Source organism: Paraburkholderia strydomiana, from assembly GCF_031456815.1.
Taxonomy (GTDB): Bacteria; Pseudomonadota; Gammaproteobacteria; order Burkholderiales; family Burkholderiaceae; genus Paraburkholderia; species Paraburkholderia caledonica.
The window spans coordinates 1-57,671 of the sequence record NZ_JAVDVL010000019.1; the positions used below are offsets into that span (position 1 = coordinate 1).

Annotated in this window: 47 protein-coding genes and 1 tRNA gene; 22 read left to right on the forward strand and 26 right to left on the reverse strand. The window is 62.7% G+C overall.

Annotated elements, in window-relative coordinates:
• From J2W46_RS31415 to J2W46_RS31450, 8 genes are all read right to left on the reverse strand, one after another.
• A partial coding sequence (locus tag J2W46_RS31415; protein WP_310359354.1) for an amino acid adenylation domain-containing protein occupies window positions 1–4,101 on the reverse strand: 4,101 nt, incomplete at its 3' end.
• 91 nt (window positions 4,102–4,192) lie between these two features.
• Window positions 4,193–7,945, reverse strand: a complete 3,753-nt coding sequence (locus J2W46_RS31420) for a condensation domain-containing protein (RefSeq protein WP_310359356.1) — start codon at window positions 7,943–7,945, stop codon at window positions 4,193–4,195.
• 224 nt (window positions 7,946–8,169) lie between these two features.
• Window positions 8,170–8,988 (reverse strand): ATP-binding cassette domain-containing protein, encoded by an 819-nt coding sequence (locus J2W46_RS31425; RefSeq protein ID WP_131320821.1) that lies wholly within the window; start codon window positions 8,986–8,988, stop codon window positions 8,170–8,172.
• Between the two features lie 17 nt (window positions 8,989–9,005).
• Complete coding sequence (locus J2W46_RS31430) at window positions 9,006–10,652, reverse strand: cyclic peptide export ABC transporter (RefSeq protein WP_310359359.1); 1,647 nt, start codon at window positions 10,650–10,652, stop codon at window positions 9,006–9,008.
• 99 nt (window positions 10,653–10,751) lie between these two features.
• Window positions 10,752–11,654 (reverse strand): YqcI/YcgG family protein, encoded by a 903-nt coding sequence (locus tag J2W46_RS31435; RefSeq protein WP_310359362.1) that lies wholly within the window; start codon window positions 11,652–11,654, stop codon window positions 10,752–10,754.
• A gap of 215 nt (window positions 11,655–11,869) precedes the next feature.
• Window positions 11,870–13,306, reverse strand: coding sequence for a cupin domain-containing protein (locus tag J2W46_RS31440; RefSeq protein ID WP_310359365.1), 1,437 nt, complete (start codon window positions 13,304–13,306; stop codon window positions 11,870–11,872).
• A 100-nt stretch (window positions 13,307–13,406) separates the two neighbouring features.
• Window positions 13,407–14,240, reverse strand: coding sequence for a thioesterase II family protein (locus J2W46_RS31445; protein ID WP_310359370.1), 834 nt, complete (start codon window positions 14,238–14,240; stop codon window positions 13,407–13,409).
• An 18-nt stretch (window positions 14,241–14,258) separates the two neighbouring features.
• The gene (locus tag J2W46_RS31450) at window positions 14,259–14,492 is read right to left on the reverse strand and encodes an MbtH family protein (protein WP_310359373.1); all 234 of its coding nucleotides are present in this window, start codon (window positions 14,490–14,492) and stop codon (window positions 14,259–14,261) included.
• A gap of 299 nt (window positions 14,493–14,791) precedes the next feature.
• Between J2W46_RS31450 and J2W46_RS31455 the strand changes: the two genes are divergently transcribed.
• Together J2W46_RS31455 and J2W46_RS31460 are read left to right on the forward strand one after the other, a co-directional pair.
• The gene (locus tag J2W46_RS31455; protein WP_310359376.1) at window positions 14,792–15,415 is read left to right on the forward strand and encodes a nitroreductase family protein; all 624 of its coding nucleotides are present in this window, start codon (window positions 14,792–14,794) and stop codon (window positions 15,413–15,415) included.
• A 256-nt stretch (window positions 15,416–15,671) separates the two neighbouring features.
• Entirely contained in the window at window positions 15,672–16,187 is a 516-nt protein-coding gene (locus tag J2W46_RS31460) for a BLUF domain-containing protein (RefSeq protein WP_088175078.1), read from the forward strand.
• Between the two features lie 163 nt (window positions 16,188–16,350).
• Here J2W46_RS31460 and J2W46_RS31465 read toward each other — a convergent pair whose 3' ends face one another.
• The 4 genes from J2W46_RS31465 to J2W46_RS31480 all read right to left on the reverse strand — a co-directional run bounded on the left by J2W46_RS31465 (window position 16,351) and on the right by J2W46_RS31480 (window position 22,542).
• Window positions 16,351–18,003 carry a D-alanyl-D-alanine carboxypeptidase/D-alanyl-D-alanine-endopeptidase gene (locus J2W46_RS31465; RefSeq protein ID WP_310359377.1) on the reverse strand — a complete coding sequence of 551 codons (1,653 nt, stop codon included), beginning with the start codon at window positions 18,001–18,003 and terminating at the stop codon, window positions 16,351–16,353.
• Window positions 18,004–18,313: 310 nt separating this feature from the next.
• Window positions 18,314–19,789 (reverse strand): efflux transporter outer membrane subunit, encoded by a 1,476-nt coding sequence (locus tag J2W46_RS31470; protein WP_310359379.1) that lies wholly within the window; start codon window positions 19,787–19,789, stop codon window positions 18,314–18,316.
• A 16-nt stretch (window positions 19,790–19,805) separates the two neighbouring features.
• Window positions 19,806–21,422 carry an MDR family MFS transporter gene (locus J2W46_RS31475; RefSeq protein ID WP_310359380.1) on the reverse strand — a complete coding sequence of 539 codons (1,617 nt, stop codon included), beginning with the start codon at window positions 21,420–21,422 and terminating at the stop codon, window positions 19,806–19,808.
• On the reverse strand, window positions 21,400–22,542 hold the full coding sequence (locus J2W46_RS31480) for an HlyD family secretion protein (RefSeq protein ID WP_374726898.1): 1,143 nt from the start codon (window positions 22,540–22,542) through the stop codon (window positions 21,400–21,402). Before J2W46_RS31480 ends, J2W46_RS31475 begins: the two co-directional genes overlap by 23 nt.
• Window positions 22,543–22,637: 95 nt before the next feature.
• On the opposite strand from J2W46_RS31480, the gene J2W46_RS31485 reads away from it, so the two are divergent.
• A complete protein-coding gene (locus J2W46_RS31485; protein WP_310359382.1) occupies window positions 22,638–23,432 on the forward strand; it encodes a CerR family C-terminal domain-containing protein in 795 nt (264 codons plus the stop codon).
• 160 nt (window positions 23,433–23,592) lie between these two features.
• Here J2W46_RS31485 and argE read toward each other — a convergent pair whose 3' ends face one another.
• Genes argE through J2W46_RS31505 form a run of 4 tightly spaced genes read right to left on the reverse strand, consistent with a single transcriptional unit; the run spans window position 23,593 to window position 27,283 of the window.
• Window positions 23,593–24,756, reverse strand: coding sequence for an acetylornithine deacetylase (gene argE, locus J2W46_RS31490; protein ID WP_310359385.1), 1,164 nt, complete (start codon window positions 24,754–24,756; stop codon window positions 23,593–23,595).
• Window positions 24,749–25,426, reverse strand: coding sequence for a DUF1028 domain-containing protein (locus tag J2W46_RS31495; RefSeq protein ID WP_310070906.1), 678 nt, complete (start codon window positions 25,424–25,426; stop codon window positions 24,749–24,751). The genes argE and J2W46_RS31495 overlap by 8 nt, the downstream gene beginning before the upstream one ends.
• Window positions 25,427–25,436: 10 nt before the next feature.
• Window positions 25,437–25,874, reverse strand: a complete 438-nt coding sequence (locus J2W46_RS31500) for a RidA family protein (protein WP_006048278.1) — start codon at window positions 25,872–25,874, stop codon at window positions 25,437–25,439.
• A gap of 44 nt (window positions 25,875–25,918) precedes the next feature.
• A complete protein-coding gene (locus tag J2W46_RS31505) occupies window positions 25,919–27,283 on the reverse strand; it encodes a flavin-containing monooxygenase (protein WP_310359387.1) in 1,365 nt (454 codons plus the stop codon).
• Between the two features lie 209 nt (window positions 27,284–27,492).
• On the opposite strand from J2W46_RS31505, the gene J2W46_RS31510 reads away from it, so the two are divergent.
• From J2W46_RS31510 to J2W46_RS31535, 6 genes are all read left to right on the forward strand, one after another.
• The gene (locus J2W46_RS31510) at window positions 27,493–28,419 is read left to right on the forward strand and encodes a LysR family transcriptional regulator (RefSeq protein WP_027804942.1); all 927 of its coding nucleotides are present in this window, start codon (window positions 27,493–27,495) and stop codon (window positions 28,417–28,419) included.
• A gap of 182 nt (window positions 28,420–28,601) precedes the next feature.
• Window positions 28,602–29,765: an SRPBCC family protein gene (locus J2W46_RS31515; RefSeq protein WP_310359390.1), complete on the forward strand. Its 1,164-nt coding sequence runs from the start codon at window positions 28,602–28,604 to the stop codon at window positions 29,763–29,765.
• 32 nt (window positions 29,766–29,797) lie between these two features.
• The gene (locus J2W46_RS31520) at window positions 29,798–30,979 is read left to right on the forward strand and encodes an ABC transporter ATP-binding protein (protein WP_310359393.1); all 1,182 of its coding nucleotides are present in this window, start codon (window positions 29,798–29,800) and stop codon (window positions 30,977–30,979) included.
• A 1-nt stretch (window position 30,980) separates the two neighbouring features.
• Window positions 30,981–32,027: an ABC transporter substrate-binding protein gene (locus J2W46_RS31525; protein WP_020069960.1), complete on the forward strand. Its 1,047-nt coding sequence runs from the start codon at window positions 30,981–30,983 to the stop codon at window positions 32,025–32,027.
• 37 nt (window positions 32,028–32,064) lie between these two features.
• On the forward strand, window positions 32,065–33,318 hold the full coding sequence (locus tag J2W46_RS31530) for an ABC transporter permease (RefSeq protein WP_310359396.1): 1,254 nt from the start codon (window positions 32,065–32,067) through the stop codon (window positions 33,316–33,318).
• A 58-nt stretch (window positions 33,319–33,376) separates the two neighbouring features.
• A complete protein-coding gene (locus tag J2W46_RS31535) occupies window positions 33,377–34,204 on the forward strand; it encodes an ABC transporter permease (RefSeq protein ID WP_310359398.1) in 828 nt (275 codons plus the stop codon).
• A gap of 284 nt (window positions 34,205–34,488) precedes the next feature.
• Here the strand turns inward: J2W46_RS31535 and J2W46_RS31540 are convergent.
• The 4 genes from J2W46_RS31540 to acs all read right to left on the reverse strand — a co-directional run bounded on the left by J2W46_RS31540 (window position 34,489) and on the right by acs (window position 39,211).
• A tRNA-Ser gene (locus J2W46_RS31540) sits at window positions 34,489–34,579 on the reverse strand.
• Window positions 34,580–34,639: 60 nt separating this feature from the next.
• Window positions 34,640–36,658: a sodium:solute symporter family protein gene (locus J2W46_RS31545; RefSeq protein WP_020069963.1), complete on the reverse strand. Its 2,019-nt coding sequence runs from the start codon at window positions 36,656–36,658 to the stop codon at window positions 34,640–34,642.
• Window positions 36,655–37,089 carry a DUF4212 domain-containing protein gene (locus J2W46_RS31550; RefSeq protein WP_088175064.1) on the reverse strand — a complete coding sequence of 145 codons (435 nt, stop codon included), beginning with the start codon at window positions 37,087–37,089 and terminating at the stop codon, window positions 36,655–36,657. Before J2W46_RS31550 ends, J2W46_RS31545 begins: the two co-directional genes overlap by 4 nt.
• Window positions 37,090–37,228: 139 nt before the next feature.
• Window positions 37,229–39,211, reverse strand: a complete 1,983-nt coding sequence (gene acs, locus J2W46_RS31555) for an acetate--CoA ligase (protein ID WP_214880959.1) — start codon at window positions 39,209–39,211, stop codon at window positions 37,229–37,231.
• A gap of 430 nt (window positions 39,212–39,641) precedes the next feature.
• Between acs and J2W46_RS31560 the strand changes: the two genes are divergently transcribed.
• The 9 genes from J2W46_RS31560 to J2W46_RS31600 all read left to right on the forward strand — a co-directional run bounded on the left by J2W46_RS31560 (window position 39,642) and on the right by J2W46_RS31600 (window position 47,345).
• Complete coding sequence (locus tag J2W46_RS31560) at window positions 39,642–40,535, forward strand: DMT family transporter (RefSeq protein WP_088175063.1); 894 nt, start codon at window positions 39,642–39,644, stop codon at window positions 40,533–40,535.
• A gap of 274 nt (window positions 40,536–40,809) precedes the next feature.
• Window positions 40,810–41,376, forward strand: a complete 567-nt coding sequence (locus J2W46_RS31565) for a TIGR00645 family protein (RefSeq protein WP_020069967.1) — start codon at window positions 40,810–40,812, stop codon at window positions 41,374–41,376.
• A gap of 52 nt (window positions 41,377–41,428) precedes the next feature.
• Window positions 41,429–42,952, forward strand: coding sequence for a fumarate hydratase (locus tag J2W46_RS31570; protein WP_020069968.1), 1,524 nt, complete (start codon window positions 41,429–41,431; stop codon window positions 42,950–42,952).
• Between the two features lie 183 nt (window positions 42,953–43,135).
• The gene (gene bfr / locus J2W46_RS31575; protein WP_088175061.1) at window positions 43,136–43,615 is read left to right on the forward strand and encodes a bacterioferritin; all 480 of its coding nucleotides are present in this window, start codon (window positions 43,136–43,138) and stop codon (window positions 43,613–43,615) included.
• Window positions 43,616–43,773: 158 nt separating this feature from the next.
• Window positions 43,774–44,658: a glutamate racemase gene (gene murI / locus J2W46_RS31580; RefSeq protein WP_310359403.1), complete on the forward strand. Its 885-nt coding sequence runs from the start codon at window positions 43,774–43,776 to the stop codon at window positions 44,656–44,658.
• A gap of 218 nt (window positions 44,659–44,876) precedes the next feature.
• Window positions 44,877–45,113, forward strand: coding sequence for a (2Fe-2S)-binding protein (locus J2W46_RS31585; RefSeq protein WP_310359406.1), 237 nt, complete (start codon window positions 44,877–44,879; stop codon window positions 45,111–45,113).
• Between the two features lie 290 nt (window positions 45,114–45,403).
• The gene (locus tag J2W46_RS31590) at window positions 45,404–46,138 is read left to right on the forward strand and encodes an energy transducer TonB (protein ID WP_310359409.1); all 735 of its coding nucleotides are present in this window, start codon (window positions 45,404–45,406) and stop codon (window positions 46,136–46,138) included.
• A gap of 27 nt (window positions 46,139–46,165) precedes the next feature.
• Window positions 46,166–46,897 (forward strand): MotA/TolQ/ExbB proton channel family protein, encoded by a 732-nt coding sequence (locus J2W46_RS31595; protein WP_027779251.1) that lies wholly within the window; start codon window positions 46,166–46,168, stop codon window positions 46,895–46,897.
• A gap of 28 nt (window positions 46,898–46,925) precedes the next feature.
• Window positions 46,926–47,345 (forward strand): ExbD/TolR family protein, encoded by a 420-nt coding sequence (locus J2W46_RS31600; RefSeq protein WP_088175058.1) that lies wholly within the window; start codon window positions 46,926–46,928, stop codon window positions 47,343–47,345.
• Window positions 47,346–47,728: 383 nt separating this feature from the next.
• Here the strand turns inward: J2W46_RS31600 and J2W46_RS31605 are convergent, their stop codons facing one another.
• Window positions 47,729–48,724 carry a LysR family transcriptional regulator gene (locus tag J2W46_RS31605; RefSeq protein WP_310359412.1) on the reverse strand — a complete coding sequence of 332 codons (996 nt, stop codon included), beginning with the start codon at window positions 48,722–48,724 and terminating at the stop codon, window positions 47,729–47,731.
• 122 nt (window positions 48,725–48,846) lie between these two features.
• On the opposite strand from J2W46_RS31605, the gene J2W46_RS31610 reads away from it, so the two are divergent.
• The 4 genes from J2W46_RS31610 (at window position 48,847) to hemP (ending at window position 51,384) form a co-directional block, all read left to right on the forward strand.
• Window positions 48,847–49,725 (forward strand): pirin family protein, encoded by an 879-nt coding sequence (locus J2W46_RS31610; RefSeq protein WP_087752617.1) that lies wholly within the window; start codon window positions 48,847–48,849, stop codon window positions 49,723–49,725.
• Window positions 49,726–49,926: 201 nt separating this feature from the next.
• Window positions 49,927–50,325: an OsmC family protein gene (locus J2W46_RS31615; RefSeq protein ID WP_087752616.1), complete on the forward strand. Its 399-nt coding sequence runs from the start codon at window positions 49,927–49,929 to the stop codon at window positions 50,323–50,325.
• 85 nt (window positions 50,326–50,410) lie between these two features.
• Window positions 50,411–50,893 (forward strand): SRPBCC family protein, encoded by a 483-nt coding sequence (locus tag J2W46_RS31620; protein WP_020069979.1) that lies wholly within the window; start codon window positions 50,411–50,413, stop codon window positions 50,891–50,893.
• Between the two features lie 227 nt (window positions 50,894–51,120).
• Window positions 51,121–51,384, forward strand: a complete 264-nt coding sequence (gene hemP, locus J2W46_RS31625) for a hemin uptake protein HemP (RefSeq protein ID WP_020069980.1) — start codon at window positions 51,121–51,123, stop codon at window positions 51,382–51,384.
• 313 nt (window positions 51,385–51,697) lie between these two features.
• Here the strand turns inward: hemP and J2W46_RS31630 are convergent, their stop codons facing one another.
• The 5 genes from J2W46_RS31630 to uvrB form a co-directional block, all read right to left on the reverse strand.
• Window positions 51,698–53,104 (reverse strand): 4Fe-4S binding protein, encoded by a 1,407-nt coding sequence (locus J2W46_RS31630; protein ID WP_027804945.1) that lies wholly within the window; start codon window positions 53,102–53,104, stop codon window positions 51,698–51,700.
• Window positions 53,101–53,946 carry an FTR1 family iron permease gene (locus J2W46_RS31635; protein ID WP_087751670.1) on the reverse strand — a complete coding sequence of 282 codons (846 nt, stop codon included), beginning with the start codon at window positions 53,944–53,946 and terminating at the stop codon, window positions 53,101–53,103. Before J2W46_RS31635 ends, J2W46_RS31630 begins: the two co-directional genes overlap by 4 nt.
• A 79-nt stretch (window positions 53,947–54,025) precedes the next feature.
• Window positions 54,026–54,358, reverse strand: a complete 333-nt coding sequence (locus J2W46_RS31640) for a cupredoxin domain-containing protein (protein WP_020069983.1) — start codon at window positions 54,356–54,358, stop codon at window positions 54,026–54,028.
• Between the two features lie 118 nt (window positions 54,359–54,476).
• The gene (locus J2W46_RS31645) at window positions 54,477–55,025 is read right to left on the reverse strand and encodes an iron transporter (RefSeq protein WP_310359417.1); all 549 of its coding nucleotides are present in this window, start codon (window positions 55,023–55,025) and stop codon (window positions 54,477–54,479) included.
• A 347-nt stretch (window positions 55,026–55,372) separates the two neighbouring features.
• Window positions 55,373–57,466: an excinuclease ABC subunit UvrB gene (uvrB, locus tag J2W46_RS31650; RefSeq protein ID WP_310359419.1), complete on the reverse strand. Its 2,094-nt coding sequence runs from the start codon at window positions 57,464–57,466 to the stop codon at window positions 55,373–55,375.
• Between the last annotated feature and the right edge of the window lie 205 nt (window positions 57,467–57,671).

Sequence of the window (57,671 nt, forward strand, 5' to 3'; positions counted from 1 at the left end):
ATCGAACAGACGCGCGACGTTCTCATGCGTGACGCCAACGCCCTTCGGTACGCCCGTCGAGCCCGACGTATAGATCACGTAGGCCAGCTGTTGCGGATGCGGGTATGCACCGGCATCGTCCGTGGCATCGGCAGGCGCAGCATCGCGCAGCGCCGCCGCATCGACGGTGGACCGCGAGCCGAACAGCGACGCATGCTGCGCGAGACTCGACGCATCGGTCACGATCAGCCCAAGCTGGGAGTCGTCAAGGATATGCGCGAGGCGTCCGGCCGGGTACGACGGATCGAGCGGCACATACGCCGCGCCCGCGCGCAGCACGCCGAGCAGCGACGCAACCAGCGCAGCAGAGCGCTGCATTGCGACGCCCACGCGCGTTTCCGCCGTCGCGCCGAGACGCCGCAACTCGTGCGCGATCGCGCGCGACCAGGCATCGAGTTGCGCATACGTCACCTGCTCATCGCCATCGATTAGCGCGATCGCTTCGGGCCGCGCACGCGCCTGCGCGGCGATCCGCGCCGTCACCGGCTCGTAGGCGAACGTGGATGGCAGACGTGGCGGCTTTGCAAATGGCGCGTCGTCGGTTGGCAGATCGCGCAGCCGCACGTGCGGGTCGTCGCCTTCAACGAGCGTGTTCGCGAGGCAGTCCAGCATCCGCTCGAAATACTCCGCGATGCGGGCAACCCCATCCTCGGACACGCTCGCGGCATGCCTGTGCCACTCGAGTCTCAGCGCGTCGCCGCCGCCCACATGACGCGGCGCGACGACCAGCATCAGCGGAAAATGACTGCGGTTGTGTGCGTCGACAGCGCGTATGCGCGGCACATCGCCAAGCGCATCGAGCGCGTCGTCGAGCGGATAATTTTCGAAGACGATCAGGCTATCGAACAGCGCATCGACGTTCGAGTTCGCCCATTGCTGCAAGCTCGCGAGCGGCGTGTGCTCGACGTCGCGCAACTCCGCGTTTTGCCGCTGCAGCGCGGCGAGCCAGGAGCGCACCGTCGCGTCGGATTTCACATCGACCCACAACGGCAAGCTGTTGATGAACAGACCGACAATCGATTGCGCATTCGGCAGATCGACCGGGCGGCCAGACACCGTCATGCCGAACGTCACTTGCGTGCGCCCGGAGAAACGTGCGAGCGCGAGCGCCCACGCTGCCTGGACAAGCGTATTCAGCGTGACCTGTGCGCGCCGCGCAGCGCGCGTCAATCGCTCGTGAGACGGGCCGTCGAGCTCGCGGATCAGCGCTTGTGTGGCTACACCATCGGTGCCCTTTTCAGATGACGCACGCAAAGCACCGCCGAGCGCATCGGCTACGCGCGCCGGTTCATCGCGCGTCGCGAGCCGTGCGCGCCAGAACGGCGCTGTATCGGGTTGGCCGCGCAGCCAGCGGACGTAATCCGCGTACGGCGCCGCCGGCGACGTGTCGGGGACGCTGCCCGCGTCGAGCGCCGCATACGCGCGCGCGACTTCGCTGACGACCTGCGCGGTGCTCCAGCCATCGGTCAACGCGTGATGGTGAGTCCACAGCAGATCGTGCGCGCCGTCGGGGCGCTCGAAGACATCGACGCGCATCAGCGGCGCGACGTTCGGCTCGAAACCGCGCGTGGCAATCGCCTCGCGCGCGGCTTCGTATGCGGCGTCGTACTGTTCGTCCGTCGATGCCGCCGCAGTGAGCGCGGCCATCGGAACCGGCACAACTAGCGCATCACGTGGATGCAATTCGAACGGCATGCGCACGCGCCGCTCGACGATCTGCAACGGCTCGCCACCGGCCGGCCACACGAAGCGCGTGCGCAAAACCGGGTGACGGGCGATCACAGCGTCCCACGCCGCACGCATGGTGTCGATCTTCAAGCTGTCGATTGTGAGGCGCAATTGCGATACGTACATGCCTGGCTCGCCATCGAGCATGCCGTGAAATAGCAGACCCTGCTGCATCGGCGTGGCTGGATAGACTGCGTCGACGGCGTCGCGCGAAACACCGGCTTCGGCGAACCAGCGATCGTCGGCGGCGGGCTGCGTGGTGCGCGGCGGTGTCGCGGCGGCATGTGCCGTTGCGTGACTCGTGCTGTCGTCGGCGCGGGTCCACTCGCCTGTCTTGGTCTGTGTCGTCGTGCTTGCCTGCTCAGTCGAGCCTGCGCTTGTCCGCTGCTTCGCCCCGCCGCCTTTCTCTCCAGCGCTCCGATGGTCGGACGCCACCTTCATGGGGACGGCGACGCGCGCCGCCGCCTCGATCGTCGGGTGGTCGAACATCTGTTTCGGCGTGAGCTTGAGTCCCGCGCCGCGCGCCCTGGCAATGATCTGCAGGCTGAGAATCGAATCCCCGCCGATTTCGAAGTAGTTGTCCGTTACGCCAATGTCATCGCGCTTGAGCACCAGCTTCCAGATTCCGATCAGCGTGCGTTCCGCGTCGTTGCGCGGCTCGACACGCGCGGCGCCCGCCGTGTTTTCCTGCAGCGGCGCCGGCAACGCGGCACGGTCGATCTTGCCGTTCGGGGTCAGCGGCAACGCGGCCAGCACCTGAAGCGACGACGGCACCATGTAGTCCGGTAGTTCCGCGGCGAGACGGCTGCGGATCGCCTCGACGTCGAGCGATTCTGCGGCACTCAGGTACGCGACCAGGCGAGGCGCGGCGCCGTCGCTATCCGCGTAGGCGATCACCACTGCGTCGCGCACGCCATGCTCGTTGCGCAGGCGCGCGGCGACCTCTTCCGGCTCGACGCGAAAGCCGCGGATCTTCACCTGGTCGTCGAGGCGGCCGAGAAACGCGTATTCGCCGTCCGGCAGACGGCGGCTTCTATCGCCCGTCCGGTAGAGCCGCGCGCCGTTACCGTCGGGATCGGGCACGAAGCGCTCCGCCGTCAGCGAAGGTCTGTTCAGATAGCCCTGCGCCACGCTCGCGCCGCCGATGCACAGCTCACCAGCTGCACCTTTGGGCACCGCATTACCGTCGGCATCCACGATGCGAGCCTTCACGTGCGCGAGCGGCTTGCCGAGCGGAAGCGTCCCCGCGCGACTTTGCGCGCCCGCGCGCGTGAGTACGCCGACCGCGGTCTCGGTCGGCCCATAGTGGTTGATCAACTGGCATTCGGGCCGCAACGTCGCGATGCGCGCGGCCAGACGCGTCGGCGCCGGCTCGCCGCCCAGCACGAGACAGCGGCGCGGCAGCACCCATTCCGCCGATTGCGCTTGCAACAGCGCGTCGAGATGGCTCGGCACGATCTTGAGCAGGTCGACCGAATGCGTGTGCATGTAGGCGGCAAAGGCGTCCGGATCGGCGGCGACGTCGGCGTCGATCAGATGCAGAGTCCAGCCGTGCCACAGCGCGCCGAACAACGATGTGTGGCCAAGATCGGCGGCGGTGGTCGACAGATACGCGGCGCTTGCAATACCTTCGGGCAAGCGTTCGGAGACGCCCTGCAAATAGGCGGCAAGCGCCGCATGGCTGAGCACGACGCCCTTCGGCCGGCCGGTCGAGCCCGACGTGTAGATCACGTACGCGGGCCAGATGAGGACGCTGTCGTCGCTCGATGGACCAGACATCGCGTGGTGAAAGATTTCGCTGCTTGCGGCGTTAGTTGCGTCGAGCGCTTTGGCCGCAGCGTCGTCGGGGACGCGGAACGCTTGCGGGTCGAGTGTCGTCACGCCCTCGGGCAGCCAGCGCGGGCCGTCGGTTCTGATTGCGGCGTTGGTTGCATGAGCTGCATCAGCTGCGACACCCTCCACCACCGCATCCAACGCCCCACTTGTCAGCGCAGCGCCCGTCATCACCACGCGCGCGCCGCAGTCCCCGGCCTGCCAGCGCAGCCGCGCTTCCGGAAGCGCCGGGTCGAGCGGCACATAGCATGCGCGCACCCGCCACACCGCGAGAATCGCTGCAACGAACGCCGTGCAGCGCGGTAATGCGAGCACCACGCTATCGCCGGGCCGCACACCTTCGGCGACGAGCGCAGCGGCGAGCCTGCCGGACCATTGCCACAGATCACGCCAGACCAGCGGTCCCGTGCTGTCGACAAGCGCAACGGCATCCGGCCGTTCGATGGCAAACCGCGCGACGCGAGCGGGCAAAAAGTCGGTGTCGAAAGAGATAGCTTGCATGGTGTCCGTGGTGTGATCCAGGTGTCTTGCACCCGCGCCGGCAGGCGCGGGCTCGATGCGTCGATGCGATGTCAGGACGGCGGCCGCATACTCAAAGCGAGTACGCCCCAGCGACTGGCGCAATGCCGTCGACCACTTCATCGTCGTCGAGATTGAATTCGCCGATCGCGCGCTCCGGCGTGTCGGCGACCTGTTCGAGCAGACCGACGTAGTGCCGCGCAAACTGCGCGATAAAGGTGTCGTCATAAAGCTCGGCGGCGTACGCAAAAACGCAGCGCAGGCCGCGCACGCCCTCGCGAAACACGTCGAGCGCGATTTCGAACCGCGCGTCGCTCGCGTCGGCGTCGACCAGCGCGCAGCGCACGCCGCCAAGATCGAGCGCGCGTTCGAACTCGTCGTGCAACACGAACTTGATCTGCGCAAGCGGGCTGACGCCCACGCGCCGGCCGACCTGCAGCGCGGCCACGACGCGCTCGAAGGGCACGTCGGCGTTCGTCTGCGCGTCGATGCTGTCGTCGCGCACCTCACGCAGCAACGTCGCGAACGACTTCGCGCCTTTCACGGAAGCGCGCATCGCGAGCGTGTTGATGAAGAAGCCGATCAGCTCCTCCGTTTCGATCCGGTCGCGGCCGGCGACGGGCACCGCAATCGCCACGTCGTGCGCGCCGCTGTAGCGCGACAGCAGCGCGGCGAACGCAGCAAGCAGCACCATGAACAACGTGGCGTTGTGCTCGCGCGCGAGCACGTCCAAACGGCTCGCGAGCACGGCCGGTATATCGGCGCCGACACGCTCGGCACGAGGCTCATAGGGACGGCCGCGCTCATGCAAGGTCGGCAGATCGAGCAGCGCGTCGTAGCCCGCCAGACGGTTGCGCCAGTAATCGAGTTGCGCAGCGAGTTCCACGCCGCCGTCGCCGTCGTCGGAAAATCGCGCGCGTTGCCATGCGGCGTAATCCGCGTATTGGACCGCCGGCGCCGGCAAAGCCAACATGTCGCCGAGCCGCGCGGCGCGATACGCAGCCGCAAAATCGCGCAGCAGCACATTGATCGACCAGCCATCGCAGACGATGTGGTGCATCACGATATGCAGCACATACTCCTCAGGACCGCGGACAAACAGCGCCGCGCGAAAGAGCGGGCCGAGCGTCAGGTCGAAGGGCTCGCGAGCGCGTCGGCGCAACTGCGCGTGGAAGTCGCCGGTGGTGAGTTCCATTGCGTTCACGCATTCCCAGCGCCACGCATCGGTCGTGTCAGTCACGGGCCTGACCAGTTGACGCGCCACGCCGTCGACATCCGCAAAGCGCGTGCGCAGCATCTCGTGACGGCGTACCACAGCGTCGAGCGCGGTTCTGGCGGCATGCGCATCGAGCGGACCGGTCAGCGAAAGTGCAGCAGAAATGTTGTACGCGGGGCTGTCCGGATCGAGTTGCCACAGCATCCATAAACGCTCCTGCGGCAGAGATAGCGGCGCCTCGCCGCGCTCGCTTTCGGCGCGGCGCGCGAGCGGCGCAACCGGAGCGAGCGCATTCGACGGCGTTGCCCAGCGAGCATCGAGCGCCGCGGCAAGGTTCATGAGCGTCGGGTGGCTGAACAATAGACCGACTGGCACGTCGCGACCCAACCGTGCGCGCAGCCGCGACGCGACCTTTGCTGCCAGCAGCGAACGGCCGCCGAGCGCAAAAAAGTCATCCGATGCACACGGCGTCGGCACGTCGAGAACCTCGCTCCATACTTGTGCGATAGCGTGCGCGGTGGGTGTCAGCATGTCGCCGCAACCGGCCACCGGAATTGCATCCGTCGGTGCTGTGTCCGTTTCGATGCGTGGCGACTGGCCGGACCTGGCGTCGCGCACTGCGAACGGCACGAGCGCGCCGCTTTGCCACGCGGCAACACACGCGCTGCGCTGCAGTTTTCCGCTCGACGTCCGCGGCAAATCGCCCGGTTCCAGTAACAGAATCAACGCTGCTTCATGTTGGAACGCGTCGCCGAGCGCGGCCGCGATCGCGGCGAAGATGGTCTCGGGCGCCACCTGTCGCGCCCTGCCGCGCGGCACTTCGGCGGCGACGCCGATGGCCTCGGCGCCGTCGGCCGCTTCGACGGGGAACGCGGTGACGCGCCCGCGCCTCAGCCATTCGACGCGATCGGCCAGCACGGTTTCGAGATCCTGCGGATAGATGTTTTCGCCACGCAGCACGATCAGGTCCTTGCGGCGTCCGCAGAAGAAAAATTGGCCGCGCTCGACGAAGCCGAGGTCGCCGGTGCGTAGCCAACGTCCCGGAAAACCCGGTGCGTCGTCGAGGAACACCGCAGCGCTCGCTTCGGGATTGCGCCAGTAACCGCGAGTGATGCTCGGGCCGCTGCACCACACTTCGCCGACGTGCCGATCCGGCAAACGCGCGCAGGTATCCGGATCGACGATTGCGAGCGCATGGCCCGACGCGGTCACGCCGCAGCCGACCACGGCCTTGGTGTCGTCGTCGGCCGCGTTATCTTTTTCGTCATGCTTTTCGCTGTCGTTTCCGCGGCCGGCCGGCAACGCGACCGGCACGCGCCGAGCAAGCGCCGATGCAGAGAAGCGCGTCTCGGGTGCGCCCGAGCCGACCTCGGCGCCCGTGAAAAACAGCGTTGCCTCGGCGAGGCCGTAGCACGCATACATCGCCCGTGGATCGAGGCCGTGCGTGCTGAAACGCGCGGCGAAGCCGTCGAGGGTCGTCTGGCGAATAGGCTCCGAACCGCAGAACGCGACGCGCAGCGACGACAGGTCGAGCCCGGCGAGTTGTGCATCGCGCACGCGGTCGGTACACAGCCGATACGCGAAGTCCGGGCCGCCCGTCACCGTCGCGCGCTCACGTGCGATGCCCGCGAGCCAGCGCGCCGGGCGTTCCAGAAAATGCAACGGCGAAATCAGCGTGACCTGGAAGCCGCACAAGACCGGCATCAGCACGCTGCCGATCAAGCCCATGTCGTGATAGAGCGGCAGCCATGAGAACATCCGGTCGCCGGCACGGCAACCCATGCCTCGCGACATTGCGCTGACGTTCGCGCATATATTCGCATGACTAACGATCACCCCTTTCGGCGACGACGTAGAGCCGGACGTGTATTGCAAAAACGACACTGCATCGGGCGCCGCGCTGTCGATGCAAAAGCCGTTGCCGTTGCCACTGCCGAGAACGTCCGTATCGGCGGCGTCGGGCGACAACAATGTCGCGCCATGCAAAGAAAGCTCATCGCTGATGCTGGCAAACGACTCATGCGATGCCCGATCTAGCACCGCGATGTGCGCCACGCAATCGCCGGCGATGCGCCGCAGCCGCGCGAGGTGTGCGCTTTGCGGCGCATCGGGCGGATACGCGGGAACCGCGATCATCCCTGCGTACTGGCAGGCGAAGAACGACACGATGTAATCGAGCCCGCTTTGCAGCATCAGCAGCACGCGATCGTTCGGCGCGCCATGGCGGCGGAGCACGGCCGCGAGACGCCGCGCGCGCTCGTCGAGTGCCGCGTACGTGAGTTCGCGTGCGTCGGCGTCGCCGTCAGCGAGAAATCGCACCGCCAATTGATCGGGGCGCTGGCTGACGTGCAATTTCATCACCGAGACGAGGTCGTTTGCTGGCGCTTCGGCCCAGTTCGTGGTGTGGGGCGCTGTGTTGGCCGTTACAGTTTCGGCCATTGCGTTGGCCATTGCGCTCGTTGCGCTACCGGACGCGGAATCGGCAGCCGTAATCGCCGCAACGTCACCTGCGCCACGATCCGCCCTATCTTCCGCCGCGTTCTCCGCGGTGGCCGCACCCGCTGCATGCAGGTTCACGCCATCCTGGCGCGGCGTATTGATAACAGACATCCTCGCCTCCCGAGATTTACCGCGCGCCGCGCGGTCGTCTTCGCCGTGCACCGCATCAGCGCGGCGCACGCAGACCGTCGCCGACGCATGCTTGCGTCGACAACCTGAATTCGTCATTGCGGGGAAAGCAAGGCGTCTCTTGGGAGCGCCGTTATCTGCTGTCGGTCATGCAATGCCGGCAGCGATGCATCGTGACGATGCGAGAGCCGGCATGCGCATGCCGTTCAATACGCGAAGCTGATCGGCATGCCGCCGCGCGGATGCGCGACCGTGCCCATCGGCACGCCGTAGATCGCGCCGAGCATCTTTTCCTCGATCAGCTCTGGCGCGGTGCCGCTTGCTAGCAGGCGGCCGTGCTTCAATGCGATCAGGTCGTCGCAGAAACGCGCGGCCATGTTGATGTCGTGCAACACGACGACCACGCCAAGACCGCGCTGCTGACTCAGCGTGCGCACGAGATCGAGCACTTCGATCTGATGCGCGATATCGAGCGCGGAGATCGGCTCGTCGAGCAGCAGGCACTGGCTATCCTGCGCGACCAGCATCGCGATCCATGCGCGTTGCCGCTCGCCGCCCGACAGGCTGTCCACTGCACGATCCGCGAACCGGGTGATGTCGGTCAACTCCATCGCTTCATGAACCTTCTCGCCGTCGACGCCGGTAAAGCGGCCGAGCGCGCCGTGCCATGGATAACGGCCGAGCGCAACCAGTTCACGCACCGTCATGCCGCTCGCGGCCGGCTGCTGCTGCGGCAAATAGGCCACCTGTCGCGCGAACTCACGGTTCTCCCACTCGCGCAATGGGCGGCCCGCGAAACGCAGCGTGCCCGCCGTGGGCGACTGCTGACGCGCAAGCAGTTTAAGCAGAGTCGATTTTCCGGAGCCGTTGTGACCGATCAGGCCGCACACGCGACCTCTCGGCAGCGTGAGCGCAAGCGGATGCAACAACACCCGCTCGCCGATGCGAAACGACACGTCATCGAGTTCGTACATTGGTTCGCCGTGCACGGCGCGCGCGGAATCAACGGTTAGATTGGCATTCATGTGCGGAGGCATCCTGATCAGTTATCAACGGACGTGAGGTTCGCCGCATGCGCGGCGCCCGGCCCGTCCTCGACGATCTGGCCGAAATCGAGCTTGATGAAACGCTCTGCAAGATGGAAGTAGCGGTCGTCATGTGTGATGACCAGCACGGTCTTGCCCTTCGCCTTGAGTTCGGGAAGCAGACGCTTATAGAACACGTCCTTGAAGAGCGGGTCCTGATCCGCCGCCCATTCGTCGAACACATAGAACGGCCGGTCCTCCAGATACGCGACGACAAGCGCGAGCCGCTTGCGCTGTCCCTGCGAAAGATCGAGCGTCGAGAACTTGCCGTCCTTCACGCTCACCTTGTGGTCGAGTTGCAGGTCCACCAGCAGTTGCTGCGCGAGCGCGTCGAGTCCTTCGGTATGCATGCCGAGCAGTGTGTCGAACAGGAAGAAGTCGCTGAAGACGACCGAAAAATGCTGGCGGTACGCGTCGCGCCGTGCTTCGTCGACAGGCTCGCCGTTCAGCAACACCCTGCCACTCTCCGGCACGTACAAGCCAACCAGCATCTTTGCGAGCGTGGTCTTGCCGCTGCCGTTGCCGCCGATCAGATAAACGAGCTCGCCGCGCCGGAACGTTAGATCGATCGGCCCGAGCGTGAACACCTCATTCTCTTTCTCCCGAAAGTAGCGGTGCGTGGCGCCGTCGAGCGCGATGGTGTCGAACGATGCGGCGACGGGCGGCTCGAGCATGACTTCGCGCGGCAGTTCCGCGTTGACCTGCTCGATTCGTTCGAGCGCGACGCGCGCCGAACTGAGGCTCGGAATAGCAGAAAGCACGGCTTCTATTGGCATGATCATGTAGACGAACACGATCGCGTAGCCCGACATGACATGCGGATCGACCTTGATGTAGCGCGCGAACACGAAGAGCGTAAGGCCGATGAACGCGAACAGAATGAAGTTGCCCCAACTGGACGCAGCCGCATACAGCATGTAGCCGCGCGTGCGCTGCACACGCACCGCCTCGACGTTGCTTGCGAGCGTGTCTTCGACGAAAGCGTGTTTGCGGGCGCGGTGCAGCTTCAGTTCCTTCGCACCGTCGAAGAGTGCGCGGAAGTGCTTGACGAGATCGTCCTCGCGTTTGCGCGACGCGCGCAGATGGAACATTGCGCGGCTGTGCGCGTAGCGAAAGCCTGCCATGCCCAGCACGATAGTCACGATCGCAACCAGTAAAATCGGCCACGACATGTAGCCGAGATAAGCAAGACAACCGACTATCACTGCACTTTGCATCGCGAGCGACGGCATGCTCACGAAAAACACCACGATGGTGTCGAGATCCTGCGTGAGCACCGCGAGCGATTTCGCCGCGCCCTGCTTCTCCAGCTGCGCGAACGCAGCGTCGCCGATACGACGAATGGTGCGCATGCGAAGCGTCGCCTTCGCCTGCTGGCCGAGCCACATGAAGAGCGACTGTGCGAGCGCGCGCATCGCCAGAACGCCGAGGCCGATCGCAAGGAACTGCCAGCCGAGGCGCGCGAGCCCCTGCGGCGTCGCGACCAGCGCCTGATTGATGAGGGCGAGCAGCGCCGCATTGCCGAGGCCGCCGAGCACACTTGCGATGAGCGCCGCTGCGATCATCCAGCGTGACTTGCTGACCAGTTGCAAAAGTACGGACATGAATCTCCTTTCGTTGCGGCTTGGGCAGGAAGACGGCAGGTCGGCTCGCACTAGCGAATGCCGCGAGCGTCGTGCAGACGTCCTCGTGCACCGGCCGCGTCAGTTATCGGCGCCTCGCGCAGTGTCTTTTTGCGCGAAGCCTCTTTCGTGTTCATTGCGCGCGTCTTGCGGAGCCACCTGACGGCGGCCCTGCATGGACTGCACTTGCGCTGACGCTGCGTCGCGTGCCTGCGCGCGGCGTTTCAGGAACGGACAGCGCTCCTCGATGGGCGCGTTTGCATCGTCGAGAAAGTACTGCTTCCATTCGAGATTGCCCGGGTCGCCATAAAAGCCGAGATCGGGATGCGCGGGAATCTCGTCCCATGTTTCCAGACGCTTGCGCACCTGATTGCGTGCCTCGCGGCCAATGACCTTGTTCGTGATCGTATCGACAAACACCGAGCGCGGTTGAAACAGCAGCACCATGCCCGGCCCCAGGTTGCGGCTATGGCGCGCGCGAAACGACGGGCACGCGCACACCACGAACATCTGCACGCCCGCATATGAGAACTCCCACGCCTCGTCCATCGGGTCCGGCTGCTGGTCGGCCGCCGGATCCGGATCGCCGTCGTGCAGCTGCTGCAGGATGCTCCAGAACAATGTCCGGTACGCATCGTGCGCAAGCGGCTGCGGGTCCGGTTCGAAAAATACCGCGATGTTGTTTCTCCTGTACTCGGGCTGCACGGCGAGCTCCGCGAACGTTTGCATCGTCGCGGGCAGGTCGCGCAAATCGCGCCCGTTGACGAACGAGTAGAACATCTCACCGCGCCGCTCAGCCATCGTGCCGAAAAAGCACGGATACGCCGGATCGAGCACCTGCTCGCGCAGCGTGGCATACGAAGCGTCCAGCCACGCAGGCGCGGACACCGCCGCGCCTGTCGCCCTGCCGGCAATGATCCGGCTCTTCCAGTCGCTGACCTCGAACCGATCGGCCTCTGCGATAGCACTGTTGCCTGCTTGCATCGTTCGCTCTCTCTTCCTGACCCACTGTTGCGCGCGTCGAACGCGCGAGGCATCCCAGCCTGCGTGGCCGGAACGTCGATATTGCTGTCGTGGGGAAGAGGCGCATTTTTTGTCGATCTCCGCCGTTAGCGCCTGCATGGTGCCGCCGGCTCGTTGCTACCTTGTTACCAGCTTGTTGCCGATCGGTTACGGATGTACCGCGCGATCTGCTGCTGTCATGTCGAAGCCGCCGCCGGTTCGTCGAGCTCGGCCACGAGGGCCTCGACCCACTCGTTCGGAATGATCGGCTGGTGATACGTGCATTCGTTCGATACGACCGTCGATCCGTGCAGCCTGCCATCCGGAATCAGCACCATGTCGCCTTTGTGCATCGAAAGCTGCATGCCGACGTTGCCCCAGAACAGCATGTCGCCCTCCTCGATCGTGACGAGACGGTGGTCGTTGTGCACGTGCGTCGTCGAGCACATTTCCTGAGGCTCGATGAAGGTCTCACGGTCGATGCCGGGACACTCCGCGTCGATGCGCGAGCTGATGCGATGCGCGAAGTTCACATACTCGCGAATCGACGACAGCCAGCGCAACTGTTCGCCAAGATCCCAACGCCCGCGTTCCGCGAGGCGCTCGCCTGCAACAACGCCTTGCACGCATTGAGCGCGCGCCACGTCGCCGAAGCCTTGGGCAACACGCTCCAGCGCACGCGCGCAGCGCTGCTGCAGCGCGGCCCTCAGTGCTTCGGAATCGGCCGGGCCGCGGCTGGCCGGTTGCAGATGCGCGCAAGCCCGTTCGAGCGCGAGCCCGAACGCCAGCCACTCCGCCTCGGCTGCGAACGTCGCGCCGGTAAGCCCGAACGCGCGGTCCGGACGACGGGCAAGCGCATAGAGCAGATTGCATTTCGCGATGCTCGTCGGCAGATAAAACTGCCAGTACGCATGTTGCCGGCGCGTAATGCAGCTTGCCTCGGCCACGCGCTCGAACAATGCGTCGTCAGGCACCTGACGGTGAAGGCTCGGACGCTCGTCGGGCGCGAGCATGTCGAAGAAGCCGCTTGCGCCGGCTCGCGCGAGCGCGCGGCGCTTCGATACCGCAAGGGCCCAGCGCTGCACCATGATGAAACGCAGCCCTTGTTCGAGGTAGTCGTTGCTCATCAACCGCTCGAACGTGGCGCTCCAGAATGCGAGTTCGTCGTCGACGATGCGCGTCAGTCGTGCGCTCACGGCGCCGGTGTTTTCGCGGGTATCGACGTCCTTCGTCAGGTATTCGAACGCATACGCTTCCAGGAACGGCGCAATCTGCGCCCCGAGTTCGCGCGTATCTTCGCGATAGAAATCGGCAAAACGCTGCCAGTCGGCGGGCTCGCTGCTTACCGGCGGGCGCGCGACGTCGAGCTCGTAGATCGACATCAGCGTGCGCCCGGACGCAAGCGCCGGCAGACGACTGACGTTGTGCTCGCGCACGGGTTTCATGAACTTGAGAAAGTCGAAATCCTCTGGCCGCAGCGGGCGTCGATGGAAGTCGTCGTCGAGCAGCAGTTCGTCGACCGTCGCGCTGCGAAACGGCCCGGCCGCCGCAAACTGTTTGATGAGCGCCACATAGCGCTCGCTGTGCCCAACGAACGGCGAGAAATCGAAGATCGGCAGCGAAGCCTGGCTCATGGTCATTCGTTCCTTTTCCGGGTTGCCCCAATACTGCAATTAGTGATTACCGCGTGCGCGAGGTCAGCGATTCGCGCGAGCACTCCGCGCTAAGGGTTCGTCATGCCGCGACGTCTCGCACCGGTTGCGCCAGTTGCGCCGGTTGTCCATGCAGCAAGAGCGCTTTGGCCACGGCTGCGAGTACGGCTTCGCGAGCCGTGTCGATGAAGAAGTGCCCGCCGTCGAACCAGTGGACTGCGCATGGCCCGCGTGTCTCGTTTGCCCAGGCGTCGACGTCCGCGCGGTTTGCCGTGGCGGGATCATCGCGGCCGATGAACACGTCGATCGGACAGTCGAGCATGGCCGATGTATTTGACGTTCCGGGCAGCATCGTGCGATAAGCATTGGCGCGCGCCGCAATATGCGCCGGATGCACGCCGCACAGGTGGAAATCGGCGCGCAGCACCGGCAGCATGAAGTCGACGAACTCCGCGTCGTCGAGCAGCTCGGCAGGTGTGCCGCCGCGCTCCCGCAGGCAAGCAATCATTTCGCTCTGCGAACAGTTCAGCCAGTGTGTTTCGTGCTTACGACGCGCTGGCGAGATGGTTGCCGACGCACCGAACCAGACAGGAGCGCGTCCTCCGCGCTCGCGCAGCGCGTGCATCAATTCGAGTGCGACGAGCGAGCCCATGCTGTGTCCGAACAACGCAAACGGAGCGCCGCCGACCAGCGCGAGCAGTTCATCTGCGAGTTGCTCGATGAGCGCGGGCCATTCGGTATGCGGCGATACGGACCGGCGCATGCCGTGGCCGGGCAATTCGAGCATGCGCGCCTGCACGAACCACGGCAACCGTGGCTGCCAGTCCCGGTACAACGCCACGCTGCCGCCTGCATGCGCGAGACACACGAGGATTAGCGGGTCCGACATACGCGGCAGACCATTCGACGAGGTCATCGGCTGGACGCCCGTTGGTCACGCATTGGGTACGCTTTCGGCCGCAGCGCCCCGGGCCATGGCCTCGCGCAAGCTCAGCGGACGCATATCCGTCCAGACCTGGTCGATCCATTGCAGGCATTCGTCCTTCTTGCCCGACTTGCCGGCTTCACGCCAGCCGGCGGGAATCGCCTTGTAGTCAGGCCAGATCGAATACTGCTCTTCGTGATTTACAACGACAACGAAGTTGGTGTTTTCGTCACCCCAGCTCATCGCGGCTCCTGAATGAAGTTGTACGTCGGTTTGCGGCCAAACATGCCGGGCAGCCCTCGCAATAGCGCGGCAGATTGCCCGCTGGTTTTAATCACTACGCATTAAATGCGAATCATTTGCATTTAAATTTACTCGTTGCCGTTGATGCATGTCAAGGTCCATCCCTCACCCTCTTTGTCTCTGGGCAATGAGGGCACAGCTTAAAACAAAATCATTCGTCAGACAAGCAAATAGGAATCATTTGCATTACCGTGCGTTTGTCGTCATCATCCATCCGACAGAAACTCAATTACACCGCCATGGATACCTCTCAGATCCGTCAGATCGACGACGCCGTTTCGCCGCGACAACAAGCGTTCTTCGAAACGCTGCTTTCGCGCCAGTCGCACTGGCCGCTGGCCGAGCCGGGACCCGGTGACACCGAGCTAAGTCTGATCTTCGACGCCGCCATGCGGGCGCCGGACCATGGTGCGCTGCGCCCCTGGCGCTTCGCGCTGATTCACGACGACGCGCGCGCTGATTTCGGCGAAGTGCTCGTCGATGTCGCGGCGCGACGCGAGCCGGCAACGCCTCGCGCAGATCACGAGCAACGGCGGCAACTCGCGTACACGGCGCCGCTCGTGATCGTCATAGGCGCGGCGCCGGTTCCCAATTCGCACATTCCGGAATCGGAGCAACTGCTCGCGGTCGGCGCGGCGGTCATGAACATGCTCAACGCAATTCACGCGCTCGGTTACGGCGGTTTCTGGGCGACGGGCGCCGATGCGTACGACCCCAATCTCCAGGCCGCGCTCGACTTCGAGCCGGCCGAGCGCGTGCTGGGTTTTTTATTTGTTGGCACACCGAAATCACGTGAACATTCGGCCGTGAGGCCGCCACATTCGCCGTACGTGCGTGAGTGGTTGGGACGTGCATCGGTTTGAAGATGTCTGCAGCGACTGAACCGACCGCCCCGCTTCACTAGAAGCTGCGCGAGACGCGACCTCAAGTGCAATTTCTAAGCACGCGTTGAAACACGCGGCGCGGTCAGTCATGCGTCACCCGCACTAATCGGACAAGCGCATAACGTGTGCCGACAATTTCCGCCTGCATGGGCGCAGCCGACTAACGTTGGTCGATTTTAGACAGCCGGCCCTGTACTAAAGTGGAAACGCGAAACGACTTTGTAGAGGTGTCCCTATGTTCTCAGACGAATCCAAACGTCTCGAAACGCGGGACCAGGACGAAACTTTGTTCGGCGCGGTGTACATCAGCAATGTCGCGTCGGGCGTAGGCATATCGGACGTGGAATCGATTGTGTCGGTATCTCGCGTGCTCAATCGCGCCGATGCACTAACCGGTTTTCTCGTGCACGCGGGCCGTAATTTTGTCCAGTACCTCGAAGGTGATCCGGTAGCAGTGAGGGAATGCTTGCGCCGCATCGGCAATGACAGCCGTCACTACGACATGCGGATTGTCGCGATTGGTTCGCTGGAAAACAGGCACTTTGCCGAGTGGTCGATGGGGTATTTCACCGGCGACATTCACGGCTCCGAGCGCATCGAAAATGTGCTGACGAGCTGGTCGGGTACAGATCGCTCACTTCTGGAGGAAGTCTGGCGCATCACGCAAGCTGCCAAAACGCTGCCGGAAGTGAGCGAATCGCATCTCGTAGCAGGCCGGTTCGACGTTCTGTTGCGACGCGGTGCAAAGTGAACGGCGCCTTGTCGCGTCGTTGGTGATCCTGTCACTACCGTCCTTATGCCGGATCTTCTTCACGCGAGCCGCGCAGGAATATCCATGCGCGCGCAGTTCCTGCCCGTTCCGGGCCTTGACGTTGCCCCTTGGCATCGTCTATGCAAAGTGCTGACAAGCGCCGTCATTGCATTTTCCATAGCATGGCAGCGATCGTGCCCTCGTCCTGGAACACGGTCAGCACGTCGGGAATCCCGGTGATCGGCACGTTGTTGACCGTCAGGAAGAATACGATGCGGCGGCCGCTCTTCGCATCGATATAGCCGGCGAGCGCCTGCCCTTTCAGCAGCGGCATGCCCGGCACGGCCGGATTTTCGGCGACGTACGTGCCCGTCTTCGCGTGCACCTGGCCTCTCGCTCCCGCTAATGTAGAGTCAGCTTCGAAGTTTGTGACTGTGGCGAGCGATCCGTCCACGCCGAGCACCGGCATCGAATTGAAGTACGGTGTAAAAGCAGGTTTCGCGCTCATACCGCGCAGCATCGCAACGACGGCTTTGCCGTTGGCCGTGGTCTCGCCGCCGCCGCTGCCGTCGATGAAATGATATTGAGCCGGTGAAATGTTAAACACGGTGGACAGTTCGCTCTGTTCCGCGGCAAGCGAACCGGCCATGGTGGTCGATCCGTTGTGCGCGAGTCCGAACTGCATCAGCGTCACGTCAGCCCCAATGTTGTAGCTGATTTTGTTGACGTATCGAACGTGCTGCGCATACGGCGCCGATGTCAGTTGCGCCACCTGTTGCGCGCTCGAATACGAGCCCTTCGCGGGCAGCAACTGCACAGGATTGGCCGCGACGGGCGCAGCCGTTACCGTTACGCCCGAGCGCGCGAGTGCTTCGATAAAGATCGTGCGCGCGTAGTTCGACGGCTCGCTCACGCGGAACGTGCGGATCAGCGGATATGCGTTGGTCAGAATGGGCACGTAACCCGCCGGCACGGTCCCGCTGACAGTGGCCACACAATTAGGCGCGCCGATGCATTGCGGCGGCTCGGGGTCGAGCCCGATGGCGAGCGTCGACGTCGCGCTGCCGGTCTTCAGCGTCGATTGCACGGAGAAAGCCGCCGACTTCGGCCGCCAGTCGAATGGAACAGCGGCGCCTTCGGCGCTCTGCGATAGTGTGACGTCGACGAGGTCGTCATTGACGAAGATCGGCCGCACGTCGAATTCACCGCGGAAGTTGAACGGTTCGAAAAGACGGTCGTCGATCACGACATTGCCGTTGATCGTGGTGATGCCGGCGGCCGCCACCTGCGCCGCGAGCGCGTTGTATCCCGCGAGCGGGTCCGGCGCCGACAGCACGGCATTGCCGAGCGAGTTCGCTTCGTTATGGTCGAAGTCGGTGAGCGCTATCGTTCCATCGGGATTGGCGCGCCCGCCCATCGTCAGATCTCCGCTTGCAACCAGGATCAGATTGCCGTTGAGCGTGCCGTTCGAAGCAACGCTGCCCTGCCGATAGACTGGCGTGACGAACTTGTGTTGCGCGCCGAGCGCGTTGAGCGCGTTTCCGGTCGAGAAAACTTTACGCACCGAGGCAATGAACATCTGCGAGTTGGAGTCGAGGTCGTAGATGACTTGCCCGGACTCGAGATCGACCACCAGCATGGACCAGCTCGCACTCTTATAGGCGGGCTTCTGCATTACCTGCATGATGGATGCAGGCACGGCTGTACTCGAATCGATAGACCCGCCGCACGAGGCCAGCAAAAATGCACCTGCAATCACGGTCCAGCGTTTGCACGCTCCACGGAGCGTCGTCATTGTTGCGATCGTCGCGTTCATCGCAGGCCTCCAGATTCGATCTGTCTTTGCAAACTGAATGGCTCGGGTCGACGCATTGCGCGCCGATGACCGCGAGTATTCGCGCCGACAGACCCAAAACCCTGCCCACTATATTCCGCCGATAGCGGGGGCGATCGTCTTTTTGCAGCCAAAATCCAGAAAACCTGCCATGCCCTGCGTGAGTCGCTGCCGCTTATGCGCGAACTGCGAAGCCAGGCAGCGCATCGCGCAAAAGTGACGCACCGCAATAAGGACCCGCACTTTGCGCCACTACGGAAGCCTCGCACCGACGACTCAAACGTACGACCGACTACCCCTGCGGCGCTTCCCACCCAATGCCAAGGCTCTTCTGCAGCGACACGAAGTCCTTCAGCAACTCCGCCTGCCCTGCCACGACATTCTGCTGCGCGCTGAATTCCTGGCGCTGCGTGTCGAGCAAATCGATCAACGTCGCGACGCCCGCCGTGTAGCGTTGCCGCATCAGCGCGGCAGAGTGGGTCGCAGACGTCTCCACTTTCAGCAACGTCACGACATGCTCCCGCTGATGCCCATAGCGCGATAGCGAAGAGTTCGCGTCCTGAAGCGCGCCGAGAACAGCCTTCGTATAACGAGCCTCGGCTTCGTCTCGCGACGCCTCAGCCGCATGTACGCTGCCTAGCGTGCGTCCGAAATCGAATGCATTCCATTGCAGATAGGGTGCGGTAATCCAGCTGAAGTTGCTCTTGCGTATGAGATGGCCCGGATCGCTCGCGCTGAAGCCGATGTCGCCGAACAACGTCACTTTCGGGAAAAAGTCCGCCACGTGTTCGCCGATTTGCGCGTTGCTCGATGCAAGCCGCCGCTCCGCAGCTCGAATGTCCGGACGGCGCTGCAACATCGCGGAGGGATCGCCAATGGGCACCGTCGCAGGCATAGGCGGCAGCGGCCGGGCAGACGCCAGTTGCTGATCCAGCGCGCCGGGTGCGCGCCCGGTCAGCACCGCGAGGCGGTCGAGCGAATCGCTCATTTGCGCGTCGAGCGGAATCAGCGTCGAGCGCGTGTTTTCGACCTGCGTGGTCAGACGTTCGACATCGATATCCGCAGCCGTGCCGCGCTCGCGCCGCTGCTGCGTCAGCGTCAACATTTTCTGTTCGATGTCCGCCTGGCGCCGCGCGAGTTCAAGCCGCGTTTGCTGGTCGCGCAGGTCGATGTACGTTTGCGCCACTTCCGCGGCAAGCGAGACCTGGGTATCTGCGAGATCCGCGTCGACCGCTTCCGCATTGGCCGATGCGGCTTCGATCGCGCGCCGGGTGCCACCGAACAGGTCGATTTCCCATGAGGCGTCAAAACCCACCGTGTAAAGTTGCAGCGGCCCCCTTCCCGACGACCCCGAACTGCCACCGGACGAACCCGCCGAATTGAGCGCGCTCAGATCGGGCTCGCGCGTGCGCAGCGCAGCCGCGTTGGCCGAAAGCTTCGGCAAAGCGTCCGCGCGCTGCGACTGCAGCTGCGCGCGCGACTCACGCAGGCGCGCCTGCGCAATATGCACGTCCGGGCTATGTGCGAGCGCGGCGGCAATCAGATCGTTCAGCTGCGGGTCGTTCAGTGCGAGCCACCACTCGCGAGGTGCCGGCTCCGCGCTCGTGCCGGCCGCCGGCGTGCGCACGAACGCGGCGCCGCGAGCATCCTGCGCAACGGGCGGTGCACCGTGATAGTCGGGACCGACTGTGCAGCCCGGCAAGACAGATAGCGAAGACAGAAGCGCCGCGGCGGCGAGAGCGAAACTCGAGGGACGGTTGAACATCATGTGAGATCAGAAAACATTAGTGTCCAGCGGACGGAGGCGCCGGCGCATTCCTGCGCGGCGTCTTCAGAAGCAACGCAAGAGGAATGCAGGCGACGAGCGCGATGGCGAGCAGATAGAAAGTTTCCGAATAGGTCATCACGATCGCCTGCTGCTGGATCTGCGCGCCGAGCTGGCCGAGCGCTCGCATTCGCGAGTACGCCATGTCGCCGGTATGGGTGAACCAGTTCGCCGCATTGGCGGCAATGCTGTCCTGACCGATCAGTGAATTCGCGCTCACCGATTCACGGATCATTGCCGTATGAAACGTCGTGCGCCGGTCGATCACGGTGCCGATGATCGCAAGGCCGATCGAGCCGCCGAGATTGCGCGCCATGTTGTAGAGCCCCGCGGCATCGCCGGAATCTTCGCGCGACACCGCAGCCATGGAGGCCTGATTGAGCGGCATCATTGCGAGCATCTGTGCAGTGCCGCGTATGAGTTGCGACCAGACGAAATCGTGCCCAACGCTTTGCGCCGTCAGGCTGATGTCGAGCATGCAACTGAGCGCGTACAACACGAGCCCGGTGATGACGAGAAGACGGAAATCGAATTTGCCAAGCAGCCGCGGCAGCACCGGCATGATCAGAAATGCCGGCAGCCCCGAGAGCAGCATGATCGCGCCCGACTGCTCCGCGTTATAGCCCGCCACCACGCCGAGAAACTGCGGCAGCAGATACGACACCCCATAAAGCGCGGCGCCGACCGCCGACACGATCACGATCACGCTCGCATAGTTAGGATTACGCATCAGGCCGAGGCGCACGATCGGCTTCTTTGCCGTCATCTGCGAAGCTGCGATCAGGAGCATGCCGAAAACCGATACACAGGTGAGCAGGACGATTGTCGACGACTCGAACCAGCGTTCGCGCTGCCCTTCTTCGAGCACCACCGTGAGCGAACTGAGCCCGATAGCGAGTCCGACGATGCCGAGCCAGTCCGCCTTGAAGAAAGCTTCCCAGTGAGGCTTGTCCGACGGCAGTCCGACAATCAGCAGCGTCATCAGCGCTAAGCAGATCGGCAGGTTCATGAAGAAGCACCAGCTCCAGCTGACGTTCTCCGCGAGCCAGCCGCCGACCACCGGCCCCAGCAGCGGCCCGAGCAGCACGATCAGGCCGAACATCGTCATGCCGACCGGCAACTGCGAAAGCGGCAGCCGCGTGCGGATGATGGTCTGCGCGGTAGGAATCAGCGCGCCGCCAGTAAAGCCCTGGCCGATACGGCCGGTGATCATCATGGGCAGCGTGTGCGACCAGCCGCACATCATCGAAAATGCAATGAAGAGCGCCGAGTTGGTGAGCAGGAAGTTGCGCAGGCCGAAGACGCGTGTGAGCCATGCCGCGAGCGGAATCATCACGATCTCGGACATCAGGTAGCCGGTGGAAATCCACGTACCCTCCGTTCCCGTCGCGCCGATTTCGCCCTGAATCTGCGGCAGAGCGGAGTTCGTGATGGAGATGTCGAGCGTCGCCATCAACGCGCCGAGCGCGCCGGCGGCGACGGCGATCCAGTCGCCGAGGCTCGCCCGCTCTTCACCATGTGGTGCGGCAGGCGCCGCAGTCGCCGGCGTCGCGTCAGCCACGACGATTCTCGGCATCGATACGCGCATCGCGCTCACGCGCAGACCGCGTGTCGACATCGACCGTGACGGACAGGCCTGGCAACAATACGCTGCGCGTCTCGGCCCCCGTATCGATACGAATCCGCACGGGCACTCGCTGCACAATCTTCGTGAAATTGCCGGTCGCATTCTCCGGCGGCAGCAATGCGAACTGCGAGCCGGTGCCCGGCGAGAAACTGTCGATCACACCGTGCAGCGTATGGCCAGGCAACGCGTCGACATGCATTTCGACGGGCTGGCCGATCCGCATGCGGCCCACCTGCGTTTCCTTGAAATTGGCCAGCAGATAGGTGCTTCGTACGGGAACGACCGTCAGCATCCGCGTGCCGGGCTGCACGTATTGGCCGACACGCACGGTGCGGTCCCCTACCTTGCCGCCGAGCGCACTGCGCACCATGGTGTTCTCGAGATCGAGCCGCGACTGTTGTGCGCTTGCCTCGGCGGCTTCGAGTTGCGCGCGCGCCTGTGCAAGCTGCGCGGTGGCAGAGCCGATCTGCGAACGTGCGGCGTCGACCGCGGCTGCGTTTGCGGCAAGCGTGGCATTCGCCTGGTCGCGCGTGCTGGTCAGCTCGGCCATGCGTTCACTGCTTTCAGCGCCGGTTGCGATGAGCGGAGCGTAACGCCGCACTTCGTCGCTCGCATGCTGTGCACTCACGCGGGCCACCCGCTCTTGCGCCTGTGCCTGCGCGATATTGGACTGCTGCTGTTTGATGTCGGCCTGCGCGCGTTCTATGTCCGCCTTGCGTGCGTCGATGGTGGCAAGCGCCTGGTCGAGCGCAACCTGGTACTGGCGCGCGTCGAGATGCACGAGAGGATCGCCCGGCTTCACCATCTGATTGTCCGCGACATAAACTTCCGTCACATAGCCGGACACCTTGGGGGCGACCGTGACGCTGTCGGCCTGCAGATAGGCGTCGTCGGTACTCTCGATAAAGCGCCCTACGGTCCACCAACGCGCGAGCCAGATACCTCCGGCAATGAGCGCGACAACGCCGAGCGCGATCAACACCGTGCGCCGGCTCGGACGGCGCATGCCCGACGGCGGCGACTCGTCAGCGGGTCGGGGACGGGACGGGGAATCTGCGGTCGTTGACATCTCAATGGTCCAATTATTTCCAGTTGGCAGAATTATTCCAGTCGATAGAATTGTGTCAAGTGATATATTTGTGTGGAAGTAATGGAGAGAAATGCATGAACCCCGCACAGAAAGTGCGTCGGTCGCCGGAAGGCGGCTACGCGCGCGGTGACGAGACGCGTCAGCGAATAATCGAAGCAGCGATCCAGCTGTTTGGCGAACACGGATTCGAAGGCGCGTCGACCCGCGAGATCGCGGCTTGCGCCGGCGTCAACGCGCCCGCGCTGCAGTACTACTTCGAGAACAAGGAAGGGGTGTATCGCGCGTGCGTCGAAGCTCTGGCCGACGATGCATGGAGAACCTTCGGCCCGGCCATCGAACACGCACAGGCCGTGGTGCGCGAAAACGCCGGGACCGAAGTGTTGATCGACGCTTTCATCCGGATTCAAGAAGCCATGGCAGACGGCGCGTTCGCGAAAGCGAGCAAGCCGGGCCGGCGGATGTTCTTTGCACGCGAGCAGGCCGGCTACGAGCCCGAGAGCGCCACGCAGATTCTCGCGTGCCGGATCCGTCAGCCGTTGAACGAAGCGAGCGCCGCGCTGGTCGCGCGTATCTGCGGGCTAGCCTCCGACGACCCCGTCACGCAGATTCGCACATTCAGTCTGCATGGACAGCTGGTGGTCTTTCACCTCGCGCATCGCTCGACGCTGTCGGTTCTCGGCTGGAAAAGCATGGACGCAGAGAAGGCCGAGCAGTTGAAGTCCACGGTACGCGATCAGACGCGAATACTGCTCGAACACTGGAGCCGGGAACGCGACGCGCGGCACGCGAAAGATGCGAAAGGTGCGAAAGCCGCGAGCAAACCGCCGCGTTCGCGCAAGCAGGCCCGAGGCGATGACGACGGTAACTGAAGCACGGCCCGCGTATCCGCCGGGGCCGGCCTGGGAGCCGGCCTAGGGACCGGCCGATCACGCGGCGAGCGCCACGAGTGCTCTGTAAACCGAGGCCGAGGCTTCAGCGCCAGAAACCAAGGTTGAATCGCGACCGTGCGCTGTCGCCAGCGCGTGCGTTTCAATCCATAGCCGAAAGGTAATCCGCCAGACGGGCGAGCATTGCATCGCAATCGCTCAGTTGCTCGCTGGTCAGATATTCATCTGGCTTATGCCCCTGGTCCATACTGCCCGGTCCGCAGACCACGGTGGGAATGCCCGCCTGTTCGAAGAGCCCGCCTTCGGTGCCGAACGCCACGGTGCCAAACTCGTTTGAACCGGTCAGCAACGTTAGAAGACGCGCCGCTTCGCTATCGGGCGATGTAGCCAGTCCCGGATAAGCCGAGAGCGACTGGAAGCGGATATCTGCGTCGGACTTCACGGCACGCATTCTGGGAAGCAGCTCGGCTTCGGCGTACGTTTGCAACTCGTCGGCTACCTGACCGGCGTCGAAACCCGGCAGCGCCCGGACTTCGAAATCGAACTCACATTCTGCGGGCACGATGTTCAGCGCACGGCCGCCTTTGATCACTCCCGTCTGCACGGTCGAGAACGGCGGATCGAACCGTTCGTCGCGATACTCGGGCTGCGCGAGATGATCGCCGATCTCTTCCAGACGGCTGATCATGCGCGCCGCGTACTGAATGGCGTTGACACCATATGGCGCGTAGGCCGAATGGCACGGCGCACCCTTGACCTGACAGCGCATCGCCAGTTTGCCCTTGTGTCCGAGCACCGGCTTGAGTTCGGTCGGCTCGCCGATCAGACACAGCACCGGCTTGTGCGGACGCCGTTCGAGTTCAGCGAGCATAGGCCGCACGCCAAGGCACCCGACTTCCTCGTCGTATGAAAAGGCGAGATGCACCGGGAGCTTCAAATCGCGTTCGACGAAGCCCGGCACCGCCGCGAGCACCGATGCGATGAAGCCCTTCATGTCGGCCGTCCCGCGACCATACAGCCGCCCGTCACGTTCGGTGAGACGGAATGCGTCGACGCTCCACGCCTGTCCTTCGACCGGCACCACGTCGGTATGGCCAGACAGCACAATGCCGCCCCGCTCGTGCGGACCGATAGTCGCAAACAGATTCGCCTTGGTACGCTCGGCGTTGTAGAAGAGTTCGCTCTTCACACCCAGTTCGTCCAGGTAATCTCGAATGAACCCGATCATGTCCAGATTCGACTCGCGGCTGACCGTGGCAAAGCCGATCAACGTGGCGAGCAGCGCGCGACTGGACCTGTCACTCATTGCCGGGCACCCCGTAGCTCGGCGCGGCGGTCGGATTCAAAGCGCGCGTCAGATAGTCCTGCATTTGCGGCTGATATGCGCGCCACAAACCATCGAGTTGGCCGATGGGATCGTCGTCCGCCCAATCGACACGCAAGTCGACGATCGGCCAGCTCACATCGCCCACGATTCTGAGCGCCGCCGAATGCACGGGCCCCGCCTCGCCGCCCGCGGCCATCGCCGCATGCATAGCCGCGAGGAGCCGGTCGGCAAGCGGGCCTGCGGTCTGCTCGAACGCAGGGACCATTGCCTCGATCACTTCGACGCCGGCGAGCATATTGCCCGCTGCCACGCATTGCTTGCCCGCAACCGCGTGATACGTACCCAACGCTTCCTTGCCGCTGAAGAATGCCGTGCGGCCCTGGCTATCGACCACCGTCACCTGACGATATTCGCTCCAGTCGCTTGCCCCTAGCGCACGATCCAACGCGGCGGCGGGATCGAATTGCCCGCTTTCGAGAAGATCGAGAATCTGCGGGCCCAGTGCCGGCAGCGTGACGTTTTGCGTCGCGACCACGCCGACGCCTGCACGCACCCAGGGACAACGGGCGCCCACTGCAATGCTCGACGAACTGATCGCAATCCCAAGCTGCCCCGACTGCGCGCAGCGTCCGACAATAGAGAACGTCATATCCCGCTCCTCAGGCTTGCGGCCGCGTCCATCCGTCTGGAATGACGGCGATCACGTCGATCTCCATCAGCCACTGCGGCTGACCGAGCGCAACCACGACGAGGCCGGTGGAAATCGGAAATACGCCCTTCAGCCACTTGCCGACTTCCTGATACACAGGCTCGCGATAGCGGACGTCGGTCAAATATGTCGTTGTCTTGACGACGTGAGACAAGTCGCTGCCCGCCTCTTCGAGCAATTGCTTGAGGTTTTTCATGGCCTGCTCGGCCTGGGCGCGCGGATCGCCCAAGCCGACCAGACGGCCTTCGAAATCGGTCCCCACCTGGCCGCGTACATAAACCGTATTGCCTGCGCGCACGGCCTGACAGAGGTCGTTGTCGAGCGTCTGGTTCGGATACGTGTCCTTCGTGTTGAACATGCGAATTCGGGTATGCGTAGGTTGGCTCATGAGTGCACCATTTATATGGGGAGAAAGATGGGGAGACGCGTGAATCAGTTCACGCCCATTTCGCTTACTTTATGAACCTTTGAACCGGCGGGCGAGCCGTCGGCGCCTTCAGTGCCTGCTGCGCTTTCGTCGCGGCTGGCTATCTCGGGTTGCGGTCCATCGTAATACGCCAGATATTTGCGCTGGGTGACGATGTGATCGGCGACGTGCTTCGCGTCGTGCCACACGCCCCAGATAAACGCAGAGCCGCGACGCGACAACCACGGCAGTCCGAGAAAATAAATGCCCGGCTCCTTCGATACGCCGCGCTGATGCGACGGCTTACCTTTTTCGTCGAACGCGTTCACGTCCAACCAGCCGAAATCGACTGCATAACCGGTTGCCCACACAATCGACGTCACGCCGGCTTCTGCCAGATCGAGTTCACGAAGCGGATGCGTGACGCACTCGGGGTCGGCGGGAATGGCGCGCGCCTCCGGTTCTTGCGGAAGATCGAGACCGTTGCGCTCGGCATACGCGTCGGCCGCGTCCAGCAGCGACAGATAGTTCTCGTCGCCGCGCGCGATGTTCGCCGCCAGATCGTCTTCGAAGACAGCGACGCCATTGTCGAAAGACTTCGTGAGACCCACGAGCGTAATGCCCTGATGCGCGAGACGCCGGAAGTCCACCGTATGACCGCCGCGTGACCCGCTTACTGCGATCGTCACGTGTTCCCTGCCCGGCTTCATGACCTCCGCGTCCCATTCGCCGAGCACGCCGAGCCACCAGCAAAAATCGCGACCGCGATAAGCGCGCGGCGGACGGTCGTGCGCACCGACCGACAGATAAACGCGCCTGCCTGCACGCTGCAACTCGTCCGCGATCTGCACGCCGGACGATCCCGCGCCCACCACGAGCACGCTTCCTTCAGGCAATTGCCCCGGGTTGCGATAGTCGGCGGAATGAATTTGCGTGAGACGCGTGTCTTGCGGCGCAATCGGCGGAATGACGGGGCGCTGGAAAGGTCCAGTCGCGACGACCACGCGATTAGCCTCGATCGTGCCCTCCGACGTTTCGACCGTAAAGCCCGGACGTCCGGCATTACGCACGACGTGCTTCACCTCCACACCAGTGCGGATCGGCGCATCGAACTTCTTTGCGTAAGCGACGAAATAATCCGCGACCTGTTCCTTCGGCGCAAAAGCGTCCGGGTGAACGTCGGCGAACTCGAGGTTGGGGAAACGATCGTGCCATGCGGGACCGTTCGCAACCAGCGAATCCCAGCGCCCGGTACGCCAGCGCTCGGCAATCCGGGCGCGCTCCAGTACGAGGTGCGGCACCCCGAGCCTCGTCAGGTGTTCGCTCATCGCGACGCCGGCCTGGCCGGCGCCGACCACCAGCGTATCGATCGACGTTGTTTCGAGTGTCATGACTGTGTCCTTCAGAAGAGGCTATAGCGAATCATGCTTGCAGACGGCGTGTGCCGCCCCGGCCGTTCGTCTCCCGTCAAAATCTACCCGCCCGTTCCGAATCCGAAAAACATATTAAAAAAATGCAGCGCATCGGTTTTTCCTATGCAGCGCTTTTTGACCGCCTCACAATGCCGCTCGTTGAAGACCTTGAAGATGGAGCGTCGTCGATGGAAAGTCACCCGTTGCGCTATTCATTGCGCCAGTTGCGCTATTTCGTCGTCACGGCGGAAGCGCTGTCTTTCACGGCGGCGGCAAAGCGCCTGCATATCTCGCAACCGTCGATCTCAACGGCGCTTGCGGATCTCGAAGTCTCGTTCGGCGTGCAACTCTTCATACGACATCACGCGAGCGGTCTTTCGCTCACGCAGGCCGGACGCGATCTGCTCGGCCAGGCGCGCAATCTGCTGAAGATCGCGGAGGAATTGCAAACGACCGCGAAGGAAATGGACGGCGGCATGACGGGCGCGATTGCACTCGGCTGCCTCGTCTCGCTCGCGCCGCCGCTCATGCCGCGGTTGATCAGCCGCTTCACGGGCGAGCACGCGGGCATTTCGTTTCGCACCGTCGAGGCGCATCAGGACGGCCTTTTACGCGGCCTGCACGACGGCTCGCTCGACATTGCGCTCACCTACAGCCTCGACCTGACCGAGGACATCGCCTTCACGCCGCTGCTTTCGCTGCCGCCTTATGCGATCCTGCCGCGCACGCATCGGCTCGCCCGCGCGCGCAAGGTATCGCTCGCCGACCTTTTGCCCGAGCCTTATGTGATGCTCGACTTGCCGCACAGCCGCGAGTACTTCGCCGCGCTCTTCGACGCAGTGGGCAGCCGGCCGGTGCCGGCGTTTCGCTCGTCGCAGCCCGAGGTCGTGCGCGGCATGGTGGCCAACGGACTTGGTTATAGCCTGCTTAACTTTCCGCTCAAGTCGACTCGCACGGTGGATGGCGAAGAGTTCGTCATTAAACGCTTCAAAGACAACGTCAACGCAACGATGCTAGGCATCGCGCAATCGCGCACGATGAAGCCTCGCCAGGTCGTGCATCGTTTTGCGTCGTTCTGCGAGAACTATATCCGGCGACTGCATATAGACGAATGAGTCATCGCGCTTGGTCGACTGCTTTCAGATTGCGTTCGCTGCATAGACAAAACCTTTGCTTTGTATCTGAAAACAATATTTTGGCTTGCAAATTGGCTTGATAGATTGGTGGCCATGTTGAGCGCTACGCCGCGTAGGCTTTACGCCGGCTCGCTCTGACCGTCACGAATCGAGGGGGACGCATGACCGACCTGCCAACGACGACTGCAGTGCATGCACTGGTTGAAAAGCTGCAGACGGGTTGCGAACGGCCATTCGGCGATGCGCATGCAATGCCGCCCGGTGTCTACACGTCGCCCGAATTTCTGGCGCTGGAAGAGCGCGCGATCTTCTCGCGGGAATGGCAATGCGTCGGCCGCGCTAGCGCGCTGAAAGCCCCCGGCGATTACCTGAGCGCGCGCATCGGCGCGCAACCCGTTGTGGTTCTACGCGACGAACAGATGCAACTCAGGGCCATGTCGAACGTGTGCCTGCATCGCATGTCGGTATTGCTCGAAGGACGCGGAAACGTGCGCCGCATCGTCTGCCCGTATCACGCGTGGAATTATTCACTGGACGGCGCATTGCACGGCGCGCCGCTCATGGACCGGCAACAGGGCTTCTGCAAGGAAAGCTACCGGCTGCCCGCAGTGCGTTGCGAAGAATGGCAAGGCTGGCTCTATGTGACGCTCGACGAAAACACGCCGCCCGTGCGCGAACAGCTTGCCGATCTGGGCGAACTGATCGGCGCATACGGCATGTCGGACTACATTGAAACGTTCTATGAAGAGCACGTGTGGGACACGAACTGGAAGATCCTCGCGGAAAACTTCATGGAAAGCTATCACCTGCCCATGTTGCATCGCGCGACGGTCGGACCGCATTCGCGGCTCGAAGAAATGGAATGCCCGCCGGGTTATCCCGCGTTCAACTATCACTGGATTACGAAGGAAGCGTCTTTGCCGATCGGCAACGCGCATCCGGAGAACACGCGACTTACCGGGCATTGGCGCAAGACCACCGCGCTGCTCGCGATCTACCCGACGCATCTGGTCACGCTTACCCCAGGTTACTTCTGGTATCTCGTGCTGCAACCTCAGGGCGTAGGGCATGTGCATATCCGCTTCGGCGGAGGGCTTGCGCCGGAATTCATCGCGGACCCCGAAGCGAACGCGCATATGGCGACGCTGAAGAAACTGCTGGACGACGTGAACGCCGAAGATAAACGCGGCGTGGAAGCGGTCTTTCGCGGCGTGCACGCGCCGCTCGCGAAACCGGGCCATTTGAGCCATCTCGAACGCCCCAACTATGACTTCGCGCGCTACCTAGCCAGCAAGATCGCCGCGACGCAGCCCGGTACACATTGATTACGACGCACCATCGACAGGACGCGATCACGATGTCAAACCCTTCCTTCATTTCGCTCTCGCGCGTGAGCAAATCGTATGACGGCGCCCAATATGTCGTCGATGACTTGAATCTCGAGGTGGGCAAGGGAGAATTTCTGTCGCTGCTCGGTCCCTCCGGCTCGGGCAAGACAACCACGCTGATGATGCTCGCGGGATTCGAAACGCCCACTCACGGCGAGATCCGCCTCGACGGCCGCCGCCTCGACGACAAGCCGCCGCATCAGCGCGACATCGGCATGGTGTTTCAGAACTACGCGCTCTTTCCGCATCTGACGATTGCGGAGAACGTCGCCTTTCCGCTTTCCGTGCGGCACGTGAGCCGCGCCGAGCAGAAGGTGCGTGTGAAGCGTGCGCTCGACATGATCGAACTTCCGCATCTGGCGAACCGGCGTCCTGCGCAACTCTCCGGCGGACAGCAGCAGCGCGTCGCGCTCGCACGTGCGCTCGTTTTCGAGCCGAGTGTCGTGCTGATGGACGAGCCGCTCGGTGCGCTCGACAAGCGCCTGCGCGAAACGATGCAATACGAAATCATGCGCCTGCATCGCGAACTGTCGCTCACGATCGTCTACGTGACGCATGATCAGGCGGAGGCACTAACCATGTCGAACCGCGTGGCCGTGTTTTCCGATGGCCGCATTCAGCAGGCCGCCACACCGAGCGAGCTTTACGAAAATGCGCAGAACGCGTTCGTCGCCAACTTCGTCGGCGAGAACAATGGACTGACCGGACGCGTGGCGAATACGGGCGACGGCTCCGCAACGCTCGCGCTTTCGGACGGCAGCATGATTCGCGGCCGTTGCGAAGAAGGCCTGCGCGCCGGCGACGAAGCGATGCTCGCGCTGCGCCCCGAACGCGCGCATATCCCGAGCGCGGAAGGCACGCTCGCCGCCGAACACGACAACGTAGTGCGTGCGCGCGTCGACGAACTGGTGTATTGCGGCGATCATCACCGTGTACATCTGACGCTCGGCTCGCGCGATTCGATCGTTGTGAAAGTGCCGAACACCCAGCGTCATGCGCTGCCCTCGCCCGGCAGCACCATCGACGTCGCGTGGCGCTACGACGACTGCAAGATTCTCGCCGCACCTGCGCCGCGCAGCACGCCCGCAATCAACGTAACCACACCGCCCTCACCTTCCATAATCACGACCGCACCAGCAGGAGCCAACTGACATGCGCACCCTCATCAAAGCACAATGCGCTGCACTCGCCGTAGCCGCATTCGCCACCGTGACCACCCAGGCAGCGGAGACGCTCTCCGTCGTGACCTTCGGCGGCGCGTACGAAGCGGCGGCCAAGAAGGCCTACTTCGAACCGTTTACGCAGGCCACGGGGATCGGCTTCTCGACCGAATCGTACGACGGCGGGCTCGCCAAGCTTTCCGCGATGGAGCAGGCCAAAAACACCACGTGGGACCTGATCGACCTCGAAACCAACGATGAGATCACCGCCTGCGAGGAAGGCCTCCTGCAGAAGTTCGACAAGAAGACGATCGGCAAGACGAGCGACTTCATTCCCGGCTCGATCAGCGATTGCGCGGTCGCGAGCATGGTGTGGTCGACGGTCTATGCGTACGACGCGAGCAAGCTCAAGACCGCGCCGACCACCGTCAACGACTTCTTCGACCTGCAGAAATACCCGGGCAAGCGCGGCTTGCGCAAGTCGCCGAAGGTATCGATGGAATGGGCGTTGATCGCGGACGGTGTCGATCCCAAAGATGTCTACAAGGTGCTCGGCACGCCCGCCGGCGTGGATCGCGCGTTCAAGAAACTCGACACGATCAAGAAGAGCATTGTGTGGTGGGAGTCGGGCGCGCAGGCGCCGCAGCTGCTCGCCGACGGCGCGGTCGTCATGACGCAGGCCTACAACGGCCGCATCTCCGATGCCGCGAAGAAAGACAACAAGCCGTTCAAGGCGGTCTGGGACGCGCAGGTCTACGACTTCGACTGGTGGGCCGTGCCGACGGGCGCGAAGCACGCCGACGCCGCGGCGAAATTCATCGTCTCGGCTTCGCAACCCAAGGCTTACGCGGATCTGTCGAAGTACATCGCGTACGCGCCGCCGCGCAAGGACGCGATTGCGCTCATCGACAAGCAGCGTCTTGCCGATCTGCCGACCGCACCCGAGAACTTCAAGCGCGCGCTGCAGATCAACGCGAACTTCTGGGCCGACAACGCGGACCAGATCAACAAGCGCTTCCAGGTATGGCTGACGCAGTAACGCCACCGTTCGACGAGAGCCCAACTTGACTACCAGCATGCCCGCTTCCGCCCAAGGCACGGTCCCGGGCTCTCCGACGAGAGCCGAAGGCCGCGCGTCGTTCCAGAAGGCGCGCCGCCGCGCATCGTTGCAGGCGTTGCTGCTTGCGCTGCCGTTGCTCGTGTTTCTGCTGTCGACGTTCATTGCGCCGATCATGCTGCTGCTCGCGCGCAGCGTCGAGAACCGCGAAGTGCCGGACAGCATGCCTGCACTTACGCGTGCGCTCGATGCATGGGACGGTCGCGGCGTGCCGGACGAAGCCACGTTCGCGCTGCTCGCCGCGGGGCTCAAGGAGGCGCAGCAAAGCGGACAGCTCGGCACCGTCGCGCGGCGGCTGAACTTCGCACAGCCGGAGTTTCGCAGCCTGCTCATGCGCACCGCGCGCCAGCTGTCGGGCGATCCGCCGCCGGCGTGGAAGCCGGCGCTCGTCGAACTGGATGAACGCTGGAACTCGCCCGAAACCTGGCGCTTGCTGAAGCGAGCCGCCGCGTCGCCGACGCCCGACTATCTGCTCGCCGCAGTCGATGCGCAAGTGACGCCGCAAGGCACGCTCGCGTTCGTCGCGGATAACGCTTCGGTGTACCGGCAAGCATTCGTGCGGACCATCTCGATCAGCGCGACGGTCACGCTGCTGTGTCTCGTGCTCGGCTACCCTGTCGCGTGGCTGCTTGCGAATCTGCCCGCGAAAAGCAGCAACCGGTTGATGCTTCTCGTGATCGTGCCGTTCTGGACTTCGCTGCTCGTGCGCACGACGGCGTGGTACGTGTTGCTGCAACCGGGCGGCGTCATCAATAGTCTCGTGACGGGTCTCGGCCTCGCCACTCACCCGCTGCCGCTCATCTTCAATCGAACAGGCGTTCTGATCGGCATGACACACGTGCTGCTGCCGTACATGATTCTCGCGATCTATTCGGTCATGAAAAGCGTGTCGCCGGTTTATATGCGCGCCGCGCAATCGCTCGGCGCGCACCCGTTCACCGCGTTTGTGCGGATCTATGTGCCGCAGACGCTGCCGGGCGTCGGCGCCGGCTGCTTCCTCGTATTCGTGCTCGCGCTCGGCTACTACATCACGCCTGCGCTGCTCGGTGGCGCCGGCGACGAGATGATCAGCCAACTCATTGCGATGCAGACGAACACGCAACTCAACTGGGGCCTCGCCGGTGCGCTCTCGGCCTATCTCGTGATCTTTACGGCGATCTTCTATTTTCTCTTTAACCGGATCGTAGGCATTGACCGCCTGCGCTTCGGGTAAGCACCGTTCGAACGCACATGCGACGAAGCACGACGAAGGGACACGACGAAGGAACGATATGCAAGATCAACGCAACAAGATGCTGACCGAACGCGTCGCCGCGCGCTGGGTGCGGCTGCATACCGCGCTCGTGCTGTTCTTCCTGATTGCGCCAATTCTCGCGATCATCCCGCTCTCGTTTAATTCGGGATCCTACTTTTCTTACCCGATGCAGGGATTTTCGCTGCGCTGGTATGAGCAGGCGCTGACGAGCGCGGACTGGCAACGCTCGCTCCTCAATAGCCTCGGCATCGGCGCGGCTTCGACGGTGATTGCCACGGGTCTCGGCACGCTCGCCGCATTGGGCCTGTCGCGCTCGCAGTTTCCGCTGCGCTCGCTGATCATGCCGCTCATCATTTCGCCGATGATCGTACCCATCGTCGTGGTCGCAGCGGGCTTCTATCTGATCTTCGCGCCGCTCGGACTCGTGAACTCGTATCCCGGTGTGGTGCTTGCGCATGCGGCGCTCGGCACGCCATTCGTCGTGATTACCGTGACCGCTTCGTTGCTTTCGTTCGACCACAGCCTGCTGCGTGCCGCTTCAGGGCTCGGCGCGCCGCCGTGGGTGACATTCAGGCGCGTGACGTTGCCGCTCATCATGCCGGCGATCGCCACGGGCAGCGTCTTCGCGTTCGCGACGTCATTCGACGAGGTGATTGTCATTCTGTTCATCGGCGGCCCGGATCAGACAACCGTGCCGCGGCAGATGTGGAGTGGAATTCGCGACTCGATCGACCCGTCGATCCTCGCCGTAGCGACAATGCTGATCGTGTTCGCAGTGCTGCTCTTTGCGAGCATCACGTGGCTGCGCGGGCGGGCGGCGGCTGCTAGTAATGCGCTGGTTTGATGAAGTAGAAGCGAAGGGAGGTTGTAGGCAACCTCCCTTCGACGATTCAAATGACATTGGCCTGGCAAGCGCCTGATTCGCGGATGGGCGAACGGGCGCCTGTGACGCGCAGACGTCGGACACGCGCAAGCGCTTCTGGCGGACGCAGACCGCTAGGTCACAAAGGGGATTTGTCGACGCAGACCGGAGCGATCAAGGCCGCTTCGCTGACTGATCTATGGCACAACCCCGATTTTATGGCACAGATCGGGAATTGAATCGGCCGCAAAGCCGTACTGAAATTCTGGCGGAGAGACGGGGATTCGAACCCCGGATAGGCTATTAACCTATACACGCTTTCCAAGCGTGCGACTTAAACCGCTCATCCATCTCTCCGGCGGGGAGCCGAATTATAGCAAACTTCGAGCCGTCCGCTACACCCTCGCGCAAACCGCTCTACGGATGACGGATATAGTCCACCAGCGCCGTCGTATAAGCATCCGGTTTGCGGTCGAAAAGGCTTACGCCGATCGCCACCAGAAAGCCCGCCGGCACGCCGAACACGCCCGAACTGATCGGTTCGATGCCGAACCACCGCGGCCCGGCAAAGCCCGTCATCTGCGCGAAGAAGGGATAGGTCGAAACAATGTAGTAGATGCACACGAGTAGCCCCGCCAGCATGCCGGCCACCGCGCCGAGCCGCGTCGTGCGCTTCCAGAACACGCCCAGCACCAGCACCGGAAACAGGCTCGACGCCGCCAGTGAAAATGCCGCGCCGACCAGAAACAGAATGTTGCCCGTGTTGAGCGACGCCACATACGACGCAAACAGCGCCACTCCGAGCAGCAGAATCTTCGAAATGGTCACGCGCCGCTGACTCGACGCGCCCGGGTCGACCATGTGGTAATACACGTCGTGCGATAGCGCATTCGCAATCGTGAGCAGCAGACCGTCAGCTGTCGAAAGCGCCGCGGCCAATGCGCCCGCCGCGATCAGGCCAGACATCACATACGGCAATCCCGCGATCTCCGGCGCGGCAAGCACCACCATGTCGGGCTGCATCTGAATCTCGCTCCATCGCACGATGCCGTCGCCATTGGTGTCCGCGAGCGTGATCAGGCTCGGCTCCACCTTGCGCCATTGCGTGAGCCATTGCGGCAGATCGGAAAAGTGATGACCGACGAGGTTCGTCAACATCTCGTACTTGATCAGTACCGCAAGCACCGGCACGGTCACATAAAACAGCGCGACGAAAAAGAGCGTCCAGCCGACCGAGCGTCGCGCGGAAGCTACCGACGTCGTCGTGTTATAGCGCGTCAGAATATGCGGCAAGCTCGCCGTGCCGAGCGACAGGCACAGCAGAAGCGAAAGAAAGTTGCGCTCGTGCATGCGACGGTCGTCATCGCTAGCCGCGGGGAACGGCTCGTGCATCGGCAGCGGCGCGGCAGCACGCATCAGCATCTCATCTCGCTGCTGGCTCCAAACGATCTGCGCGGCAGCGGCATCGCGCGGAAACTGCTCGAGCGCTTTCTCGCGCTCCTTGATCTCGCGCAGCGGACCATTGCGGCGGCGCAGATCCGCCACCTCCTGTGTGAGCTTCAGCTTCTGCGCGACGAATGAATGCGGCAGCATGTCGAGCCGCTGCTGCATCAGCGCGGCCCGGCGGCGATAATCGTCGCGCACGGTCTGCTCGAGCGGCTCGTCGCGCACCTGCTTCTCGAGGCTCTCCATACGCTCCATCAAACGGCCGTAACTTAATTGCGGCACCCAGCCGAGGCCGTCCTTATGCGCGATCATCGAAACGGGAATCAGGATCGCCGAAATCAGAATGATGTATTGCGCAACCTGTGTCCACGTCACCGCGCGCATGCCGCCGAGAAACGAACACACGAGAATCCCCGCGAGTCCGCAGAAAATGCCCACAGCAAAGTCGACACCAATGAAGCGTGTCGCAATCAGGCCGACGCCCTGAATCTGCGCAACCAGATAAACGAACGAACACAGAATCGCCGACAACGCCGCGAGGCCGCGCACGGCGTTGCTCGAAAAACGTGTGCCGAGGAAATCGGGAATCGTGTAGCGCGCGAGCTTGCGCACGTATGGCGCGAGCAAAAACGCAACGAGGCAATAGCCGCCCGTCCAGCCCATCAGATAGGCCAGGCCGTCGTAGCCGGTTGCGTAGATCGACCCGGCGAGGCCGATGAACGAAGCCGCCGAAAGCCAGTCCGCCGCCGTCGCCATGCCGTTGAACGCGGACGGCACGCGCCGTCCCGCCACGTAGTATTCGACGAGATCCGACGTGCGCGACAGCAAGCCGATCACCGCGTACACGGCAATCGGCACGAACAGGAACACGTAGCCGATCCACATGCCCGGCCCGGTCGTGCGCTCGATGCGCCACATCACATAGATGAACAGCAGGAAGCCAAGCGTGTAAAACGCATATGAGCGAACCAGCCTGTTCGTCAGCTTCATCGGATCAGGTTCCCGCGCACGCCGGCATCGGCGGCATCGGCGGCGGTCGGGCTTGCGGCCACACCAGCGCCTGAAGCGGCACCGGTGTCGGCAGCAGTGTGAGCGTCGGCCTCGAACGCACGTTGCAAGTGGCGGTCGGCGCGCTGCATGGACACGATATACACGATGATCAGCGCTAGATACATCAGGATCGCGCCTTGTGCGCCGAAGTAAAACGGCAATCTGAAGCCGGCAAAACGCAGATGCGCGAGAGCGGGTGCCGCGAGCGGCAACAGGAACGAAACGGCGAAACCTACCGACATCAACGCCGCGATGAGCGCGAGATTGAAGCGCCAGTACTTCTGATGTGCGCGAGCAAGCGCCGCCGACACCGCCGGCGGCTCGGGCGCGGGGTTCTGCGTAGCGTGAGAAGAGTGGTGAGGCGCGGCCATGCGCCTATGTATCAAAAAGGCACCGCGCAGGCAATCGGGATTGTCCGCCCGAAGGCTGATCAGGCATTCGGCGAGGAGCGCATCGTCCGATACGCCCCCTGCCTTTTCATCTGCAACGTGCCGGCAGACGCATGCTTTTTTAAAGCGACTCGCCGAGCTGATCGAGGATCGCCGGGTTCTCCAGCGTCGATACGTCTTGCGTGATCTCCTCGCCCTTTGCAAGCGAACGCAACAGACGGCGCATGATCTTGCCTGAACGCGTCTTCGGCAGATTCTCGCCGAAGCGGATGTCCTTCGGCTTCGCGATCGGACCGATCTCCTTGCCGACCCAGTTGCGCAATTCGTTGGCGAGCTTGACCGCCTCCTCGCCTTCCGGACGCGCGCGCTTCAACACGACGAACGCGCATACCGCCTCGCCGGTTGTTGCATCTGGCCGGCCGACCACGGCGGCCTCCGCGACGATCGGGTTCGACACCAGCGCCGATTCGATCTCCATCGTGCCGAGACGGTGACCCGACACATTGAGCACATCGTCGATGCGGCCCATGATCGTGAAGTAGCCGGTGTCCTTGTCGCGCACCGCGCCGTCGCCGGCGAGATACAGCTTGCCGCCGAGCTCCTCGGGGAAATAGCTCTTCTTGTAACGGTCCGGATCGCCCCACACGTTACGCAACATGGAAGGCCAAGGCCGCTTCACCACCAGAATGCCGCCCTGCCCGTTCGGCACGTCCTGGCCGGTTTCGTCGACGACCGCCGCCATGATGCCCGGCAAAGGCAGCGTGCACGAGCCCGGCACGAGCGGCGTTGCGCCCGGTAGCGGCGTGATCATGTGGCCGCCGGTTTCCGTTTGCCACCATGTATCGACAATCGGGCAGCGTCCGCCGCCGACGTTCTCGTGATACCACACCCACGCTTCCGGATTGATCGGCTCGCCGACCGTACCGATGATGCGCAGCGTCGACAGGTCGTAGCTCTTGGGATGCACTTTCGCATCGGCTTCCGCGGCCTTGATCAGCGAGCGGATCGCGGTCGGCGCCGTATAGAACAGCGTGACCTTGTGCTTCGCGATCATGTCCCAGAAGCGGCCGGCGTTCGGATAGGTCGGCACACCTTCGAACACGACCTGGGTGCCGCCGAGCGTCAGCGGACCATAAGTGATGTAGCTGTGACCCGTGATCCAGCCGATGTCCGCGGTACACCAGAACACGTCGCTGGACTTCCAGTCGAAGGTCCACTTCATGGTCTGCGCGGCCCACAGCAGATAGCCGCCCGTGCTGTGCTGAACGCCCTTCGGCTTGCCCGTCGAACCCGATGTATAGAGAATGAAAAGCGGATGCTCGGCACCGACCCACTCGGGCGCGCATTGATCCGACTCGGCTTGTGAGATCTCATGCATCCACAGATCGCGGCTTTCGTTCCACGCAATCTTGCCGCCGGTGCGCTGGTAGACGATCACGCTCTTGACGGCTTCGCAGCCGCCCATTGCGAGCGCTTCGTCGGCTATGTTCTTCAACGGCAGCGCCTTGCCGCCGCGCATCTGTTCGTCCGAAGTAACGAGCGCGACTGCGCCCACGTCGACGAGCCGTTCGTTGAGCGACTTCGACGAGAAGCCGCCGAACACCACCGAGTGCGTCGCACCGATCCGCGCGCATGCCTGCATCGCGACAATGCCTTCGATCGACATCGGCATATAGATCACCACGCGGTCGCCCTTCTTCACGCCGCGCGTTTTCAGCGCGTTCGCAAAGCGCGACACACGTTGCAGCAGATCCTGATACGTAACGTTGGTGACGGTGCCGTCGTCGGCTTCGAAAACGATCGCGACGCGCTCGCCGTTGCCCGCTTCCACGTGACGGTCGATGCTGTTGTACGACGCATTCAGCTGACCGTCCTCGAACCACGTGTAGAACGGCGCTTTCGATTCGTCGAGCACTTTCGTGAAGGGCTTGTTCCAGCTTAGCGTCTCGCGAGCGAGGCGCCCCCAGAAGCCTTCGTAATCTCGTTCCGCCTCGGCGGTCAGCGCATGGTAAGCGTCCATGCCGGAGATCGTGGCACCGGCCGCTGCTTCGGCGGAGGGCGGGAAAACACGGCGTTCCTGAAGAACCGATTCAATCGCAGACATCGACAACCCCTTGGTGAAGATGAAACGTAAAACCTGTGCCGGCGCACCGTTCGCGCGCCGTGTCATGTGGACGCCGCAATCAGACGCGATTGCAGGCGTGTGTCTCCCGCCTCGCGCATTGACAGTGTGATGTCGCTGCGCCGCGGACCGTTTCCGTCAGCCTGCTTCATGCCGCAACGCAACATAAACGCAGGCGGGACAACGTCCGCTCTCATTCAACCATAAGCGGTGCAACTTACCGGCCACTTACGCGAGCGGCATCGGCTTGCCCGCACAAACCCTTATGCGATTCGTACGACGCTTTCAACGAGCCTCGCATGCTGCGCCGTTCGCGCACGCCATGCAGGTCACCTTCGTTACGCCTGCTTCCCTCACGTTGCTTTGCGAGCCCTAATACAATGCTAACTGAACTAGCTGCCCGGATTCCAGTTTGAATCGCTACGCCCTGCTCCTTATCAGTTCGATGCTGCTCGTCGGCAGCAATGTCGGCATCGGTAAATCGATTGTCCAATTCGTCCCCGTTCCGCTGTTCGCGCTGCTGCGCTTCGTGATCGCTATGGCCGTGCTGTGGCCGCTTTTGCGCATCGCGAAACTGCGTCACGTGAAGCGCGATGAATGGCTCAATCTGTTTCTGCAGGCGCTCTTCGGGACCTTCGGGTTTACGCTACTCATGCTCAATGGCGTGCAGCGCACGAGTGCGGTGGCGGCGGGCGTCATCACGAGCACCATTCCGGCTGTCGTCGCGCTGCTGTCGTGGCTTATTCTCAAGGAGCGTCCCAATGGACGCGCGCTTGCATCGATTGCATTGGCCATTGCGGGCGTGGTGGTCATCAATCTCGCGCATGTCGATGCGGGCGCGCACGGCGAGACTTCGTTCACGGGCAACCTGATGGTGCTCGGCGCAGTGTGCTGCGAGTCGCTCTACATCATCCTGTCGCGGCGCCTCACGCAAACGCTCGCACCTATCGACATCTGTGCATACACGCATCTGTTCGGCCTGCTGTTGATGCTGCCGTTCGGCGCGACAGCGCTCGTCGATTTCGACTATCGCGCGGTGCCGCCTGGCGTGTGGACGTTGGTGCTGTGGTATGGACTATCCGCAAGCATCTTTTCCTTCTGGCTCTGGATGAAAGGCATCCGGCATGTGCCCGGCAGTCTTGCGGGCGTGTTCAGTGCCGTGCTGCCGGTTGCCGCGGCCATCTACGGCATTGCGTTTCTCGGCGAGCGTCCGACGCTTGCGCACGGCGTCGCGCTTGCGTGCGTGATTGCAGGCATTGGACTCGCGAGTCTGAAAGTTAAGCGCGTACCGCCGGTTGCATCGTAAGCGTTGGGCCTCGACCGTGCCCGCCGCGCCGCAGCAAATTCGCCCAACGCTGTACAATAGCGCGCGCTGATGCCAGCGTTGCCGGGCCGCTGCCGGCCCAATATGGGCTCGCCTCGCGCCTGTGCCGCGCCTGCGCACTTTGCTTTCCGTGCCGATCCGCGCGCGTGATTCGCACGCTGTCGGGCTCATTTGCTCCACGTTCCGTCACCTGCGTTCGATCCGATTTCTGTCTATGTCCGCTTCGCGAATCAATTCCCCGCGCCAACGCCGACCCATGCGCCCGCTGCCCGTCGTCATCTTCATGAGCCGCTGGCTGCAGGTGCCGCTGTATCTCGGGTTGATCGTCGCGCAGGCCGTGTACGTCGTGCTGTTCCTGAAGGAAGTCTGGCATCTCGTTACAGCGTCGATGACGCTCGACGAAACCAACATCATGCTGGTCGTGCTCGGTCTGATCGACGTGGTCATGATTTCGAACCTGCTGATCATGGTGATCATCGGCGGGTATGAAACGTTCGTGTCGCGCCTCGGTGTGGAAGGCCATCCCGACGAGCCCGAATGGCTCGACCACGTGAACGCCGGCGTGCTGAAAGTGAAGCTCGCCATGGCGCTCATCAGCATCTCGTCGATCCATCTGCTGAAAACGTTTATCAGCCCGGACCAGAACTCGACGCACACCATCATGTGGCAGGTCATCATCCACGTCGCGTTCCTCGTCTCGGCACTGATCATGGCCCTGGTCGACCGGCTGACCACGCACACGCATCCGACTCATTTTCAGGAACCCGCGGATCTGCAGCCGCTGGGTTCCAGCGGTTCCACTCCCCTGAAAGCGCACGACTGACCGCACAGCCTGCGAACAGAAAAAAGCGCTACCGTCCCCACCGAGCTTAGCCATGACCGTCATCAAACAGGAAGATCTGATTCAGAGCATTGCTGATTCGTTGCAATACATCAGCTACTACCATCCGCTCGACTACATCCAGGCCCTGGGCCGCGCGTACGAACTCGAACAGAGCCCGGCCGCGAAAGATGCGATTGCGCAGATTCTCACCAACAGCCGCATGTGCGCCGAAGGCAAGCGTCCGATCTGTCAGGACACGGGCATCGTCACAGTGTTCGTGAAGGTCGGCATGGACGTGCGTTGGGACGGTGCGACGATGGGCGTCACCGACATGATCAACGAAGGCGTGCGCCGTGGTTACCTGAACCCGGACAATGTGCTGCGCGCGTCGATCGTGAGCCCGCCCGAAGGTGCGCGCAAGAACACGAAAGACAACACGCCGGCCGTGATTCACTACGAAATCGTGCCGGGCGATAAGGTCGACGTGCAAGTCGCGGCCAAGGGCGGCGGCTCGGAAAACAAGTCGAAGTTCGCGATGCTGAATCCGTCGGACTCCATCGTCGACTGGATTCTTAAGACGGTGCCGACCATGGGCGCGGGTTGGTGCCCGCCGGGCATGCTCGGCATCGGCATCGGCGGCACGGCTGAGAAAGCCATGGTGATGGCAAAAGAATCGCTGATGGACCCGATCGACATTCAGGACGTAATCGCACGCGGCCCGAAAGACTGGATCGAGGAACTGCGCGTCGAACTGCACGAGAAGGTCAATGCGCTCGGCATCGGAGCGCAAGGCCTGGGCGGCCTTGCCACAGTGCTCGACGTGAAGATCATGGCCGCCCCGACGCACGCCGCGTCCAAGCCGGTTGCGATCATCCCGAATTGTGCGGCCACGCGTCACGCGCACTTCACGCTCGACGGCTCGGGCGTCGCCAAGCTCGAAGCGCCGTCGCTCGATGCATGGCCGAAGGTGCAATGGGAACCGAACACGGAGACCAGCAAGCGCGTCGATCTGAACACTCTGACGCCGGAAGAAGTCGCTTCGTGGAAGCCGGGCCAGACGCTGCTGCTGTCGGGCAAGATGCTGACGGGCCGCGACGCCGCGCACAAGCGCATCGCGGACATGCTGGCCAAGGGAGAGAAGCTGCCGGTCGACTTCACGAACCGCGTGATCTACTACGTCGGCCCGGTTGATCCGGTGCGCGACGAAGCTGTCGGCCCCGCAGGCCCGACCACGGCAACCCGCATGGACAAGTTCACCGAGACCATGCTGTCGCAAACGGGTCTCATCTCGATGATCGGCAAGGCCGAGCGCGGACCGGTCGCGATCGAGGCAATCAGGAAGCACAAAGCCGCGTATCTGATGGCCGTGGGCGGCGCGGCTTACCTGGTGTCGAAGGCGATTCGCAGCGCAAAGGTGCTGGCATTCGAAGACCTCGGCATGGAAGCAATCTACGAGTTCGACGTGCAGGACATGCCGGTCACAGTGGCGGTCGATTCGAGCGGCACCTCGGTGCACCAGACCGGCCCGAAGGAATGGCAAGCAAAGATCGGCAAGATTCCCGTCGCAACCGTCTGATTCGCCGCCGACGCGCATAGCGTGTCTTGAGAAGCCGGGGCCACGGTCCCGGCTTTTTTCATGGATGCCCCGCATTACGCGCATGCCGGGACCGACGTCGAAAGATGTTCTGTTCTCTTGGCTTTTTAAGGCATGGCGTTTATTGTTGTTGGAAAATTGAAGTCCCCCGAAAAAGGAAAGATCATGCAAGGCGACACGAAAGTTATCGAGTACCTCAACGCGCAGTTGAAAAACGAGCTGACCGCGATCAACCAGTATTTCCTGCACGCGCGGATGTATAAGCATTGGGGCCTCGAGAAACTCGGCAAGCATGAATACGATGAGTCGATCGGCGAAATGAAGCATGCCGACTGGCTGATCGAACGCGTTTTCATGCTCGACGGTCTGCCGAACCTGCAAGATCTGCACAAACTGCTGATCGGCGAGGAAACGAAAGAAATTCTCGAATGCGATTTGAAGCTGGAGCAGATCTCGCAGAGCACCTGCAAGGAAGCCATTGCGTATTGCGAATCGGTTCGCGATTTCATCTCGCGTGAAATCTTCGTGAAGATTCTCGACGACACAGAAGAGCACATCGACTGGCTCGAAACGCAACTCGACCTGATCGACAAGGTCGGCATTCAGAACTACCAGCAAACCGCCATGGGCTCGGTGGAGTCCTGATCGGATCGCGCGGGTCCGCTGGGTACGCTCAAGCGCTGGCGCAGGTCCCGGCTCATACGGGATAGCATGCGCCGCGTTGGCGATATACTTGCTCGCTTCGCTTTTTCCCTGCTTTCCCCTGCTTTTCCTGAACGCCGCGCCGGCCGCCCCGATCGCTTATGCCCGAACAATCGTCGTCTACGAACGCATCAATTGGCTCCCTGAGCGCGGATTCGCGGGCGCCCGTCGGCATTTTCGACTCGGGCCTCGGCGGGCTGTCGGTGTTGAGAGCGGTTCGGGCACAGTTGCCTGACGAGGCGTTGCTCTACGTCGCCGATTCGCTTTATGCGCCGTATGGCGAGCGCGACGACGACTTCATCGCCGACCGCACGCTGGCTATCGGCGAGTGGCTCGTCAAACAGGGCGCGAAAGCGCTCGTCGTGGCCTGCAATACGGCAACCGCGCAGTCCATCGCGCTGGTTCGCGAGAAACTGTCCATTCCGCTCGTCGGTGTCGAGCCGGGCATCAAGCCCGCCGCGTTGCAATCGAAAACTCGGGTTGCCGGCGTGCTCGCCACGCAAGTCACGTTGCGCAGCGCGCGCTTTCAGGCGCTGCTGGAACGCTACGCCGCGGATTGCCGCTTTCTGTGCCAGCCCGGTCACGGGCTCGTGCAGGCGGTCGAGCGCTGCGACGTCGGTTCGGCGGAACTGCGCGCGCTGCTGCGCGGCTATCTTCAGCCGATGCTGGACGCGGGCGCCGACACGCTGGTGCTTGGCTGCACGCACTATCCATTCTTCGACGCCACAATTCGCGACATCGTCGGCGACCGGCTCGCGCTTATCGACACCAGCGTGGCTATTGCCCGCCAGCTGGAGCGCGTGCTCGAACAACACGGCGTGCGCGCAGCGCCGCAAACGGCGGACGCCGCGCTGCCGCGCTTCTATTCCACCGGCGACGGCACGCATCTGCGGCAACTTGTCGCCACGCTGCTGGAAATCGACGCGCAGGTCGAGCGCGTACTCATTCCTTCGCGCCGTACCGCACCGTCCTCGCAACCTGCCTGAAAGCCTCCCCGGGCGCCCGTTCCAGAGACTTTCTGGCGCTTTTATGCGTGCCTTCGATGGCGTTTGGCGGGGGCGTACGCGGCTCTCTAGCCGCCGTCTGCATAGTCGAAACCCTTCTAAGAGTCTGGTTTTGTTACAAAAAACCGCGTGGGACGCTTGCCAAACGGCTCAAACATAATGATAATAATTCGCATTAACGTTAGCTATGACGCCCTGCCATGATTGTCTGTGTCTGCAAGTCTGTTTCTGACCGAAAGATCCGTGCCTCGATCGCGGAAGGCGTCGATTCGTTCGACGAGCTGCAATTCGAGCTCGGCGTTGCGTCCTGCTGCGGCAAGTGCGCGGATTCAGTGCGCGACGTGATGATGCAAAGCGGCGTGTGCGCAAGCCGCTGCGGCTTCGAGCCCCAACCGCAAGCTGTGCCCATGATGTTTTACGAGCGCAAGGCGGCGTAACGTACCGTTCGAAACCTGGCGCGAGGACGTGAGGCACGTCTGAGTGCCTGCTCCGTATCGTTAGCCGTTGCTCCCTGTTTTCTGGTGCCGATTCAACGCTTTTCAGTTAATCGCACTGCCGTCAGCAAGCCAGTATCCCTGCCAGCCAGCTACCCGCTCACCCATTAATGGAGTTCGAGATGGAATTGCTGATTGGTTTCGTGACCACAATGTGTATTTCGCTGGTGATCTTCCGAACATGACGATGTTTTGTCAGCCGCGCTCCCTCGACAGCGCGCCGCCACGCTAACATGCAGGCTTCGCATACCGCTTTAGCCGGTGCCGCACCGGCTTCGTCCCCCCGAATGAATTCCCGCGTCCTGACGGCGACCGCCATGGTTGCGGCGGTTCACGTCGCGCTGCTGGCCGTCGTCCTGACGCTGCGTCACGATCCGGTCGAGGCAACCATCGAGTCGCGCGTGATGACTGCACAGTTGCTGCCGCCGGCGCCTGTTGCCGCGCCGGTCGCGATGCAATCGGTCGCGCCGCCCCCGCCCACGCCGGCGCCGCCGGTTCGCAGCAAGCCGAAGGTGCAGCCCAAGCCGACGCCAACCAAGCCAACGCCAGCGCCGCTGCACGAGGCGCCCGTGCCGTCGCCAACGCCCGTAGCGGCCGCCGAACCGACGCCGGCCGCACCGCCCGCTCCGGCGGCGCCCCCGGCACCGGCTGCTCCGGCAATCGGCCGTCAGACAATGGAAATCACCGCGCCGAAAAACGTCTCGCACCTCGACTGCAACATTGCGAAGCCGGACTACCCGGCCCTCTCGCGCCGCCGCGGGGAAAGCGGCACCGCGTACGTCAAGTTCGTGGTGGGCCTGACCGGCAAGCTCGAGAACATCGAGCTGAAGAAAAGCAGCGGCTTCAGCCGGCTCGACGACGCCGCGCTAGCCGCCGCGCATTCGATCGCGTGCAAACCCTATCTCGAAGACGGCCAACCCGTTCGGGCCGCGTACACCCAGCCTTACAACTTCAATCTCGAAGATTGAAGCGGATTTCAAAAAAAAGGAATTGCAATGCAAAACTACGGATTGGCGCACGTGTGGGCGCAAGGGGATTTCGTCACGCGCGGCATCGCGCTCGCGCTGCTGGTGATGTCGGTGATGTCGTGGAGCGTGATCGTCATCAAAGGCTGGAACGTGATGCGTTTGAACCGCCTCACGAAGAACGCCGAGCAGGCATTCTGGCATTCCGACGATCTCGCTGACGGCGTGAAAAAGCTTGGCGCCGGATCGTCGACGCCGCATGACAATCCGTTCCTCGCGCTGGCGCTGTCGGGCCAGGAAGCGGCCGATCATCATCACCAGACGCAGCCGCATCTGCACGACCGCATGGACGTGTCCGATTGGGTCACGCGCTGTTTGAAGGACACGATGGACGAAAGCGTTGCCCGCATGCAGAGCGGACTCGCAATTCTCGCGTCGATCGGCAGCACGGCGCCGTTCGTGGGTCTCTTCGGCACGGTGTGGGGCATTTATCATGCGCTGCTGGCAATCGGCGCGAGCGGCCAGTCGTCGATCGACCAGGTGGCGGGCCCGGTCGGCGAAGCGCTGATCATGACCGCATTCGGTCTCTTCGTTGCAATTCCGGCCGTGCTGGGCTACAACGCACTGACGCGCGCAAACAAGGCGATCGTTGCCAAGCTGAGCCGTTTCGCGCATGGCTTGCACGCATTCTTCGTGACGGGCGCGCGACTGTCGTCGTCCAAGCGCGGCGACGGCCTGCGTCTCGCGACTCGCGCCAACTGAAGCGCCAACTGAACGACGAGGCATACAGATGGCAATGAGCCCCTTCGCCGGCGACGATGACGACGGCCTGATGAACGAAATCAACATGACGCCGCTCGTCGACGTGATGTTGGTTCTCCTGATCGTTTTCATGGTGACGATTCCGGTGATCCGTCATGCGGTGAAAATCGATCTGCCGCATGCAAGCAGTCAGAAGGAAGAGACCAAGCCCGCGCAGGTCACGGTCGCAGTCGACGCTGACGGTAACGTGTTGTGGAACGACAAAAAAGTGGACGAGGCCGAACTGAGCGCGAAAATTGCAGAGGCCGCACAGGCGAATCCGCAACCCGAATTGCATCTCGATGCAGATCGTAAAGTGCCTTACGAAAAGGTCGCGCAGGTAATGTCTGCAGCGCAGGCCGGTGGCCTGACGAAAATCGGTTTCGTCACGCAGCCTAAAGGCAAGTGACCTTACCGGATTCGGTGGGCGCAGTACCCGGAAGTGAAGAAAAGCCCATGAAACAAGGGCTGAAAAGTAAAAGGCCTTCATCAAACGATGAAGGCCTTTTTTTGTGCGCGCTTGGCGCCTTCGGGCGGCGGGATCATTTGCCATCAGCCGAAGACTGTTGGCTCGAATCACCGCATGCGACAGCCGTGCTCGACACGGACAGCGCGGTCAGCCCTATCAGGCCGGCTACGATAGCGGCCATGAGTTTTCGCATAAGAGACTCCTTAGCGAAGGGATTTCAATATAGCCCCATGAGCTCGCGCACACAAGCAAATGGCCATTGAAAGTACTCATGACAGCCCGCGCTTCAATGCTAAAAACGATGCCGCGAAGCTCGCGATCCGCTAGGACGCGATAGCGGCCACCGCACGCACGGGTACGGGCTGCTGGCGCGTTTCGGACGCCGGGCATTCGCCCATGATGTGCTTGCCTTCATCGGGATCGAGCATCTCGACCAGATAGTCGACGAAAGCGCGTACGGCCGGCACCATTCCCTGGCGCGACACGAAAACGGCGTACAACTGCGGCATCGGAAAAGTCCAGCCAGGCATCACCGGCGACAACTGGCCCGCGCGCAACGCGGCGCCGTACATCATTTCCGGCAACGCAGCGATACCTACCCCACGGAGTACGGCCTCGCGAATCGTCAACAGATCGGCGGTGACGAGACGCGGCTCGTGTTCATGTACGTGACGCGTGCCGTCCGGCGCGATCAGGTTGTAGACATGCCGTCCGTCGCCCGTGGGTACGTCGAGCGTTTCGAAGCGCGACAGATCTCCCGGTTGCAGCGGCGGCGCATTCTGCTGCAACAGACTCGGCGCGCCGACCAGCATCTGCTGCGTGCGCCATAGAGGACGCACGACGATATTGGCGTTTTCCGGAGGATCGGAGCGCACGCGCAATGCGACGTCAATCGAATCTTCGAACAGATCGACCACGCGGTTGGTCACGCGCATGACTACGCGCACTTCCGGATAGCGATGCATGAATTCCGGCAGAATGGTCGACAGTATCGTCTGCGAGATCGTGACCGGCACGCTGACGCGCACCGTGCCGCGCGGCGACGAACGCAGTTGCTGCACGACGTTCACGGCCGCCTGCGCCTCGCTCAACATCGCCTGGCAATGCTGGTAGAAAAGTTGGCCCGCCTCTGTGAGCGCGAGCTTGCGTGTCGAGCGCTGCAAAAGCCTCACGCCGAGCGACGCTTCGAGCTCCGTCAAGCGGCGCGACAGCCGCGACTTGGAGATACCCAGCACGCGTTCGGCGGCGGAGAAACCGCCATGTTCGACGACCTGCGAGAAATACATCAGGTCATTCAGATTGTGTGAATCGATCTTCATCTCATCGTTCCAGTAATAGAACAATCCATTGCGTGACGGCGGCTGGCACCCGAAAAAACGGTCCCTATAATAGCTCCATGTTTCAAAAATAACGCTATTCCCCATTTTTCGAGGTGACATTGATGACCGCGACACGCACGATCGAACGCACTTATCCTGCCGTTCGCACGACCGAAGGTGGCGGTTTCGTCGTCCACCGCCCGTTTCCCACGCGCATGCTGATGGACTTCGATCCGTTCCTGCTGCTCGACGAAATGGGACCGGTCGACTACGCGCCCGGCGAGGCCAAAGGCGCGCCCGACCATCCGCATCGCGGATTTGAAACGGTCACCTATGTGCTCGAAGGCCAGTTCGGCCACAAGGATTCGGCGGGCCACTCCGGCACCCTGCATGCCGGCGACGTGCAATGGATGACTGCGGGCGCTGGCGTCGTGCATAGCGAGATGCCGGACCCGTCGTTCGTGCGGACGGGCGGACGCGTGCATGGCTTGCAACTGTGGGTGAATCTGCCGCGCCGCGACAAGATGATCGCGCCGCGTTATCAGGAGATGCCGTCGTCGGAAATTCCGGTGGCGACCTCGGCCGACGGCAAGGTTCGCGTGAAGGTGATCGCCGGCGAGGCGCTCGGCGTGAAAGCCGCTGTTGAAACACGCACGCCGATTCTGTACCAGCACTTTTCGTTGCAACCCGGCGCGACGATCCGGCAGCCGGTGCCGGCTGACTATCGCGTATTCGCATACGGCTTGTCGGGCAAAGGCTTTTACGGCGAAGACGACGCCCGCCAGGAAATCGACCCGCGCAAGATGGTCGTGTTCAACAACGACGGCGACTCGATTACGCTCACGGCCGGCGCCGAGCCGCTCGAGGTACTGCTGCTCGGCGGCGTGCCGTTGAAGGAACCCGTCGTGCGCTATGGTCCGTTCGTCATGAATACAGAAGACGAAATCCGCCAGGCGGTCGTCGATTATCAGGCCGGCCGTATGGGTTCGATCACCCACTGAGCAACTTGCCGAACGCGCGCGCCGGGGCGCAGATATTTGCCAAACCGCGCGCGATGCCAGGTTGCCGCCTCCCGCGAGCCCGCGCGCACTCGCGGCGCAAATGCCGCCGACTTCGTTCACAATAGCAATTCCTGCCGCGCCCTCGTCTTGACGCCGTCGAGCCGCCGCGCGCGGCGTTTTCCGTCCTGCTCAGGAGCCCGCATGGCAGAAGCCACCGTCACCGCGCATATCGGTTCGACAAATTACCAGGTCCGTCTCGACGACGGCAAGCACACGTGGCTCGCCGACGAACCCGAATCGCTCGGCGGCGGCGATCGCGGCCCCACTCCGGTTTCGCTGCTGCTGTCCAGCCTCGGCGCATGCACGTCGGTCACGCTCAAGATGTACGCGCAGCGCAAGGACTGGCCGCTCGAAGAGGTGCATGTGACGCTCGGTATCGAACAGGGCGACGAGGGCTCGACCATCGACCGCAAAATCACGCTGCTCGGCGAGTTGTCGGATGAACAGCGGGAACGGCTCTTGCAAATTGCCAATGCATGCCCAGTTCACAAGATCCTCACGCGCTCCATCACGATCCGATCGGGTCTGACTGTCGCGTGACGCTGCGAACGGCCCGGCACGCGCGCGAAGCTGTCCGGGCCGCGTTACTGCAACGCTTGCAACGCTTTCATAGGATGCCGTCGTCTTGAATTTCGAACACCTTATCCAGATCAACGACCCGTTGAATCCGTTTGTCGACTCCATGACCCGCGAGCAGCTGTGGGAAGGTCTCGTGCTGCGCGCCGAACAGCCGCAACTGTTCGTGATCGGACTCGACAGCTGCACGATCCTCTCGCGCGAAGGCAATACGATCGAGCGGGAACTGCACTATGGCCAGGCCACCGTGCGCGATCGCGTGACGCTCCATGAGAGCCAGGCCGTGCGCTACGACATCCTGCCGACAGCGGACTATGTCGGCGGCTCGCTGACGATGACGATCGAACAGCCGGATGAACTGCAACTCTTCCTGCGCTTCGAATACGCGACCACGCTGCCCGTTTCCGACGACCAGGACGCCGTGCAGACGCAGGAGATCGTCAAGTCGGCTTACCGCGAGAACGACATCGATACGGTGCGGCTGATTCGTCAGTATGTGCAGGCGAAACAGGAGCCGGGCTCGCTGCATTGAGCGACCTGCCTCTGGTCTACCATCCCCACCGCCGCCCGGGTGAATCACCTGTCCGAGGCGGCGCCGGAGCGCGCTGCGCAACACCCTGCGCCCTCTCGCCCGCTACGCCTTTAGTCTCGATTTCGCTGCGCCTATCGAAAGTCTCAACCGATGAATTTCTGCCTCTTGTAAATAGGAATGGTTATCATTTAGAATTCATCCATCGAATCAAACAACAGCGAAGACGAATGACCGATACCACTCGCACCAGCACGCTCAGCCTGCGCCGCCCGGCCGCTGCGTTGACCAGCCGTCCGAAGGCTTCAGCAGCGACGGCAACGGCCGCCGCCAAGCCTGCTGCCGAGCGTGCGAACGGTTCCGGCGAAACGGCCGAACGGGTGGTGCGTAGCGACGCTTTGCTGCAAGGACATAGTCACATCAGCATTTTGCATAACGGGGAAACGTATCAACTGCGCGCCACCCGTTTGGGCAAGCTGATCCTGACCAAGTAACAACGAACGAGATTTCAGTACCGGGTATTGTGGGGACCACCTCCCAGAGAGGTGTTGGGCATTAGCCAGCCACGACGGCTTGCACGTGAGAACTAGACCCCTTCGTGCAGACACCAAGCCAGCCGTCGCAGCCAGCCAGGCCGCTTTTTTGGTTCCCGCCCATGCGGACACGAGCTACCGTGTACCGTCATGCCAATGAAAAAGCCGTGAAGACGATGTCGCGATGTCGCGAGATCGTCTACACGGCTTCTGTTTTTTGTGTCGGGCGGCTTAGGCGCGCGAGTGCCCAGCAGAGTAGCCGCCCTATTCCCGCCTACTTCGAGGCCCAGCCCCAGAACATGAGCCACCAGGCGCTGTCGACCACGGCGAGCGCAGCGGCAAACCAGAGCATCGCCAGGCCGCGTTGAACGAAGCGCTCGCTGTAGCGCCGCGTGACGAGCCACGCGAGCCATGCGCTCCACAAATTGGCGATCGCCAGAATCGCGATGCGCAGGTCCGATGCCCACCACAGCGGCACATGCTCGGCACGCAACAGCGACAGCGTGGTGGCCGACAAACCAAGGAACACGCCAGCGCCTGCAATCGGAATCAGCCCTTGCGTCAGGTGATGCAGACGCACGGCGCTGAAGCGCCCGAGCATGCGCGTCGCGCCCGTCATCAAAACGAGCAGCGCAGTGCCGTAGACGAGGGCCGTCGCGAGGATGTAGCCGATCACCATCGTGCCGTCGAGCCACGAGAACACGTCGTTCTGTTCCGGGTAATGCGTGAACAGGAACCACGGCGCGTTCGTATCGAGCGGCCATGTGATGTCGTGATCGACGAGCCACGTGGCGAAGAACATCTTGAGGTCGACGAACCAGCGCGAAGCCGTCCAGTGGAATGCGCCAATCGCGATACCGAGCAGGCCGTACAGGATCAGCGCGGTGTCCCACACATTCGCCTGCTTGTCGCCGAGCTGCACGACTTCCGACGACGGCGCGCGCCACGTGAGCGCAATCGCGTCGCGGTGGCCGCTGCAACGGCCGCACATATGGCAGTCGGACGCGCCCTTCATATTGCGCAACGGCACGAGCGGCGCGCAATTGATCGGAATCACGCGATGCCCGTGTTCGCCGTTCTTGTACGAGCGGCGCCATGCATCTTCATCGACTTTGTAGTGGAACGGAGCGAGGCGCGCCAGAAGCGAAAAAACCCCGTTGACGGGGCACAGGTATTTGCACCAGACGCGCTTCTCTCGCCCGTACAGTAGACCGATGACGATGGCCGCCAACGTCGAGCCGCCGAGCACCAGCAGCACCGCTTTCGGGTACTGATAGACGCTCACCATCTGACCGTAGATGGTCGTAATGCCGAACGCGACGAAAGGCCAGCCGCCCCAGCGCATCCAGTGCGGAATCGCTTTGCCGCGACCATGCTTGCTGGCGAACTCCGCGAGCGCGCCTTCGGGACACAGCACGCCGCACCAGACGCGGCCTAGCATGACCATCGACAGCAGAACGAATGGCCACCAGATGCCCCAGAACACGAATTGGGCCGCAAGCGTCAGGTTGTTCCACAAATGCGCGCTGTCGTCCGGCAACGGCATCACAGCCGGAACGAGGATCAGCAACGCGTACACCGTGACCACGACCCATTGGATGCCGCGGATTGCGGAACCGTGACGCTGCATCCACTGCCCCGCCGCGGCGAGACGCCCCGGGCGGGTCATGACGGTACTCATGCTGCACGCCCTGCCGTTTGTTGCGCCGGCTTGCGGTTGGCACGGCGCAGCAGCAGATAGACGACCCCCCAGTACACCGCGTACGCAATCAGATTCATGAGCGCGGGATGCGCGCGATAACCGGTGAGCGTCGCGACGAGCGAGCCGAAGGTGCTCGAATCATCGAGCACAGCCGACGTGTTCCACATCTGGTCGACGATGGTCGGCAGGAATTCCTTGTCGATCAGCTTATCGACGCCCGTTTGAAAGAGCCCCGCGCCGAGGAACAGCAGCATGATTTCCGTCACGCGGAAAAAGAGCCGCCACGAGAAGAACTTGCCGCCCAGTTGCAGCACGTAGAACGTGAGCAATGCGAGACCGAGGCCGATCACGACCGCGAGCATCTGATTGGTGTCCACGTGACCGGACTGACCGAAGCCGAGGCCGTACAGGAAAATCACGGTCTCGCTGCCTTCGCGCGCGATCGCGAGAGCCACGAGCAGCGCCACGCCCCACCAGTTGGAGTCGCGCTGGCTTTGTTGCAGCGAGCGTTCCATGTCGCGTTTCAGCGAGCGGCCGTGCTGCTTCATCCACAGAACCATTTGCACGATCAGCACGCAGGCAACCAGCACCATCGCGGTCTGGAAATAATCTTGCGCGTCGCCGGAGAGCACCTCGGTGAAGCCGACGAGCGCTGCGCCGAGCGCCACCGCTGCAATCAGGCCCGCCACGACGCCGCCCCACAGGTACGGCAGACCGCGGCGCGCATCGTCGTCGCCATTTTTCAGCCACGCGTACAGGATGCCGACGACCAGCAATGCCTCGACACTTTCCCGCCACACGATGAATAGAATCTGACCCATCAAGGACTCCCTTCTGCTCTGCAACTGCTCTTGCGAGCGCAGCGGCCCTAAGCCTTCGCGCCCGCCTCAAAAACCACTGCTACTTCGCGACGATCACGCCCTGCGCCTGCTGGTGGAAATCGTCGAAAAACTTGTACTCGCCGGGTTCCAGCGGAGCGATCACGACGAAAGAATCCGCGCCCGGCGCGAGGACTTTTTCCTTACGCAACTGGACGCTTTCGAACTCGGCGGCGCCCTTGCCGGTATTACGCACCTCGATCTTGATACGCTGCCCCGCCGGCACTTCGATGCGGGCCGGATTCAGCTTGCCGTCGTTCATTTCGAGCTTGAACGTGGGCAGATCGGCTGCATGCGCCGCGCCCGCCAGCAAAATCGACGAAGCAAGCACAGCGATCTTTCGGTTGATTCTCATTGGCGTTTCCAGAAAACGCGGCGCGAGGCGTGGAGTCCGCGCGCCGCCTGCTGCATTCATTCACCTGTCACAGCGTGCTCGCATACTGCCAGGTGACGAGTTGCGACGATCGTGGAGATCAGTACCCGCCCTTCTTGCCGATGCCGGCGAACGTAAAGTCGTATTCAAGCGTGATCGGCTTGAACCACGGACCCACGCCGGTTTCCTTGTCGACGTGGCGACCAAACGCCATGTGGCCGGTTTGCATCGGCGCTTCGACGATCATCTTCAGGTGATACTTGCCAGGGCCTTGCAGCTTCACGTTGTCGCCGTAGTGCGGGCCGTCGTTGGCGACCATCGCCATCATGTCGCCCTTCTGCGTCTCTTTCGAACCGACCTTCGTCAGTTCGTAGCGCACCTGCAGATACGGCATCCAGTCGCCTTCCGCGAAGCCTGTCGGATTGTTCTTGACTGCGTGGATGTCCGCTTCGAGGTGGATGTCCGAATCCGACGCCTTGCGCATCATGCCTTCCGGCTCCATCGTGATCGGCTGCAGATACACCGCGCCAATTTCCATGCCGCCCTGAATCTGGTGCTTGCCGATCGGATATTCGGCGGCCGTTGCCGAAAGCGCCGCCACCGCCGCAGCCGTAGCAATGCCGCCACGCACAAATGAAGAAATCCGCATTGAAACTCCTTGTTTTTATCAGACTCGATTGATCCCATTGGAACAGTGCGTCGGGCGACGAACCGAAGCAGATCGCATAATTGAACGTTAATGCGAACCATTCTCAATATTGGTTGAGTTTATCATCTCTCGCCTGCTGGAACAAATACGGACGCACGCCGAGCCTTATGCCAGCAGGGGCTTAAGGATGTCTTAAGAAACAGGGTGTGGGCGTAAAGCGGCGGGCAGTTTCCTGCGTGCAATTCCCTTTACGGTCTTGTCCGCGTATCGGCAAAAAGAAGCGCGGCACATTGCCGCGCCCTTTGCGCTGGAACCACGCTGCTTCGTCGCTGCATGGTCCTGCCGATTTAGTCGACGCCCGAGACGTGGTCGCCGACATTCGCCCCGAACACGCGCTGACGCAGCAACGCCAGCTGGTCGCGCGTTTGCGCGGCCTTCTCGAACTCGAGGTTTTTCGCGTGCTCCATCATCTGTTTTTCGAGGCGCTTGAGCTCCTTGGCCAGCTGCTTTTCGGACATGTCCTCGAATTTGGCGCGCGTCTGCTGTTCCTTCAGCTCGGCGCGGGCGTCGTCGACGTTGTACACGCCGTCGATAATGTCGCGGATACGCTTTACCACGCCGCGCGGCGTAATACCGCGTTCGAGGTTAAACGCGATCTGCTTGGCGCGCCGCCGCTCGGTCTCGTCAATGGCGCGGCGCATTGAATCCGTCACCTTGTCCGCATACAGAATGGCCTTGCCGTTCACGTTGCGCGCCGCCCGGCCGATGGTCTGAATCAGCGAGCGCTCGGCGCGCAGAAAGCCTTCCTTGTCCGCGTCGAGAATCGCGACGAGCGACACTTCGGGAATATCCAGACCTTCGCGCAGCAGGTTGATCCCGACGAGCACGTCGAAAGTGCCGAGCCGCAAGTCGCGGATGATCTCGACGCGCTCCACCGTGTCGATGTCGCTATGCAGATAGCGCACCTTGACGCCATGGTCGCTGAGAAACTCCGTCAATTGCTCGGCCATGCGCTTGGTCAGTACGGTCACCAGCACGCGATCGCCCGCCTTGACGCGCTCGTTGATTTCGGCGAGCACGTCGTCGACCTGACTGCGCGCGGGCCGCACCTCGATTTCCGGGTCGACGAGTCCGGTCGGACGCACGAGCTGCTCCGCAACCTGACCCGAGGTCTTCTTTTCGTAATCTGCCGGCGTGGCCGACACGAACACGACCTGGCGCATCTTGCGCTCGAACTCGTTGAATTTCAGCGGCCGATTGTCCAGCGCGGAAGGCAGACGGAACCCGTAGTCCACCAGGTTTTCCTTGCGCGCCCGGTCGCCGTTGTACATGCCGTTCAACTGGCCGATCAGCACGTGCGATTCGTCGAGCAGCATGATGGCGTCCGACGGCAGGTAATCGACCAGCGTGGGCGGCGGCTCGCCGGGCGCCGCGCCCGAAAAGTGCCGCGAATAATTCTCGATGCCCTTGCAGAAACCGAGCTCCTGCAGCATCTCCAGGTCGAACCGGGTGCGCTGTTCGAGCCGTTGTGCTTCGACCAGCTTGCCTTCGCTATAGAAGAATTCCAGCCGCTCGCGCAGTTCGGCCTTGATCGTTTCGACCGCGCGCACGACGGTGTCGCGCGGCGTCACGTAATGCGACGACGGATAGACGGTAAAACGCGGAATTTTCTGACGCACCCGTCCGGTGAGCGGGTCGAAGAGCTGCAACGTTTCGACTTCGTCGTCGAATAATTCCACGCGCACCGCCATTTCCGCGTGTTCGGCCGGGAAGATGTCGATGGTGTCGCCTCGGACGCGGAACGAGCCGCGCTGGAAGTCCGCCTCGTTGCGGTTGTACTGCATCGCGATGAGCCGCGCGATGATGTCGCGCTGGCCGAGCTTGTCGCCCGTGCGCAGCGTGAGAATCATCTGGTGGTATTCGGACGGATTACCGATGCCGTAAATAGCCGACACGGTCGCGACAATCACCACGTCGCGCCGCTCCATCAGGCTTTTCGTGGCCGACAGGCGCATCTGCTCGATGTGTTCGTTGATCGACGAGTCTTTCTCGATGAACAGGTCGCGCTGCGGCACGTAGGCTTCCGGCTGATAGTAGTCATAGTACGAAACGAAGTACTCGACCGCATTGCGCGGAAAGAACTCGCGGAATTCCGAGTAAAGCTGTGCAGCGAGCGTCTTGTTCGGTGCGAACACGATGGCCGGACGGCCGAGCCGCGCGATCGTGTTGGCCATCGTGAAGGTCTTGCCCGACCCCGTCACGCCGAGCAGCGTCTGGAACGAGAGGCCGTCCTCGACGCCTTCGACGAGCGTCTCGATCGCCGTTGGCTGGTCGCCGGCGGGCGGATAGGGCTGATAAAGCTGGAACGGCGAGCCTTCGAAGCGGACGAATCGGGATTCGTCGAGCGCGTCGTCGGCTTCGGTCAAATGTTGTTCGGACATGGGGGCGGCAGCGGCCTTAGGCAAAAAACTATTCTAACGGGTTGCATCGAGATGGACCGGCGACGGACCAAGCGGATCTGCGTAGGCTGGCAGCGCTGAGTGATGCGGTCGGTTTTAGACATTTAGCGACGGCCTGCCCGTTTTTCAAGCAAATAAGTCCGCCAAGGGGCGTTCTCGTCCGAAAAACGTTCATAGATTCGTTACA

Excerpts from the sequence above, each read along its gene's own strand:
- J2W46_RS31420 (WP_310359356.1), bottom strand. The coding sequence starts at position 7,945 with ATGTCTGTTATCAATACGCCGCGCCAGGATGGCGTGAACCTGCATGCA.
- J2W46_RS31425 (WP_131320821.1), bottom strand. The coding sequence starts at position 8,988 with ATGAATGCCAATCTAACCGTTGATTCCGCGCGCGCCGTGCACGGCGAA.
- J2W46_RS31430 (WP_310359359.1), bottom strand. The coding sequence starts at position 10,652 with ATGTCCGTACTTTTGCAACTGGTCAGCAAGTCACGCTGGATGATCGCA.
- J2W46_RS31435 (WP_310359362.1), bottom strand. The coding sequence starts at position 11,654 with ATGCAAGCAGGCAACAGTGCTATCGCAGAGGCCGATCGGTTCGAGGTC.
- J2W46_RS31440 (WP_310359365.1), bottom strand. The coding sequence starts at position 13,306 with ATGAGCCAGGCTTCGCTGCCGATCTTCGATTTCTCGCCGTTCGTTGGG.
- J2W46_RS31445 (WP_310359370.1), bottom strand. The coding sequence starts at position 14,240 with ATGACCTCGTCGAATGGTCTGCCGCGTATGTCGGACCCGCTAATCCTC.
- J2W46_RS31450 (WP_310359373.1), bottom strand. The coding sequence starts at position 14,492 with ATGAGCTGGGGTGACGAAAACACCAACTTCGTTGTCGTTGTAAATCAC.
- J2W46_RS31455 (WP_310359376.1), top strand. The coding sequence starts at position 14,792 with ATGGATACCTCTCAGATCCGTCAGATCGACGACGCCGTTTCGCCGCGA.
- J2W46_RS31460 (WP_088175078.1), top strand. The coding sequence starts at position 15,672 with ATGTTCTCAGACGAATCCAAACGTCTCGAAACGCGGGACCAGGACGAA.
- J2W46_RS31465 (WP_310359377.1), bottom strand. The coding sequence starts at position 18,003 with ATGAACGCGACGATCGCAACAATGACGACGCTCCGTGGAGCGTGCAAA.
- J2W46_RS31470 (WP_310359379.1), bottom strand. The coding sequence starts at position 19,789 with ATGATGTTCAACCGTCCCTCGAGTTTCGCTCTCGCCGCCGCGGCGCTT.
- J2W46_RS31475 (WP_310359380.1), bottom strand. The coding sequence starts at position 21,422 with ATGCCGAGAATCGTCGTGGCTGACGCGACGCCGGCGACTGCGGCGCCT.
- J2W46_RS31480 (WP_374726898.1), bottom strand. The coding sequence starts at position 22,542 with ATGTCAACGACCGCAGATTCCCCGTCCCGTCCCCGACCCGCTGACGAG.
- J2W46_RS31485 (WP_310359382.1), top strand. The coding sequence starts at position 22,638 with ATGAACCCCGCACAGAAAGTGCGTCGGTCGCCGGAAGGCGGCTACGCG.
- argE (WP_310359385.1), bottom strand. The coding sequence starts at position 24,756 with ATGAGTGACAGGTCCAGTCGCGCGCTGCTCGCCACGTTGATCGGCTTT.
- J2W46_RS31495 (WP_310070906.1), bottom strand. The coding sequence starts at position 25,426 with ATGACGTTCTCTATTGTCGGACGCTGCGCGCAGTCGGGGCAGCTTGGG.
- J2W46_RS31500 (WP_006048278.1), bottom strand. The coding sequence starts at position 25,874 with ATGAGCCAACCTACGCATACCCGAATTCGCATGTTCAACACGAAGGAC.
- J2W46_RS31505 (WP_310359387.1), bottom strand. The coding sequence starts at position 27,283 with ATGACACTCGAAACAACGTCGATCGATACGCTGGTGGTCGGCGCCGGC.
- J2W46_RS31510 (WP_027804942.1), top strand. The coding sequence starts at position 27,493 with ATGGAAAGTCACCCGTTGCGCTATTCATTGCGCCAGTTGCGCTATTTC.
- J2W46_RS31515 (WP_310359390.1), top strand. The coding sequence starts at position 28,602 with ATGACCGACCTGCCAACGACGACTGCAGTGCATGCACTGGTTGAAAAG.
- J2W46_RS31520 (WP_310359393.1), top strand. The coding sequence starts at position 29,798 with ATGTCAAACCCTTCCTTCATTTCGCTCTCGCGCGTGAGCAAATCGTAT.
- J2W46_RS31525 (WP_020069960.1), top strand. The coding sequence starts at position 30,981 with ATGCGCACCCTCATCAAAGCACAATGCGCTGCACTCGCCGTAGCCGCA.
- J2W46_RS31530 (WP_310359396.1), top strand. The coding sequence starts at position 32,065 with ATGCCCGCTTCCGCCCAAGGCACGGTCCCGGGCTCTCCGACGAGAGCC.
- J2W46_RS31535 (WP_310359398.1), top strand. The coding sequence starts at position 33,377 with ATGCAAGATCAACGCAACAAGATGCTGACCGAACGCGTCGCCGCGCGC.
- J2W46_RS31545 (WP_020069963.1), bottom strand. The coding sequence starts at position 36,658 with ATGAAGCTGACGAACAGGCTGGTTCGCTCATATGCGTTTTACACGCTT.
- J2W46_RS31550 (WP_088175064.1), bottom strand. The coding sequence starts at position 37,089 with ATGGCCGCGCCTCACCACTCTTCTCACGCTACGCAGAACCCCGCGCCC.
- acs (WP_214880959.1), bottom strand. The coding sequence starts at position 39,211 with ATGTCTGCGATTGAATCGGTTCTTCAGGAACGCCGTGTTTTCCCGCCC.
- J2W46_RS31565 (WP_020069967.1), top strand. The coding sequence starts at position 40,810 with ATGCGCCCGCTGCCCGTCGTCATCTTCATGAGCCGCTGGCTGCAGGTG.
- J2W46_RS31570 (WP_020069968.1), top strand. The coding sequence starts at position 41,429 with ATGACCGTCATCAAACAGGAAGATCTGATTCAGAGCATTGCTGATTCG.
- bfr (WP_088175061.1), top strand. The coding sequence starts at position 43,136 with ATGCAAGGCGACACGAAAGTTATCGAGTACCTCAACGCGCAGTTGAAA.
- murI (WP_310359403.1), top strand. The coding sequence starts at position 43,774 with ATGCCCGAACAATCGTCGTCTACGAACGCATCAATTGGCTCCCTGAGC.
- J2W46_RS31585 (WP_310359406.1), top strand. The coding sequence starts at position 44,877 with ATGATTGTCTGTGTCTGCAAGTCTGTTTCTGACCGAAAGATCCGTGCC.
- J2W46_RS31590 (WP_310359409.1), top strand. The coding sequence starts at position 45,404 with ATGCAGGCTTCGCATACCGCTTTAGCCGGTGCCGCACCGGCTTCGTCC.
- J2W46_RS31595 (WP_027779251.1), top strand. The coding sequence starts at position 46,166 with ATGCAAAACTACGGATTGGCGCACGTGTGGGCGCAAGGGGATTTCGTC.
- J2W46_RS31600 (WP_088175058.1), top strand. The coding sequence starts at position 46,926 with ATGGCAATGAGCCCCTTCGCCGGCGACGATGACGACGGCCTGATGAAC.
- J2W46_RS31605 (WP_310359412.1), bottom strand. The coding sequence starts at position 48,724 with ATGAAGATCGATTCACACAATCTGAATGACCTGATGTATTTCTCGCAG.
- J2W46_RS31610 (WP_087752617.1), top strand. The coding sequence starts at position 48,847 with ATGACCGCGACACGCACGATCGAACGCACTTATCCTGCCGTTCGCACG.
- J2W46_RS31615 (WP_087752616.1), top strand. The coding sequence starts at position 49,927 with ATGGCAGAAGCCACCGTCACCGCGCATATCGGTTCGACAAATTACCAG.
- hemP (WP_020069980.1), top strand. The coding sequence starts at position 51,121 with ATGACCGATACCACTCGCACCAGCACGCTCAGCCTGCGCCGCCCGGCC.
- J2W46_RS31630 (WP_027804945.1), bottom strand. The coding sequence starts at position 53,104 with ATGAGTACCGTCATGACCCGCCCGGGGCGTCTCGCCGCGGCGGGGCAG.
- J2W46_RS31635 (WP_087751670.1), bottom strand. The coding sequence starts at position 53,946 with ATGGGTCAGATTCTATTCATCGTGTGGCGGGAAAGTGTCGAGGCATTG.
- J2W46_RS31640 (WP_020069983.1), bottom strand. The coding sequence starts at position 54,358 with ATGAGAATCAACCGAAAGATCGCTGTGCTTGCTTCGTCGATTTTGCTG.
- J2W46_RS31645 (WP_310359417.1), bottom strand. The coding sequence starts at position 55,025 with ATGCGGATTTCTTCATTTGTGCGTGGCGGCATTGCTACGGCTGCGGCG.
- uvrB (WP_310359419.1), bottom strand. The coding sequence starts at position 57,466 with ATGTCCGAACAACATTTGACCGAAGCCGACGACGCGCTCGACGAATCC.